Below are 56,613 nucleotides of genomic sequence, written 5' to 3' on the forward strand. Positions count from 1 at the left end.
TTCCCGTGTTCCCACCGGTATATCGTAATGTCTCAGTTCCAGCTCAGGGCGCGTCGTCCGGCCCGGCCGATTTTTTATCTGGCGCCGGCTCTTGCCCTGCTCGGCGTCTTTTTCCTGGCGCCCATCGTCGTCAATCTGGTGATCGCCTTTACCGACATGGGCGCAAATCTGAGGGTCGGCAAATTCACGGTCGAGAATTTCCAGCGCATGGTGCAGCGTGATGTCCGCCTGCCGATCGTGCTTTTGACGACATTCATCTATGTCGGCGCAACGCTGTTTTTCTTCAATATTGGCCTCGGCGCGCTCCTGGCGGTTACGACGACGGCGATACCCGACAGGCTTGGCAATTTTTTCCGTGGCCTGTGGCTGCTGCCGCGCATGAGCCCGGCCGTACTTTACGGCGTGCTCTGGATATGGATTGCCGATCCGACCTCCTCCGGCCTGCTCAACCAGTTCCTCGGTATACTCGGCGCACCGGTGCTCAACCTGCGCAACGACTTTCCGCTGTTCCTGGTGGTGGTGGCGAACGGCGTCGTCGGCGCATCCTTCGCCATGGTCATCCTGACATCGTCGATCCGCTCGATACCCTCGCATCTCGCCAATGCGGCGCGTGTCGATGGCGCCAGCGAATGGGGCGTGCTCCGCCACGTTATCGCCCCGGCGCTTTCAGCTCCGATCCGTTTCATCACGCTCTATCAGGCGCTGTCGCTGATGACGACCTATGAATATATCCTGCTGATCACCGGCGGCGGCCCTGTCTATGACAGCACCACCTATGCGCTTTATATCTACCGGCGCGCCTTCGAAAACGGTGCTTACGCCTATGGCGCGGCGCTGGCGCTCGGCCTGATGGCCATCGGCGTCGCCGTGACCCTCGTTCAATGGCGCGTCAGCAACATGCGCGCGACTTTTGCCCCCGCCAAGATCGAGGTGCTGTGATGACGCTTGTCCAAAGCCACGCCCGGCGCGCCTCCGATCTGAAACCGGACTGGGCGCATCTTGAAAGACGCAGCCGCGCCCATCGTGCCGGCTTCCTTCCCGTCATCCTCGTGTTTCTCACGGTCGTTTCCGTCCCGGTTCTCCTGCCCTATCTCTGGCTCTTGGTGAAATCGCTGACCAGTTCCGACGACAATCTCAGCCGGCTGGTGCTGTGGCGCAGCGGCGCGATTGCTGCGCTCGCCTATTTCGGGGCGATTGCGATCGCGCTGTTTTCAGCACGCCTGCGCAACCCCGCACTGCTCTGGCTCGCGCTCGGCGTCGTGGTGGCGGCGTTGGTCTTCGTGCTTGTGCTGCCGCATCTGACCATCGAGAATTACAGCTTCCTGTGGAGCCGTGACATCGAGAAAACCGGCAATACCCGCATCGCGTTGATGCCGTCCGTCTGGACAGCCATGCGAAGCTCGCTGCTGTTTGCCGCTTCCCAGACCCTGATCGTTGCGCTGGTCGCCACGCCGGCCGCCTATGCGCTGTCGCGCTTTGCCTTTGCCGGGCGTGAAAACATCCTGCGCGGGCTTCTGCTGCTGCATGCATTTCCCGCACTGGCGCTGACTGTCGCGATCTTCGTGCAGCTGCATTACATGGGGCTGCTCAACAATCTCTTCGGTGTCGTGCTGGTCATGAGCGCGCTGGAATTGCCCTTTGCGATCTTCGTTCTCAAGGGCTTTTTCGACAATGTCCCCTGGGACATCGAGATGAGTGCCGTCACCGATGGCGCGACCCGTTTCCAGGCCTTCCGCATGGTGGTTCTGCCGCAGGTCAGAAGCGGGCTGATAGCTGTCGCCACCTTCACCTTTCTGCGTGGCTGGGAAGAATATGTCTTCGTCCAGACCCTGCTCATCGAAAAAAGCCAGATGACGATGAGCCTCTACCTCTTCTTCGTGGCACAGGACAGCGTGGGCGTGAATTACGGCATGATCGCCGCTGTCGGCATCATCTATCTGCTGCCTGTGCTGATCATTTACATCTTCACACAGAAATACATCACCCAGATGAGTTTCGGCGGGATCAAAGGATAATCGCCATGGCCAGGATCACCCTCGACAAAGTCACCAAAAGCTGGGGCGACACCCGGGTTCTGCAACCCATGACGCTGACGATCGAAAACGGCGAATTCGTCGCCGTTCTCGGCCCGTCGGGATGCGGAAAATCGACCACGCTTTTCCTGCTCGCCGGGCTTTACGCGCCGACCGGCGGAGAGATCGCCTTCGACGGCCACAACGTCAACCGCATCGATGCGCGCGATCGCAATGTCGGCATCGTCTTCCAGTCCTATGCGCTTTATCCCAATCTGACGGTGCGGCAGAACATCGCCTTTCCGCTGCGTTTCAAGGATGTGCCGCGTGAGGAGGCGGCGCGGCGGGTGGAGGAGGCGGCAAGCCTCGTGCAGATCAGCGCGTTGCTCGACCGTCGGCCCTCGCAGCTTTCCGGCGGTCAGCAGCAGCGCGTTGCGCTGGCTAGAGCGTTGGTCAAGGAACCGAATATCCTGCTTCTGGACGAGCCGCTCTCCAATCTCGATGCGACCCTGCGCATCACCATGCGGGCCGAGCTGAAAAACCTGCAGAAGCGCCTGAAGATCACCACGCTGATCGTCACCCATGACCAGATCGAGGCGATCACCATGGCCGACAGGATCATCTGCATGAATAATGGAGCCATCGCCCAGATCGGCACGCCTGACGATCTTTATCGCCGGCCCAACAACCTGTTCGTCGCCGGGTTCATCGGCACGCCGCCGATGAACCTTCTGAAGGGGCAGGCGCAGGGCGAGCAGCTGTGGATCGGTGATGCCCGGCTCCACATCAATGCCCGTTGCGACGGTGAGATCACCCTCGGTCTGCGCCCTGAGGACATCACCCTCACCAAGCCAGGAGAAGCGCGGCTGGAGGGGCCGGTTACCACTGTCGAGCCTATGGGGCGCGAGGTTTTCTACAGTATCGACACACCGGCAGGCGTCATCCATGCGCTGGAATATGGCGAGACGATAAGGCATGCACCCGGCCAGCGGGTTGGCATCAGCTGCAAATCCGGCCTGACTCTTGTTTTTGACGCCGCCGGTGACCGCATTGCCGGACTGCACGCTGATCTTTCGCACAATTCGACCATGCCGGCGCGTCAGCCGGAACCCGTAAACTGACAGGACATTCCATGCCCAAAATCGTCTCTCATCGCGGCGCCAACCATTTTGCGCCCGAAAACACCTTTGCCGCCGCCGATCTCGCCCTGCAGCAGGGTGCGGACTATATCGAGCTTGATGTGCGCGAGAGCGCGGATGGCGTGCTGTATGTCTTTCACGACGAAACGTTTGACCGCACGACCGACGGTGCCGGGCCTATCGGCCATGCCCTGTCGAGCGAGATCGATGCGCTGGATGCGGGCAGCTGGTTCGGGGAGAGCTTCAAGGGCGCTGTTGTGCCGCGTCTTGATGCCTATCTCCGCCATTTGCGCGGCCGCTGCGGCGTTTATGTCGAGCTGAAATATTGCGATCCCGTCAAGGTCGCCGCCCTGGTGCGCGATCTCGGCATGTTGCGCGATACTTTCTTTTTCTCCTTTTCCGAGGAAATGTGCCGCGGTCTGCAGGCCATCGCGCCCGAATTCCGCAAGATGATGACGCTCGACATCGCAAAATCGCCCTCGCTGGCGACGGCCGTGCACCATGCCTCGATCATAGAGATCACGCCGGCGCAGATGCGGCGGCCCGGTCTTGTCGCGGCATGCCGCAAGGCCGGTCTCGAAATCATGGTCTATTACGGCGGTGATGACATCGACCTTCATAAAGAGATCGCATTGGCCGGGGTAGACTACGTCAACATCGACCGCCCGGACCTGTTCGATACGGTGCGCCGTACCGCGCGGCTCCCTGAATTCGCATAACCTTCCTTCCCCTTGGAGATCATGACATGAGCAATATTATAGGTACCGGCTTCAACGCCGGCTCGGACGATGGCGAACTGGCCACCCTTGAAAGCGATCTTCGCGCGCTTGCCGAAATTGGCTGCGATACCGTGGAAATCGCCGCAACAAGCCTCGATATGATCGCTGGCGGCCGGATCATAGAGGAGCGCGCCGACCGTTTCGTGTCGCTCGCAAAGCAGTTCGACTTCCGCTACACCGTGCACGGTCTCGTTTCTTCGAATTTCATGGACCCGGTGACATGCCGTTACCAGATCGATGCGGCCAAGGCGCTTGCCGTTCTTTGTGACCGTATCGGCGCAGGCATTCTCGTCCAGCACAGCGGCGCCCTGCGCGCCGACCAGATCGCCGAACGGGCCGATGCCGACAGCCGCGAGCGGGAAGCGCTTTTCGAACTGGCGCAGTTCTGCAGTCCCTATGGCGTGCGTATCGCCCTCGAGAATATCTTCTCCACCGAGCCCGGCCAATATCGCCAGACGCCGGCCGAAGTGGCTGCGACCGTGAAGGCTGTCGGTCACGACAATGTCGTGGCGCTAATCGACTTCAGCCATGCCTATCTCGAATCCACCTATCGTGGCCTCGATTTCCGCGATGAGCTTCGCGCCATGGCGCCGGTCGCCGGCCATCTGCATGTGCACGATTCCTTCGGTCGCCCGCAGGGCTTTTATCAGCCTTATTTTGCCCAGGAGAACACGGCGCTCGGCATCGGCGATCTGCACATGCCACTCGGCTGGGGCGACATTGACTGGCAGGACATCTTCTCGGAACTTTCCTTCCTGCCCGACACCGTGCTGATGATGGAAATCGGCCGCCGTTATCGCGCCGAACAGCCGGCAAGCCTCGAAACGGCGCGGCATCTGATGTCGCTGAATGCCGCCCGCACACAGCTCGCAGCCGAGTGATGGCCTGAACACGGTGTAGTCCGACAGGCTGATGTTTGAAACACCGGCAGTCCCGATGCGACTGCCGGTGTTTTTGGTTTACGCTGCCCAGTCGGAGAGCGAATAGGCCCTGATATAATCGATCATCATCTGCGAGCCGTCGCTGAAATCAGTATCCGATGGTGTTCCCGCGGTTCCGCCGACGGCAAGGTTGACGACCATATACATGGAGTCATGCATATCATCAGGCGTGTCCGTCTGCGCCACGGCGACATCGTCGAAATACCAGGTTATGTGTTCCGCATCCCACAAAACGCCATAAGTGTGAAACCCTTCCGTGCTCGGCACGCTGACATTGTTGATGACCGATGTCTGTTCACCGGTGGTGTTGGAATGGGCGGACATGATGAGCGTATTGGGATTCTGGCCGCGCATTTCGATGACATCGAGTTCCGGCGGCCAGGAGCCGTCTTCGGGCAGGAGCCAGAAGGCAGGCCAGGCGCCCCGGTCGGTCGGCATATCGGCGCGAATTTCGAAATAACCATAGGTCTGGCTGAAGGAGGAATAGGTGTTCAGCATGCCGGAGGTGTAATCGTAACCCTCGACTTCGTCGGCAATCGATTGCGCGGTTTTTTCGGCAGATATCGTCAGGACGCCGTTTGCAACGTTGAACGGATTGACCTCCGACGTGCCGGCATAAGAGGGATTGATGTACCATTGCGCCTCGCCATTCGTCGTCAGCGAGCTTCCCTTTTCGGGTGCCCACCAATATTTGGCGTCCCAGGTGCCCTGATCGCCGTTGCGCAGGGACAGCGCGTCGAATTCATCGGCAAAGGTCTGGATGAGAGACGATCGATCGAGGCTGAGTTCGAACTGGTCGGCCTGAAGATCGTCTATGGTTGTTCCCGCAAGAACGATGGCCTCGCCATTCGAAAAATTGAGCCACAGGTCGCTGCCCTGTTGCGTGGCGTTGCCGGCCAGCTGATCGAAGGATGTGATGCCGTAACCATTCAGCCGGATCGTGTCATTGGCGCTGAAATCCATGATGAGATCAGTGCCGTTGCCGCTCGTAAAAACGAAAGTGTCGGCCCCGCCGCCACCGATCAGCACGTCGTTGCCGGCCCCGCCATCGATCGTCTGGCTGCCTGATCCGCCGGTGATGATATTGTCGAGTGAATTGCCGAAGGCATAACGACCGTCACCCGTTACCCTGAGATTCTCGAAATTGTCGGGCAGGGTGTAGCTCATCCAGGTATCGATGGTGTCTATGCCCTCCCCGGCATTTTCGACGGCGCGATTGATACCGGAATAGAGATAATAGATATCGTCGCCCGTGCCGCCCGCCATCGTCACGTTGACGGAGCTGTCACCCCACATGGAATCATTACCGGCGGTGCCGGCGAGCTGCGGGCCGGAGCCCGTGGCGGAGAAAAATCCGGTGGAACTGCCGCTGTAATAGAGTGTGTCTCCAAGCGCATTCACTACTGTCCGGGCCATGAACCATCTCCTGTCCGTTAGCGTTGGTATCCTCACTCCTCCTGCTGCACACCCTAACAGGGCAAAAAGCCTCCTGTTAGGCCGAAATATGAGGGGTATGTTCCCTTGCGGTTGCATTCTGCTGTTGGCCGGGCGCGTTGTCATCGGCCGGTTCCGCCTGTTATATGCCGGGTTTTGAACCATCGGCGCGCTCTTGCTGCACCCCTGCGGGTGATGGCAAGATTGGGGCGGATTGCAGATGTCCGGGCGGCATCTGAGGAATGGAGTATCAGGATTGAGCGTAGCCTTTACCAAGGAAGACAGCGCGGAAACCGCAGCCGAAACCGTTCTGCCGGATCGGGTAATCTCGCCTCATCCCAATCTGGTAACGCAGTCCGGACTTAAGGCGCTGGAAGAGCAGTTGCGGCTGGCGCGGGAGGCCTGTGAGGCGGCCAATGCCATTGAAGACATCAATGAAAGACGGCGTATTTCCGCCAACCCGCTACGGGATCTGCGATATTTCTCCGAGCGGGTCCGCACCGCGCAACTGATGCCTGATCCGCCAGCGGACGGCGTCGTCGCCTTCGGCAGTCTGGTGACGTTCAGCCGCGATGACGGACGAACGCAACGGTTCCGGATCGTCGGCGAAGATGAGGCCGATCCTGCTGCCGGAACGATGTCCTATGTCTCCCCGGTTGCAAGGGTGCTGATGGGAAAAATGGCTGGTGATCTGGTCAGCTTGGCCGGCAGGGAGATCGAAATCATCGAAGTCGCCTGATACCCAGGCCGGACTGGGTAAACCAGGCCCTCAAAAATAAGAGCCTCTTTATTGCTATCAGCCGTTAGACAATAAGGAGTTCAGGCCCGGATTGCCGATGACGCGTCCTTCTTCTCGGTGGCGAGCGCCATCTGCGGTTCCAAGCATCCGCATCACTGTGTTCTTCAGGAAGAGCCTGAAGTCCAGATCTATGGCGGCGTAGGCGAGGGCAAGCCCCACATGGGCCATGAAGACAGGATTGAAATTCAGCTCTTCGAACTGATAGCCGATTATGATCCCGATCGCCGAATAGACGAAAAAGCCGATCTTGCGTTTTCGGAAAACTGCATAAAACAGCGCAAAGGCGCTCATCATGCAAAATCCCAGGCCGGAAGCGTAGGCAGTGGCCATAAAGCCGTTATGGGGCGTGCCGATCTTTGCGATACGCGCAAGCTCTTCGTATCGAGCGGTAAATCCGATGCCCAACGGATGCAGGAACATGACCTGAAAACCGCCGGTGATCGTCTCCCACCGCTCATGCAAGTTGTTGCTGCTATTGCTGTCTTCGAGAAAACGTTTTGAAAATACCTCCCCCGCAAAGTCGAAAGCGCCGAGCGGCAGAACCGCGGCAATGACAAGGGCGCATAAAGCAAAGCCGAAATAGGTGCTGAGCAGCATTTTGACCGAAAAATTCCGGACGTAGAAATAAAGCCCGATGGCGAGTACGGCAAACACACCCGAGCGGTTGAGTGTGAGCGTAAAGCTCGCCAGATATATCAGCAGAAACACGGCAAACAGCGCGGGCCGTCTTTGGCGTTCGGCGAGATAGGCAGCGGCGGCTCCGGCAAGCGCGAAGGCTGGTCCAGCCGTGTTTCCCACAGGCCAGATACCGCCTGCCTTCTCGACGCGCAAAAGCAGCGGCGTTATTTCACCTTTTGCCGCGAGTTCCAGAACGCCCGCTTCATCGAACATGAAGGACAATCCGACGGAGGCAAGCTGGTCATGAATGACGATGTCAAGGAAAAGCAGGATTGTCACGGCTATGAAGCCCGCAAACATGCCCCAGCAGAACAGCTCGAGAAGGTTCTCCTTGAACAGCATATAGGCAAAGAACAGAAAATAGACCGCATAAAAATAGGTCATCGCCGTCGTATAAAATTCGCCATCGCCACGCGCATCTGCAAACAGCGCCGTGAGGGCAAACAGGACCGTCAGCGGCAGGAGGTAAAACAGGACGATCGACGGCGTCAGACAGCGAATGTAAAGCAGCGCAATGACGGGCAGCGTCATCAGCACCAGCATGTCGGTAATGTTGAGGAAACGCAGGCCGATATTGCTGGTCACCACATTGCACTGAATGAAGAAACCGATGGAAAAAACGAATATCGCGAGAAAGACGCCGGGAATATTGATTGTTTTCGAGGGATAAAGCGGCATTGCCAAAACAAAACCCGGTAGAGCGGGCAGGCGCGATGCCGCATGATTTTTTCGTCTCTTCATTCGCGGCCTTTATCTTTTGTAGGCGGATTTCGATGGTCCCAAGGGGAGAGCGTTACCGCGCGGCAATAAATATAATATGGCGTGCATTAGTGGGCTCGATGACGCCGCCACGCAAGATAATTTTATATTAGACAAGATTGCCTTTCGGCAAATCCCCCTCGACCGCGATAATGCGCTGAATGTGAACTGGCTCATTCGAGGCGGGCGCGCTGGCGCCGAATGCGGGAAGGATGCGCAGATAAAAATTATATCCTGCCGGGCTGATATCTGGGTCTATGGCGATCCCGTTGGCGATCGCCCACATCCAGCCGCTGTTCCCGGAGATGTTGGCTCCTCCGAATTGCAATGCAGAGCAGGTGATTGTTCTGGTTGCGCCGCCGCTTTTAACAACCAAAGTGACGTAGGGGAGACGTTGCTTCTCGCTGTTTCTGTAAAGGACGGCGAATGAGATCGTCCTGCCGATCATCGCTGCGGCCTCCGCATTGCGGAAATAGCGTGAGAGCCCGCCGATCTGGCTGCCACTTGCATAGAGCGCGACGCTGCTCGCAAAGGACGGGGAGAAGATGATTTCGGTGGATTTGATGGCGGAACCCGGCGCAATCAGGCCCCAGCCCGTCGGAGCGGAGCCCGACCAGTCGGTAAAATCACCATTCCCTATGAGATTGGCGGCAGGCAGCTTCGGCCAGCAGGGTGTCTGAAAACCGCTGTCGGATGCCGAAGCGCGGTAGGAATCGAACAGGGTTCGGGCAATGAGCCGCGAACCCGCATCGTTCGGATGGATATTGTCCCGATAAAGGGCGGCATCCTTGCCCTTCGCCAGAAATGCCGCGTGCGTATCCACCAGTGTAAGGTTCGGATGTGCTCGGGCCAAATCGAGGATTGCCTGATAGACCTTGTCGTAACCCGTCCCATCACGCCACGGGTTCTGCGTGGTGATGAGCTGTGGTGCGCCCGGCCATTGCCATTCGGTCATGCCAAGGGGGCCGAGCAGGCTGGAGCGTCCGGAGCTCAAAATGCCGCCGGGCACCTCGAAGGTCTGCATATTATGGCCCTGGTGCAGGATGCAGATATCCGGACGGGGGATATCGAGCGCCGCGGAGCGTTGTTCCGCGAGCATGTAACCCGCCATGCCGCCCGGCAGCGTCGCGAGATAGAGCCTCAGCGTCGCTCTCTTGCCGGCACGTAGCGTGACTGGTTCCGCATAGGCTTTTGGGCCGGTGGCGGCGTTCGTTTCCCATTCCGCCCAGCGGTGTAACACCACCGTCGTGTTGTGCAGTTCGCCGAGCATCATCGCAAATTGCTGAAATGGTCCGGCTTCGGCATGAGCGGTGCTGTCGCCGTTCACGAACAGCGTGGCATTCTGACCCGCTGTCAGCCGGGCGCGCAGGACAGAGAACGCCGTCAAGGAAAGACCGATGGCGCCCATGGTGGGAGGATGGATGCCGAGCGTCACGCCGATCATGCTGCCACCTCTTCCGTTCGTGCCATATATATGCATATGTTGTATCCGAGCGCGGTCATCGTTCGTTCTCCTGGTCTGGCCTCATGATAATTCCGCCATGAGGCACGGGGAAAAATGCCGGGAGAGAAATGGCGATCAGCGCATAAAAACAAACGTCATGAATTTTTCTTGCATTTCGTTTGAAGTCTAAAAATAGAATATTTGTATTTTACTTTTGCTTTTTTTGAATTTTATTACGAATAAAGGTTCTGATGCTGGTATTTTTATCTAGCAACGTGCATTTCTCTGCAATCTCCAACGAAGATATCCCTGTCGCTATCTGGCAGGATGGTTCTTTTCGCAGGGGTGCTGTTCATGCCCGCAATCGAGGCCAGGCGCATCGTGGCTTCTCTCACCCGGCAGGGGGGACGCCATGACGTCCGCTCTTTTTGTCAGCCATACCGGAGAGAAGGGCGGCGCCGAACTTTTTCTGGCTGATCTCGTCAAGGCTGGGCCGCATTCCTGGCGCGCTTGTTTTCTCAGTGGTGGTGCGGCTGCAGATGATCTGGCTGACGCCGGGCGGCCTCCGGTCATGTTGTCCGCCGGAGAAAAAATGCTGTCGATCCGCCGCAACGCATCTTTCGGTGCCCTGTTGCGCGGAGCGGCTGATGTGGTGGCGGTCGCCTGGCAGTTGAGCCGGGAGGCGAGGCATTATGATGTGATCTGTGCCAACTCGCAAAAGGCGCTTTTTGTCTGTGCGCTGGCCGCGAAGCTCAGTCGTCGCCCGCTCGTCTGGATTTTGCACGATATCGTCACCGATCCGGCTTTCAGCGCCACCAACCGCCGGGCTTCGCTGGCATTTGCGCGCCTTTTCGCCAGGCTGGTGGCTGTCAATTCCGAAGAGACGGGCCGGGCTTTCATCGAGGCCGGCGGTGAGGCGGATAAGGTTCGTATCGTTTACAACGGCTTCGATCCCGTCAAGGCAAGGGTTTACGAACCGGGCGAGGCCGCGCGGCTGCGAGCGGAACTGGGCCTTGGTCCGCAACCGCTTGTCGGCCTTTTTGGCCGGCTGAGCGAATGGAAGGGACAACATGTATTCCTGGAGGCGATTGCCGCGATGGAGGGCGTGCAGGCGGTGATCGTTGGTGGCGCACTTTTCGGGCAGGAGGCTTATGAGGCCCGCATCCGCGAACAGGCGTCCCGTCTTGGTCTCGATGGCCGTGTCCGCTTCCTCGGTTTCCGCTCGGATGTGCCGGAACTGATGGCGGCGATGGATGCGGTTGCTCATACCTCGATTGTTGCCGAGCCCTTCGGCCGGGTGGTTGTCGAGGCCATGATGTGCGGCCGTCCGGTTGTCGCCACGCGCGGCGGCGGGGTTACCGAAATCATCAGGGACGGCGAAACGGGTCTTCTCGTGCCGCCGGGAGAGCCATCGGCGCTGGCCGCGGCGCTCGGCCGCATCCTGTCCGATCCGGCTCTGGCGGAAGGGCTGGCGCAAAAGGGGCGGGAGGATGTGAGCCAGCGTTTCTCGCTGGAAGAAACCTGCCGGTCCGTTTCCGCGCTGCTGACGGAGGCGGCGCGAGGTTTCGCCCGGTGATCGACAGGAAAAGGCAATGCCGGCAGGCGGAAGGGTCAGGATGCGCATTCTCGTAAACATGCCGAGCCAATATGGCGGCAAGGCTTCCGGTGTCGCCCGCGTCACCTTCAGCCTGCTGGAGCGGCTGCTGGAGCAGACAGGCGACGATTATATTCTGCGCTCTCCGTGGACGCGGGCGCAACTGCCGGAAAGCCTGCAGGGTAGCCGATTGCAGCTTATCGAGACTCCGCGGCCCCGCATCATGGTTTTTGACGTGGTGCGTCAGGCTACAATGCTGCCCGCGCTTTGCCGCCGGCATGGCATTGATGTGCTCTTTAATGCCGATCCTTTCGGAAGTCCCCTCGGCGGCAAACGGCGTCTCACCCTTGTTCACGATCTTTATTTTAAAACCATTCCCGAACAGATCGGCTGGCGCGCGACCCTGACGACCGATTTCATCTTCAAGCTGATGATGGCCGGTTCGGATCAGGTCATCTGCGTATCCGACGCGACGCGGAAGGATCTGGTGCGTTTTTATCCTGCCGCTGCCAATAAGAGCCTTACCATTCATTCCGACAGCACGCTGAATGTCGATCCCGAGACTTTTGGCGCAGTGTCGCCTGTTGACGGACGCTACATATTGGCGGTCGGAAACGCGACTTCCAATAAGAACTTTTCCCTCCTTGGCAAAGCCTTCGCCATACTCGGTAAAAAATGGCCGGATCTGCGTGTCGTGCATGTCGGCCACGACGAGGCGGAGGAAATCACCGGCGCGCTGGATGATCCGGAATTGAAAACCCGGCTGATCCGGCTTTCCGGGATAGATGACCGACAGCTGGCCGAACTTTACCGCCATGCCGCCTGCCTTTGTGTACCCTCTACCTATGAAGGGTTCTGCCTGCCGGTGCTGGAGGCGCAGCAGCTGGGATGCCCGGTCGTCTGCTCCAACCGTTCCGCAACGCCAGAGATCGCCGGCCGTGGCGCCCTGACTTTTGATCCGGCGGACACTCAAAGCCTTGTCGATGCGCTTGAGCGGCTTCTGGGGAATCCGGAACTGGCGGGCAGTCTTCGACAGGCAGGTTATGAAAACCGTAAATTATATTCATGGCAGAAGGCGGCGGAAAGCTACGCGCAGCTTTTTCAAGCGCGGCGTTGAAGCCGGGGGACGCATAAGCGCCTTGTTCCGACAGTGACGGTTCATGCATCGTCGGTTTTACGCACATCCGAATAGAGTTTTTCATAGGCCGCAACGACCCCTTCGGGCGCGACTCCTTGCCGAATTCGCTCCCGGGTTTCAGGGGTTTCCTCGAGCATGGCGGGATTGCGCATGGCCTCCGCCATGCGCGCGGCCAGTTCGGCGGCATTGCCCGGCGTAAACAGGCGTTCTGGCCTGTCCGCACCGATCTGCTCGCCAATGCCCGCAAGATTTGCGCCGATGACCGGCACGCCGCGCAGAATGGCTTCGGCGACGGTACGTCCGAATGCCTCCGGCCACAAAGGCGGGACGATGAGGCAGTCTATGCCGGCGAAGAAATGATCGGCCTCCACATAGCCCGGAAATTCAACTGGAAGGCCGGTTGCCTTTTGCCGGTAGGCCTCGATACCATCAGGCGCGCGGCCGGCGATAACCAGTCGCCAGCCTTGCGAAGGCAGGAGTCGCAGGGCTTCGATCAGCAGGTCCGCGCCCTTTGCCGCTTCGATACGACCAAGATAGCCGAAGACGAGCGGCTCTCCGGGCGCGCGGGGGAGGCGCGGTTGCGGCGAAGCCGGTGGTGAAATCGCATTCCAGATCACCGTGCGGCGGTTTTCGGGCACCTGGGTAAAAAAGCCTGCCCGCACATGGCGCTCGACGATATCGCGACCAACGCCGGCAACCGCATCAACCGCGCATTGGCAACGCCGATGGAGGTAAGAAAAGGCGCGGCATTTTTTGCTGCTGCCATCGCAGATATGCCCGTCATGAAACAGGGAGCCATTGGTGCACATGCTCGTGAAATCATGCAGCGAATGAACGAGCGGAATGCCGCGTTTGCGGATCATCGGCCATATCAGCGGAGTCAGTTCCGAGAGCGAGTGGGTATTGACCACGTCCGGCCGGAAATCATCGATGACACGCGCAAGCCGGCGAACGAGGCGCGGATCCAGCTGCACGGCGATCTTGTAGTATTTCCGCTTCCATTCCGGTTGTTGCCCCCAGTCGCCGATGAAGAACGGCGTGGTGTGGCCGAGGCGGTGAATGGCAAAACCGTCGCGCTGTTCCGCTGCCTGCTCTTTACGGGAGATGGCGGCCACCGCGATCGTGTGTCCGTTATCGGCAAGTCCACGCGCGAGGTCCTCCACGAATATTTCCGCACCGCCCACCCGATCGGGGGCAAATAGCGAGGTTATCTGCAATATCCGCATGCTCAAATTCCTGCGCCCATGGTGTTAAGATCACGACAACTATTTTGCATCCGCGAGCCCAGGCCAAACTCCTGTCATGGCAGACGAAGCGGTGTTTGCGCCGTCTGGCTTGAATGGATCGTTGCGGGCATTGCGGCTTCAGCTGGTGATTGCCTCTGCCTTTTGCGGCCGTCTCGTTCCATTCCGGGTGGGTTCAGGCAAAGCGTGACGACCGGGGCGAGGAAGACGGCATAGGCCATGGCGAAGCCGGGAATCTGCAGCGAAAAATCAAGCGTCGAATGCAGCAGGACAAGCAGCAGCGCGGCAAGGCCGAGATGAGAGGCGTAACGATAATTTCTGCGTTTGCGTGCCCCGCGAATAAAAATTACCAGCTGGATGAGCACAAAAAAAGCGAGGTAAAACGGGAAGGCCGCGCCGAGTGTCAGCAGCCCCTCGGCATAGACATTGTGGGCATGGGTGACGACGGCGTCCACCCCGCATCGCGCCGCATGATAGGGCGCATAGATTTCCGTAAAGCTTGCAAGGCCCGATCCCAGCGGCCAATTGTCGGCGATGGCGCGCGCGATGCCCGGCATGTAGCAGAAGCGCATGTCGTCTTCCAAACGTGTTTCCATACGAAGCGCCACCCGGTTGGCGAAAAGCGCAAACAAGGCGATGGCGACTGCAATCAGGAGCGCGGCGCGACGTCTCGTCCCCCGCCGCCTGCGCCGGCCGGAGACCCCGTTGCGGCCGGTTCTGGCGGGCGAATTGAACACGATCAGAAGGATCAGGAAAATCAGCGCTGCGAGGCTTGATCCGATCCCGGCACGCGATCCCGTCAGCATCAATGCGATGAAGCAAAAGCCCGAGAGTACCCCGAGAAAAGCGGCCTTGCGGATGAGTTTTTTCTGCTCAGTCGGCACGGTCAGGCGGTTTGCCACGAGCGCCTTTACCCTTTCCCAATCCGGAGCGAGGAGGCTTTTGTGTAATAATACGGCGAGCGTGAGAAGAATGAGACCGAAGAAGGTTGCGGCGGTATTGCGGTTGACAAAAACACCGGTGAGGCTGCCGAGATAAAAGCGCTTCTGGATGAAGCCGAGAACTTCTGGAAAAAGCACGAATTGCACGATTGAAAACAGCGCGAGCCAGCCCCCGGCGATTGCAAACCATCGCAGCGTCTTTGCCGCACGCTCGTCGGTATCGAAAATCACAAGGCCGGTCATGAAGACGCCGAAAGGCAGGGCGGCGCTCATGAGGCCGAGCCGGTCATCCGCAGGTGTGAGTGAGATCGTTGCGGCTGGCGCATTCTGCATGAACATGGCGGCGATGGACCAGGCCGGGTTGGCGCGCGCGATGCCGGGCAGGGGGGATGCCTGCAGCAGCATCTGCACGATAAGCGCTCCCAACAAAAGGCAGACCGCCGCAAGTACCTTGCCTGCACCGGCCTTGGGAGGTCCGAACAGGAGGATTGATGGCACCAGCAGGAGATAGATGCCGGCCGTGACAACGATGCGGCTTTCGATTTCCGTTGCGCCCCGATTGAGAAGCGCCAGCAGGAAGATTGCCCAGAACGCGATTGCTACGACCGGCCGTACACGGTCCCGAACTGCTGCTGATGGGAGCTGCGGGGAGGAGAGCGGTTCTGATCGGGCTTCGGTAAGCGACATGTTTTTGGGCTTTGTCGGAATTGTTTGTGGTGGTTATGCCCGAATGACGGACAGGGTTTCGTTCTCTCGCCGTTTCAGATCATGGGTGGCGTGTCGCGCCTCCCGATGGTGGCTTTGGGCAGACTTCCGCCAGGGTCCATCGCAGGATTTCTCCTTGTCTGCCGCAGACGACGGCCGTGTCCGCCTCGCGGGCCGCCTCGGCCCCGGGCAAGGTGTTTTTCGGAAATTGTTGCCACATCACGAAACGACCACGGATCACATTGGCATCGGCGGGCCCGTAGAGCTGGGAGAAATTCATCAGCACGGCAACTTCCATGGGCGAGGCGTTGCGCAGTGAACGAACCATGGCAAGACGCAGCCAGACATCGCCATTTGCGGGAAAACAGGAGAGCGAGTGGCGAATAAAGGTCTCGGCAAAACCAAGACGCGCCGCGCCGGAAGCGGACGCCGGATCGGCGCCATTTGCATCGAGATCGGCCAGAACGAGCCTCATTCCGGCTTTGACGATATCCGAACGGCAGATTTTCTCGGTGACGACGGGGTGAAGTTCAGCGACGGTTTTTGCAAGCAATTCAGGTGCAAGACCGTTATTTTCATCGGCGATCCTCGCCAATGCGACGATATCGGAAAAACGCCGGCTTTGCGAAAATGCCTGCCCCGCGACAGACAGGACAAAGACGGAAATGACGAGGACCGGCACGACCGCGAGGATTTTCCGCAGGCGCATCACGCCGTCACGCCTAGTCATGGTAATATCGTGTATAGCGCGAATGATAATATTCGCTTGAACCATAGGCGCGATAAAGCTTCAGCTTTTCGGTGTCCACCTTGTTGAGGATGACGCCGAGGCACTTCTTGCGGATATGGACCTCATTTTCCACCGTGTTCCGCACCGCCCTGCGAGCGGTCTTGCCCCATTCCGTGACGAAGATGAAACCATCGATCCGTCCCGCCATGGCGCGTGCATCGACCACCGGCCCGAGCGGCGGCAGGTCGACGATGATGTAGTCGAAAGCGTTGCTGGCTTCAGCCAGCAGCTTGTGCATTTGCGCCGAGGTCAGCAACTCAGAGGAATGAGGGACACGCTGCTTGACCACCGTGGGCAGGAAAGCGAGCTTTGTCTTTTCGTCACGAAGCACCACATCCTGCACGCTGCGGCCTTCCAGCAAGACCTCCAGCAGACCTTCGCTGGCGTGGCGCGCCATGGCGCGCGTAGCGCCGGGATTGCGAATGTCGGCATCCAGCAGCAGGACCCGCGAACCCTGCCCGGCGAGCAGCTGCGCCAGATTGATGGAGATCGTGGATTTGCCTTCGCTCGGCAAGGCCGAGACAACGCCGACAATCCGCGCCCCGCTTTTGGCGGGAATGCCAAGATCGATGGCGAGCCTGGTGCTGCGCAGGGTTTCGGCGAAGGAGGAGAGCGGGTGGTCGACCGCGTAACGCGCAACACTGGTGGGAAGCGTCAGGCCGGGCTGGCCATTTTCCTGCGCCTCTGTCGCCGGCTTGTTCGGGATGAGCGGGGTATTGCCGAGGAATTCCAGCCCGAGAACATCGCGAACCTGTTCACCAGTACGGAAAAACCGGTCGCGGAATTCGCGGAACATGGCAATACCGCCGCCGGCTGCCGCGCCCATGATCATGAACAGCGCCAGAATGATGGGCTTGTTCGGTTTGCTCGGAATCTTGGGCGGCATCGCCTTGGAAATCACGCGTGCTTCCGTCACGGGGAAGGACTGCTGTTGCATCGCTTCCTGATAACGCTGAAGGAACGTCTGATACATGTTCTTGTAAGTTTCGGCTTCGCGCTGCAATTCGCGCAGCTGAACCTGTGTTTCGCCGGCCGAGTTGCTGATGTCGGTTGCTTTGGCGACGCTTTCGGCAAGCGATTTTTCCTTCGCTTCCGAAACCTCCAGATCACTTTTGTAACTCTGTGCGATGCGGCTGATTTCCTGGAACATCAACCGCCGGTATTCCTGCATTTCATTGCGCAGACGCACGGCCTGAATATGGTTGCTGCCGAGGCGTCTGGTGATTTCCGCCTCGATCTTCGAGGACTCAAGATATTTCTTGCGCAGATCGTTTGCGACGGAGCTGTCGAGAATATCGGTGACGACCCCGTCAACATCGTCGGTGGCGAGAATGTGCTCGATGCGCTGCACGCGCGCCCGCGCCTTTGCCGTTTCCGATTGCGCCAGAATAAGGGCGCTGTTGGATTCGGCCAGCTGCTGATCGGAAAGCAGACTGTTATTGCCGGTCGAGATCAGATTATGTTCGGCCCGGAATTTCTGCACAGCAAGATCGGTATCGAGCGCGCGCTGGCGCAGTTCCGCAATACGGTCGGACAGCCAGTCGCTGGCCCGCCGCGTCGCTTCGTATTTGGAGTTCAGCTTGTCCAGCAGATAGGCCGAGGCCACGGCATTGACGATCTGCGCGGCGAGAACCGGCGAGGTCGAATTATAGGTGAGTTCCAGCGCATAGGTGCGGCCGATGCGCTTGACGCTGAGGCCGTTGAGCAGCTGGTCCGACAGCGATCTCTTCAGGGTTCCATCGTCAACAACAGACTCTTTTTTTGCCGGCGAGAACCATTGCGAAACGTTGACGAGCGAGCGGATGGTGCCGAATATCGAGCTCAGAAGCGACGCGCGTGTTGCCCTGAATTCCTGATTCTCCGTCAGTTTGAGACTATCGACAACGGCAAGCCCGATGGTTTCCGATTGCAGGACCTCGACCTGGCTCAGAATGGAGGCCTCATCCTCTATGACGCCGCCGATCGTCGAAAGCTGTTCGACAATCTGGCTGTTGTTGCGGTCGATCAGCAGGGTCGCCGTGGCTGAATAGACCGGCACGGCCGTCGCGGCAAAGGCAAGGCCGATCGCCCCGGCAACCGCGATGGCGGCAAGGACGATGCGCCATTGCCGGCGGATTATCGCAAGAGCGGCATCGATATCGATAAACTCGGCCGTCAGCCCGCTTTTATCGTAATCGGCCATCGTCAGGGGATCGTGCCTTTGCAACAACTGTCAGCCTCGCTCTTTTCGGCGGGCGCAAGGCCGGCCAAGTCACGGTTGCATCACAGAACTGGCGGCAGCCTTCCCTTTTGGGAAGTCAGATAAGCCAAACTCAAACGGGACTTGTGCTGACAGGCGTGGTGGTGCTGCCGGTCGAGAAGAAGTTATTGATCGTGGTGAAGAATGACGTGCCCGTGCCGCCTGTTGTTCCGCCGCCACTGCTGCCACCACCGCTGCCGCCACCGCCGACGGGTGCGCTCCCGCCACCTGCCTGTGCGGTGCCGCCTGCGGCGCCTGCGGTTCCCGAGCCGCCGATGCTGTTGGCGCTGGCCGGCGAGGAGCCGGCGCCGCCGATCGGCGATGCAGCCGCTGCGGCAGCCGCAGGAGCAGCCGGGCCGGCAGCCGTTCCCTCGATATTCTCGCTAAAGGCAATGAGAAGATCGGCGGGCACGTTGGCGCCTTTTGTCTGCAACTGGATGGCGGCCGCGAGTATCGTATTGCCGTTGCGCATCGCGGTGGCATGGGCAAGTGCCAGGCCTTCGCCGACAACTTCGGAAAAATCCTTGTTGCCGACCTTCTGGGCCAGTGCGACGATGGTTGGCAATTGGCCGGAGTCGCTCAGGATCAGGGCGGAAAGCTGTTCGGAGAACTGTGCCGCGCTGGTGGAAACTGCGATGATCGGAAAGCCGCTCGTCACTTTTCCGGTCACGTCGGCCGTCGCCGCATCCGTGCTGGAAGCGATGGTGACCAGATCCTTGATCATTCCCTGCGTCGGAGACTGCTTGAACAGTTCAGCCGCGGTAATGGAAACCGTGTCCGGATTGGTGGTGTTGACGCGGGCGAGAAATGCAGCGGTGGTTTCATCGGCGGCCTTGACGGGTGCGCCTGTTGCGGCGCTTTCGACCGAAGGCGTCTGCTGCGGGGCGGCCGGCGGCACGGTATTCAGGTTCTGTGCGTTGGCGACAGTGGAAAAGAGACCCATGCTGGCAACAAACAGCGCACCAACGAGCATCGAGCCGTTACGAATGCGGGGCATCCAACTCTCCAAATCTTTAAAATACGACTTTAAATACATCCAACGTTGGGGATTATTACCCAACATCTAAAATTTCTTCTTAAATCGCACAGCACAAGCAAAGGATCAAGCGCTAAAATAAATCCGCGGCGGAAACCCTCGGCTATTGTTAACGGCCGCGCTTGCCTTTCTCCGGGTTGTTCAGGACACGGCGACTTTCCGGGGGGATGTTATCAGCCGGTCACGCAGCCAGATATTGGCCGGTGTTTCGACAAAGACGTGGAAGGCGTGGGCGATGGCGACGGTGCTGACGACGATGACGATATAAACGACGTTGCTCCACTCCGGCGGGTAAGTGACGCCGCCGAGCGCGATCTTGAAGCCCCGGAAGATGAAGGGGTGCAGCAGATAAAGCGCATAGGATGAATCGCCGAGTTTTGCCAGCGGCTGCGCGAAACGGGGCAGGGAGATGTTTCTGGTCAGGGTCGCCGCTGCCATCAGCAGAATTGCGCCGCCGCCGAAAACGAACAGCCGCGAAAACGAGTAACAGCCCGGATCGCACTGGAACCCGATGCTGCTCAGATCGGTCAGCATCCAGATCGCCAGCCCGCACAGCGCTGTTGCAAGCCCGATCAGGGGCGGCAGGCGGAAACCGCGCATGAAAAGGACCGCAATGAACATGCCTGCGACGAATTCGAGAATGATCGGCTGAAACCAGAAGCTGAACGGCAGGCCGAGATCGAAGGCGGAGCCGATCATGACCGCGGTAAACAGCACGGCGGCTGTCGTGAATACCGCACGCTGCAGCGGCAGGAAGATGAACGCCGCAAAAACGATGTAAAAGAACATCTCGTAATTCAGCGTCCAGCCGAGATCGATCAGCGGAAACGGATAGGCGTCGCCATAACCCATGCTGTCATAGGGAATAAACAGATAGGAGGTCAGGATCGACTGTAGCGGCGGAAAGGCCTTGGCGCTGATTAGGGTCACGCTGGCGGCCATGGCAAGCCGCAGGGTCAGCACAAACCAGTAAAGCGGAACGATGCGGAGAAACCGGCGCAGCAGAAAGGCGGAACGGCCGCCTGGCGCTGCAAAATAGGGCCGCGACGCGTAAACGATGACGAAGCCGGAAATGACGAAAAACAGGTCGACACCACCCCCCAGCCTCAGCAGGTAGAGTGGGAAAAGCGTGAATTGCCAGTTCACATCAGCGTGCAGCGCAACAATCATGGTCGCCGCGACAGCACGCATTACCTGAAGAATATCGAGACGCTGCGCCCCCGCAGCAGGCGCTTCTTTAAAGTTTTTCATCATCGTCAATCTATAAAAAATAAAGATATATTTAGTAATATATTGCGCCCGCCGCTGCGGGGCAGAAGTCCATTATTCAAGCAGGCTAGCATGCAATAACACGACGCGATACACACAATTTTGCGATGCGGCATTTCCTCCGCGCCACTCAGAAAACTTCCAGAACGGTAAGCTGGTCGCTGACCGAAAGCCGGTATTGCCCGCTTTCCTGCGTCATTGTCTGCTGGCTCACGGAGCCGTCATCGCGGAAACGGTGTGCAACAACGTGACTATGCCCGCCCGCCACCGTAAAAGTCGCGACCCGTTCTGCGGGCGGATTTTCGATCCGGGCAGGCCATTGCCAGCCGGAAATTCCAAGCCAGACCGGCACGAGCAAAGCACCGTCCGGTCTTGCGAGATGCAGGGACAACCTTTGCGAATCGGCCGTGACGAAGTCGATCTGTCGTTCCTCCTGCCCGGTTTGCCGTTCTGCCTTGCAGAGGGAAAGAAGGGCGCGAACAGCCTCGTAAGCCGGGGTGCGGCTCAGATCGTGGCGCAGGAGGCCGAAGGAGGATTCCGGGTTTGTCTCATCGGCAGCAAAGCTTGAAACCATTTCATAGATATAGGACCGGCGAATACCGCTGATGAAACACCAGAGCAGCATACGCGGCATATAGCGTGCCTTGATGCCATCGGTGACGGGGAAATGAAAGGTCTTGGTTTGCAGCGAGGTGTGGTAGCCCATTTCCGTGGCGAGCACCGGCCGGCCCGCTGCTATATGCGCCGAAGCGGCGACGGATTTTGAGAGCGCCCCCGGACCGGTCGTTTCGGGGTGCTCCATGCCCGCGTAAGGGTGGATATTGCCGTAGTCGCAGACATCCTTCAGGTCAAATGCCAGCGCCCTGTTCTCAAGGACATAGCTTGGCGCCGCGACGCGCACCGCGCTCAGTTGCGGAACAGAGCGGACGGCGGCGTGCAGGGCAGCCTGATGCTCCGCCGAAATGCGCTGGGCGTTCTGCGGATCTTTCGTCAGGTTCGGCTCATTGCTGCCTTCGAAAATATCGATACTCGCGTCGGACCAGTCGTAGAAATCCTTGAGCCTGTCGAGCGGCGTGAAAACATAAGGGTTGAGATTGTCGTAACATATGATGGTAAGGCGAAAGCCGGCCGCTACGATCTGGCGCAGCCGCTGAAAGACGGGGCTGTTTCTGGCGGCGATGAGCCCCTCATCGCGCAGATGCCGCACGCCCAGCGCTTCCATCTCGGGCATGATCCGGTCGAACTGTTCCGGATAGACGCCCGTGGTGCGGGTGAAGTGGCCACACACGCCTACACTGTCCATAAAGGCTTCGGTACTGGCGGAAGCAGCCGTCTGTGCCCGTGCGGGAATGGCCTGCAAACCGGAGGCGGCGACCAATGCAAGGGGTGCGGCCGAAAGCAGGTTGCGGCGCGTCAGGCCACTCATGGCGATCGGCTGTTTTCCATTCATCTGCGCCTCCTGATACGTCCGGAGAGAATATAAGCAACACGCCATCCGATCGATGTCGCCGTTTAAATGACGATTACGGCTGTCCGCATATCGAGATCAGAATGTCCTGGAAGTTTTTGGCATGTACGGCCGTTCAAAAATCCATGTCTCTGAAATAAAACAGATATTATCAAATTTAATATAGTTATCAGCCGCAACGGAACCGATTGCTCCCGCTCGCCTGCACTTTAAAGTGGCCAAACCGTAACACGAGAGCGGTTCTTTTCGCAACACCGCATGGCTTTTGCCGCGCCGCGAAAAAAATCACTTGAAATGCCGCCAATTCCCGTGCTTTTTGAAAAGTAGATTTTCGTAATTCATATTTTCAAACATTAGTTCCGCTCCGGCTCTTTATATTTTGCAGATGTCTCACTGGTCTCCGGGAATTTACGGAGACGACCGAGCCCGGGATGGACGCCATAGATTTTCGATGAAGGAAAATAGAGCGTATCCGCATGAGAATTCTCCATCTTAGCAGCCTTTATCCGCCGCATATCGTTGGTGGATGCGAACGCTCGGTCGAACATCTCGCCGAGGAACTCGTCTCCATGGGACATACTGTCGGCGCCGCCTGCATAGAGCGGCAGGCCGAACCGAAAACGGTGCGCAACGGCGTCTCCGTTTACCGCATGTTCCACAACAACGATTTCTGGCTTGAGGACTGGCCGCAATATTCGCCGCAGCAGCGGCGTATGCAGAAGCTCAAGCAGCAGTGGAATTTCGATGTCGAAAAGCAGTTCGAGGCCGTTCTCGACGATTTCAAACCCGATGTTCTCAACACCCACTCGCTGCTGGATGTGACGACGCTGGTGTGGCGGGCGGCGCATAAGCGCGGCATTCCGATCGTTCACACGATCTGCGAATATGATCTCCTGTGCGGCAACGCCGCCATGTTCAAGGGCGGCAAGCCCTGCGAGCATATTCATCTCGGCTGTCAGGTGGTGAATTTCACCAAGAAGTTCACGCAGCGTTATATCGGCGCTGTCGCAAGCGTCGGCACCGAAATCCTCAAGACGCACGTCAATCACGGGCTTTTCCACCACATTCCGGAGAGCCTGCGCCGCGTCATCTTTTATTCCTGCACGGTTCCTGAGGGCGATCCCGTCGCCCGCCGGCGAATTGACCGCACTGGCCGGCCACTGACCTTCGGTTATATCGGCCGTATCAATACGGAAAAAGGCGTCGGCAACATGGTCGATGCCTTCAAGGAGATCGGTCACGGCAACTGGCGCTGTCTGGTCGCCGGTCACGCGATGGATGATTCCATCGAGCGTTTCACGGCCCAGGCAGGCGATCTGCCGATCGAGTTCGTCGGCTGGGCAAGGCCGAAGGAGTTTTTCGAAGAGATCGATGTGCTCATCGTTCCGTCCTTCTGGGCGGAACCTTCGCCGCGCACGATCTACGAGGCTTACGCCATGGGCGTGCCTGTCATCGGCGCAGCCTCCGGCGGCATTCCGGAGCTGATTGGCGAGACCAACCACGACTGGCTGTTCGAACCGGGCAACGCCAAGGATCTTGCCGCCCGTATTCGTCGCGTGCTGACGCTGTCGCGCGAAGAATTGCCGACGGAGGCCGATTTCGGAAACATCGTCGAGGAATCCACCTCACGCCGGGTCGGCGAAAACTATGTAAAACTTTATGAGGACGTCCTGACGAGCCACCGGCAAAGCCGAACCCTGCGTGCATCTTAGACCGGCAACGGACCCCGTCCGTTGCAGCGGTTTTCTTTGAAGGAGAGAGCATATGGTGGGAAGCGATAACGGCAGCCTCCGCCTTCCTGGCATGGGCGTCGACTGTTTTGCGGTCGCTGCGCCCGGTGCGTTGATGCGGCCGGTTTTGCAGGTGGTGGATTGATGTCCGAGGCAACGTCGATAGGCAATGCCGCCCTGAAAGGCGTGTTCTGGTCCATCGTCCAGAATTGGGGCGGCAAGCTTTTCACCTCCATTCTCTTCATCGTCCTCGCCCGTTTCCTCAGCCCCACCGATTACGGCATGGTCGCCACCGCCGGGCTGGTGCTGATGCTGATCCAGATGCTGTCGGAATTCGGATTCGCGGATGCAATCGTGCAGAAACGCGATCTGGAGCCCAGCGACGTCAATCTGCCGTTTTATGCCTCGGTTGCGGTGGCGACATTGCTGGCCATTGCCGTCTGCGTGTTCTCTCCGGAGCTGGAGCGCTGGTTTGAGGTCGAAGGGCTGGCGCCGGTCATCGTGGCGATCTGCATATTGCTGCCGCTGAACACGGCATCGATGTTTCAGGAGGTGAATTATCGCCGCGCGCTGGCTTTCAAGCCGCTGGCGATCAGAACCTTCATATCGAACATCATCGGTGGCGGCGTGGCGATTGTTTTCGCAATCATGGGCCTCGGTGTCTGGAGCCTCGTCGTTCAGACCTATGTCGCCACCATCGTCACGCTGATCTGGCTCTGGCGAAAGCCGCACTGGCTGCCGGGCGCCACTCTCAACCCCGGCACCTTCGTTGAACTGCTTCGCTTCGGTTCGTCGGCGCTTGGCCTTCGTATTGTCGATTTCGCGGCCACACGCCTGATCGATTTCATGATCCTCGGACATTACGGGGTCGCGCTCTTCGGCCTCTACACCGTTGGCAGCAGGCTCTATCAACTTCTGATGCAATTGCTTCAGGCGGCGCTTTATGACGTTTCACTGACGGTGCTTTCGCGCATATCGTATGAACGGGAACGCATGGCGGCGCTCTACAAGCAGTCGATCACCATGTCGGCGATCTTCTCGACACCGGTCTTCGTGCTGGCCGCGGCATTGGCGCCGGAAATCTGCAACGTGCTCTTTGGGGTGCGCTGGCAGGGCGCCGAAGGGGTGGCGCAACCGCTACTTCTGCTGGGCGCGCTGCAATGTGTTCAGTTTCAAAACGCGCCTTTCCTCTCCGCGCGCGGCAAACCGAACAAGGTGCTTATTGCCGGAAGCATCAAGGCGGTTTCGACGATCCTGCTGATCCTGCTGGTTCCGACTGATAGCATCAGGGAAATCGTCATCGTTTATGCTGTCGGGCAGCTGACCTCCACGCCCTTCACATTTTTCTTCATCGCCCGCGAGCTTGGCATCGGGCTGTGGCGAATATTCCTCCTGCTTCTGCCGAGCTTCGCCTCCAGCGGTTTCTGCTTCCTGCTCGTTCAATGGATGCGTCCCGAGGTCAAGCTGCTGGGCGCCGGCGATTTCATCTCCGGCATCCTGCTCGGCTCCATTTTCGGCGCGGCCTATCTTCTGCTTCTGGTGCTGACCGCGCGGAACGAGGCCCGGTCCGCCATCGCGCTCGTCATGGGCAAAATCATTTCCCGAAAGGAAAGCAAATGCGCAAGCTGATAAAAAAAATACTGCCAGCACCGCTGCGCCAGAGAGCCGTGAAGTATATCGAGCGGCGAAGAAGGGATATCGCGTTTCGGCAACTCTTTGACGATCTGCAGGAATTGAAGGCAGGCATGAAACCCGCCGCTACCGGCGACCGGTTAAGCCGGCTTTTGATCGTGGCCGGCGACCCCATCACCCTTTTCGGCTCGTTGGGCGATGATGCGATGATCACCGCGACGCTGCAACATGCCCGTGCGAGCAACCCCGATGTCGAGATAGACATTCTTGTTGACGGGATGGACTATGCCGATTCCGCTTACCAGAGGGGTTTTGTCCCCGTCGATATCTTTGGCAAGCCCGACTTCATAAAAGCCCTGGCACAGCAATACGCGACAAGAAAATACGACAGTGTCGTCGTTGTCGGCGCCGATGTCATGGATGGGTACTACCACCCCCTGGTCAGCGCAAAACTTCTTGCGAGTGCGGATCTCGCCGCCGCTGCCGGAATAAGGAACGTCATTCTCGGCTTCAGCTTCAATGAAACGCCGCATGCCCCCCTGGCGATGTTCTATCGTTCCCTTCATCCGGAATGCTCGCTCAAGGTGCGTGACACTATCTCGCTCGAGCGCCTGCAAACCTTCGCGAAGACCAATGCGGCGCTCGTTTCCGATTCCGCGTTCAGTCTCGTTCCATCGGAACCTGATGAGGGCACGCGTTCATGGATCGCGCGAAAGCGAGCCGAGGGATACCGGGTCATGGGTTTCAACCTGCATCCGATGCTGTTCAAAAACGCCGACCGCGCGCAGACCGAGGCGGTCATCAGGCACGCGGCGGAAGCGTTGCAATTTGCCGTCGATGCCCGGCCGGTGTGCTGGCTGCTCATCCCGCATGACTATCGCGACAATGTGGGCGATCAGGCCTATCTCAAGGCTATCGCCGAGCGTGTGCCTGCGTCCAGAACTGACAGGGTCCGTTATCTCGACGGAAAATGGTCAGCGCCCGTCTTGAAAGGCGTCGCCGGCCAGCTTGACGGCCTCGTCAGCGGGCGCATGCATCTCGCTATTGCGGCGCTCGGCAAAGGCGTTCCAGCGATATGCATCGCCTATCAGGGAAAGTTCGAAGGGCTCTATCAGCATTTTGGTCTGTCCGCTGCCGATCTGCTTTCTCCGTCTTCCTTCCTTACGCAGGATGGTATCAAGAGCGCACTGATCGAATTTATCGACCAATCCGACGAAATCCGTGAAAACGTCGGGAAAAAACTGCCGGAAATTCTGGCGATGTCGAAGAGGAATTTTCAGCTGTTCGAGACTTTCCCGGCGCGTGCTTCAGTCCTTTCATGAAAGTCGCTTTCGTCTCGGCATTTCCGGTCGTTCCCGCCAATGAAGGCGCGCGGAGCAGGATTCTCCAGCTGACGCGCGCCGTGCGCAGCCTCGGGCACGAGGTGCATTTCATCTATGTCGACGGCACGATCGCCACCGATTTCGATGCGGCGGGTCACGAGGCTGAATTCGGGCCGCATCACCTGCACCGTGTTTCCCGGCAGGGGGGCAGCCTCAGCACCCGACTTCCCGTCGATTTTGGTTTCGAGGTTGGCTTGACGTCGTTTCGGGCCCTTCGCAAGCTCCACCGGCTGCTTGGCCGCGAGCGTGGTTTTTATAACCAGATGGATGAATTCTATTATCCGGAAATGGGCAGGCAGCTTCGCGATATTCAGCAGCGGCTGGGGATCGATGCCGTCATTGTGGAATATGCGTTTCACTCAAGGGCGTTTCTGGGTTTGCCGAAGGGCGTGTTGCGTATTCTCGATACTCATGATTCCTTTGCCGACCGGCACAAGGCGTTCATCCATACCGCCAACAAATATGGATACTGGTTTTCGGTGCCGCCGGCAGTGGAATGCCGGGCATTGCGCCGTGCGGATGTGGTTGTCGCCATTCAGGAGGAAGAGGAACATGCGTTCCGGCAGCGGCTGGGGGAAGAGCCGCCGGTTCTCGCAACCGTCAGTCATATTCTCGATCTCAATGGAAAAGTGGAAGATTTTACGCCGAGCGACTTTTTGTTTCTCGGTTCCGCTAATGACGCCAACATCATTTCCCTGAAGGGGTTTCTGCGGAACATCATGCCGCTGGTAAGGGCCGCCCGGCCGGATGTTCGTCTGGTGCTGGCGGGCGGAATATGTGGCAAGATTGAAGATGAAGAGGGTATTCTCAAGCTCGGCCGCGTGGATGATGTGAAGGACGCCTTTATGCGTGCGCCGCTTTCCATCAACCCCATCACGCTTGGAACAGGCATCAATATAAAATTGCTCGATGCCCTGGCTGCCGGTGTTCCCACAATCAGCACCCGCACGGGCGCGAGGGGGCTTTCGGAACGATACCGGCGCGGCGTGGTCATTGTGGACGATGATGACCACAGGGGTTTCGCCGACGCTGTCCTGCAGCTCACTTCCAGCCACGATCAGCGGCGGGAACTGGGAAACAGGGCGTTTGAGGACGCCATTGAATGGAATCGCCAGCAAATGACGACCCTTGATAATATTCTGAGCGGCAGGCGAATTGGTTGAAACCGCTAGTCTTGAGGTCGCGGCAACGCGCTTAACCAATCAGATGTAAGCCCGCATCCGAAAGTCTGAGAACGGTAAGCCTGCCCGTGGTGAATGCACCCGTGTCGATGCCGATCCGCTGCGGGCCGGTTTCCGGCTCGGTTACCGGGGTGTGGCCGTGGATGACGACGAGGTCCAGCCCTGCCCCTTGTGAAAGGAACGGCTCCCTGATCCAGAGCATGTCCTCATCGGTCTGCGCCTCCAACGGCAATCCCGGTCTCAAGCCTGCATGCACGAAGATATAAGACCCTAGCCGGGCGTAGATCGGCAGGCTGGATAAAAGCTGGCGGTGGGTCTGCGGAATTGCGCCGAGCAGGGCATCCCTGAACGGCTGCAGTCTGAGGCGACCCTTTTGCAGGAAATAGTCGACGTCGACCCCGTAGGACAGAAGCGTCTGGCGGCCGCCAAAGTCCAGCCAGTGCATGTTCTCCTGCGGATTTTCGAGAAAATCATGGAAGAGCTGCTCATGGTTGCCGCAAAGCGCAATACGGCGCAACGGCGCTGGCGGCGGCTGCAGCAAATGGTCTAGAACGCCACGGGAATCGCGCCCGCGATCGACATAATCGCCGAGGAGAACGACCAGCGCGGGAGAGGGGTCGGGTCCGAGATCGGCAAGGATTTTCCGCTCCGCCTGCAAAAGCAGGTCGAGGCTGCCATGCACGTCGCCAATGGCATAGATCGGAAAGGAGGCTGGCTTGTCGCCAAGGTCGATTCTGCGTCGCCTCCGGTCGTCGCGGGAGGCTGGTTGTTTACGACCGCGAATCCAGTTGAGCACCTTGGGCATAGCTGCCGATACTGTCTCTCCTGCACAAGGTCAAGAGTGTTGAAAGCGGCTGCCGTATCACCCGCCAAAGCTGCGTTGACGCGATGCTGGGTCACCCGTCAAAACCCGCCGGACGAAGCAGCGAGAGGCGGCTCTTGTAAAGCGGGACGCGTCAATTCTGCGAGGAGAGAATACCCTCTTTGATGACCGAAAGATACGTTGCCTTAACCGGCGGTCGAATGCCTGTCGTCCGAAAGAGCGGTTTCAGCCTAAAGACATGTTCTAGAGTTTCAGCCAGACACGCGGGTCCTCGTGCGACTGGATCTTGATCCATTTCAGATCCACCGCTTTCCATGGCTTGACGACGTTGGTGCGGTTATCCAGCACCAGATCGCCCTGGCTGGTGCTGACGACCAGAACCGCGTGACCTATGCCGTCCGTTGTGCGGGCAGTGGCAATGCGCAAGGCGCCCGAAGGCCAGCCGGCGCGCAGGAGGCGTTGCCGCTTGGTCACCGCATAATCGTCACAGTCGCCGCTTGCCGGGTTCAGTTTCCAGTCGTCTTCGCCGTCCCCTTCACTGGCATAGATTATCGAGGTGTTGATCTCGGCGTTGATGCGCTGGAGTTCCGCACGCTTCTGCTTGCTCAGTTCCACCGTATCGCGGTCGCCAATCCGGATGCACTGGTCGGCGGCGCTTTCGCAGAATTTCGCAAAGGCAATGGGTGCGATGGTCGGACGGCTCGTGGTCATGAAGAGGCCGGGCCGCGATGCGCCGGGCTTTTGGGCAAGGCCACCAAGCTGCACGGCCGATGCGGTGGTCGCAATGCTCGCCGCCATGCCGGCAGCGACGGCAAAAAACGTTGCCAGACGGATTGTTCTCTTCGCCATGTCCTTGCCCCTGCACAGTTGCCTTCTCTTGTGCTGGCACCATAGCGACCCATTCTTGCGGGCCGTTTAAGTCGATAGATTGCATTTTAATGAAATCTAATTTTGTTACAGCGCTGAAAAATGGGGTTCGCGCTCACTTGCAGCGGGTTCGACCCTCCGTATCGACAATACAGGTCTCTTGCGGGACGGCTCGTCGGAGTTCCCGCCGTGTATCGGGTGAGGCTCTGCTTGCCGGCGGCCGGTCGTAATTCCGGTAAACTTCGAAATTGCGTCCGCCGATCGTTCCCTGCGCCCCGCCGCGACCGTCCGGCGTCACTTCGAAATTCTGATATTGCTGCGCATGGGCGCTCGCTGAGAAGCCGATTACGACGGTGAGAACGCCGGCCGCCAAGCTTCCCCACAACGGCGCCGCCCGCCATCTGCCTAACATCATGGCCGTTCCTCCATGGATGAAATAATGGATGACGCCGCCGCACATTTGCCATGCCCGGCGCGCATTGATTTTCCAGCGTCCGTCGGGGGTAATCATATCACCGATATTGCATCCGGTGTGAGAAGGATTTGTGTCTGGCAAGGGCCGAATCGCCTCCCTGCCGCATCAGCCAGTGGTGTCACGTCGCCAAGAGGCGTCACCGTGCCGCTTGATCGTCAGGAGCGCGAAAAACGCCATTCCGGGGCTCAAAAATTAAGCTCTTCGCCGCTGCATTTATAGGCTTCACAATCCTGTAACAACGGACCTAATATACAAGTGCAGATGCCGAATCGCTCAGGAGAAGCCCTTGACGATTGCAGTTTCACCACAGGCCCTGCCGGCGCTCGTTCTGAACGCAGACTACAGGCCACTGAGTTATTATCCCTTGTCGTTATGGTCCTGGCAGGACGCGATCAAGGCTGTCTTTCTAGACCGTGTGAACATCATTGCAGAATATGATCACGCGGTGTCGTCCCCCAGCTTTTCCATGCGGCTGCCGAGCGTCGTCAGCCTCAAGACTTACGTGCAGCCCACCCGCAACCCCGCCTTTACACGCTTCAACGTTTTCCTTCGGGACAAGTTCGAATGCCAGTATTGCGGCACGCGGGATGAATTGACCTTCGACCATGTGATTCCCCGCGCGCATGGCGGTGAAACCACCTGGCACAACGTCGTTGCGGCGTGCTCTCCCTGCAACCTTAAAAAAGGCAGCAAGCTTCCCAAGCAGGCGGGCATGTTCCCGGCGCAGAAGCCCTTCCAGCCAACGGTTCAGGATCTGCACAATAATGGGCGGTTGTTCCCGCCCAATTATCTGCACGAAAGCTGGATGGACTATCTTTACTGGGATACCGAACTGCAGCCCTGATCTTTTCAGGACTGCAATGCGGTTTTCCCGCTTACCGGCTTTTACGGCTCGCGCCAAAAAAGGCGACTGCCGCAAGTGCAACGCTTGCGATGACATTCCAGCCCGCGAAGGAAAGGCCGAGCACCCGCAAGGCAGCGTCATTGCAGGAGGGCGCCTTGATGGCGTTCAGATTACCCAGGAGATCACCGGCATTGGTGGTGATGGAAGGCGCGCCGGTGGCGCAGGTAATCGGCCCTGCCCAGAAGCCCCATTCCACGCCGGCGTGATAAACGCCAAGCCCGGCGCCGATCAGCATCGCCACGCCGATAAGGGCAAGAAGCACCCGTGTGATCTGAACGGGCAATTTGAAAATGCTGGTCGCAACGGCCAATATGCCCAGCGGAATGGCGTAATAATAGGGATCGCGCTGCAGCAGGCACAGCGCGCAGGGCGTATAACCGCCAATATGCTGGAAACCGAGGGCGGAGCCGACGGTGAAGATCATTCCCGCCGTGACGCCGAGAGCGGCGAGCGTGCGGCTATTGTCGGCGGTGGTCGCATTGGCCATGTTGTTTTCCTCAAACTTCGCGAAGAAGCAGATATCCCGGACGGGCTTTCAAAAAGGCGGGCGTGATGGCGAAATTAAGTCGCCGGTCCTCACGGGGTGTAACGGGATTCGTCTAATCCAGTCCGCCGCATCTGGCAAATGAAAGCCTGGCAATATTCGGGGGGTGCGCAAGCAAAGTTTCGTGAGCTTGCCGGCCGGCGTGAGACCGTTAAAGGGTTCACTTGGAGGCGCTGGACAAAGTGAAGGAAATCAATGCGGTTTTGGAAATGGTACCCCAAGCCGGGATCGAACCAGCACTCCTTTCGGAACCGCATTTTGAGTGCGGCGCGTCTACCAATTCCGCCATTGGGGCAACGGTGGTAATGCCACGGCGTCTATCATGGTGAGGGCCATGCGTGCAACCCCAAAGCTGACTTATCCTTTTGAATTGCGCGTGTTTGCGCGCGCGCTTTTCCGCCTTTGCCGGGCCGCCGATCAAACTGGTGCGGCCGGTGGCTGTGCCGGATCGCGACACCTGCAGTTGCGGCATTAAGGTAATATTAGGCACCTCTAATAAATTAGAATATACGCAATTACTAATTGAATTATGATGTCCGGGTGGAGCTTCCACGCGGGGCGGGAATGGCCAAACTCATAGGGAGGAAATTATGAGGGCTTTTTCTCGCAATTTATTACTGTCCGCCTGCCTGATCCTGCCGGTCCATGCCCATGCGCTGGATATCGGGATCGGCGGTGAGAATGGGGTTAATGCCAGTGTGGGTGGCAATGGCAGCGGCGGGCTCGGGGTCGATGCCTCCGTTGGCGGCAGCGGTGGTGTCAACGCCAGTGCGGATGTCGGCGGCAGGAGCGGCGGCGGATTGGGCGCGGATGTCAACGCTTCGGTCGGCGGCAGCAATGGGGTCAATGCGGATGTGAATGCATCCGTCGGCGGTTCCAGCGGCGTCAATGCGGGCGTGAACGCCTCCGTTGGCGGGTCGAACGGTGTCAATGCCAATGTCGGAGCCAATGTCGGCGGCTCGAGCGGGGTGGGCGTTGATGTCGGGCTGGGCATTGGCGGCTCAAGTTCGCCGGGTAACCCCGGCAATCCGGGAAATCCTGGGAACCCGGGAAGCCCTAACAATCCCGGCACATCGGGACCAATGACGCCTGGCGCCATGCGTCAGGTCATTCAGGCCTATAACGACATGTCGCGGACCGAGCAGATCAAGCTCGCCCGCCGTTGTGTCGATATTCTGGGCGGCGGATACGATGCGGCTCTGACGCAATTGTGCAAGATGATCCGGACGGCTTCGCGCTGAAGCGGGCTTTACCCGCATCATAAACTCCGAAGGGCGCCGATGGCGTCCTTCGGATCAATTGCCCTTGCGTCCGAAGGACAGGATCTTCTGCCGCAGGCTGCGGGCGAGGTTGCGGGTGTTGCGGTACATGTCCACCTGCGTGGAAACCTGCCGCACGTCGCGGTCGCTGTTCTGGGCAAGCCCCACCACCAGCGTGCCCATTTCCTGGCGCTCCTGCCAGAAGCGGCTCATGATCGGATGATCGGGCACGGCGCAGCTGTCGCTGCGCAGGATATTGGCGTCATCCAGATGCCAGTCGGTCAGTTTCTGCACCAGCAGCTTGCCGGGAGAAAATTGCGCATAGCTCTCGTCGAAAGCGGTTTTCCACGTATAGGCCTCGCCCGCCGTGATGAAGACGACCATGGAGGCGATGGCGCTGCCATTGAGATCGATGGTGTGGATACGCACCGCATCGGCCTCGGCCAGATTGGTGATCGCCTCGCGGGCAAAGGCGGCGCGATAACGGTCGTTGACCAGCGCGGTGCGTTTACGCCCTTTCCAGCCGCTCGCCTCCAGCGCCAGAAATTCCTCCATGCGATAGCGCACGTCCTTCGGCTGCCGGGTAACGGTATAGGCGAGGGGCCCAATTTTTTCGAGCTGGCGCCACTGCCTGTTCATTTCACGCAGATGGTGCGGTGCAAGGGCGTTTTGCAGGTAGGCCCTGCCATCAAGCAGGCTTTCCAGCATCGGCCGGTGATAATTGCCTGTCGTCGTCACCGGCAGGTTGCGGCTGAGCGCGATGGCTTTGAACATGCGGGCAAAAGGCCCTTCCAGCCTAACATCCGGCAACACCAGAACGTTGGGCAGACGCATGTTGCGGTCGGAAAGGGCGTCGAAAAGATTGTCGAGGGTTTCGGCGGCCCCTTCGGTATCAACCAGCGGCGTACCAAGCGGCCCGAACGGATTGGCCCAGACGCGAATAATGGAAGGGCCGATGGAAAAGCCGGGCTTTTCCACGGTGAAAGGCATCAGGAAGCGCATGCGGCTTCTGGCGCCGTTCTCATCGCGAATAAGCGCAAAGCGCACGGATTTGTCCTCGATCCGCGGCATGGCGGGTGCGAGAAGCCGTCCGGTGAAGAAGACATTCGCCTCCATCACGCGGTTGGACAGAAAGTCGAGTTCTTCCTGCATGTCGTAACCGAGCTGACCCGGATAGATGCAGAATTCCCGGCCATCGCGCCCCACGCGTCGGCTGCTGTCGGCTACGGGACGGTCACGCTCCGCAGACGCCATCAGTGCGGCGATGCGCGGGTCCTGAAAATCCGGATTCTTTGGATCGCTGGACATGCTTATCGTTACACCGCCTTCCCAGTGTTTTGGCCCGCCCGGGGATCGTTGAAGGCAAAAAGGACGATCCCGAGTGTGCGGCGAATGGCAATATGCAATAGCACAGCTTCTATGCACATGGCTATCGCCACCGCTGCCGCGGCCCCTGCCAGACCATAGACCGGAATGAGCGCCATGTTGAGTGCAATGTTGCAACCGAAGATAATAATATAAAGCACGACGCACAATTTTTGTTTGCCGGCCATATTCAGCAAGGTTTCTCCCGGGCCTATCAGCGCTTTGGCGAGAAAACCGGCGAAAAGGAAAAACATCAGCTCGTAGCCCTGAACGAAGCCGGGACCGAAAAGCGATAGCAGGAACGGGCCGGCCAGAAGCACCACGCTGCCGACGGCAAGCGACGGCCAGAAGGCCCAGCGCGCGGCCTGGCTGGCGAAACCGGCGAGCCCCTGCCTGTCATTGGCAGACATCAGGGCGGCCAGACGCGGGGCGGCTGCCGCCTGCACGGAGAAAAACACGAATTGCATCAGCACGATGGTCTTTGCCGCGGCGAAATAAATGCCCACCTGATCCGGCGGCAGATAAAGCCCGACAATCACCACATCGGAATTGGTCATCAAAAACCCGATGCCGTCGATCAGGAACATCGGAAAGGCGAACCTTATCCAGTGGCGAAAATGAACCCTTCGGGCCGTGCTGCGGAAATGCCGGTTGAGCCGGCGGTCCATGAAGACGAAATGGAAAAGCGTGGTGACATAGGTGGCAAGAAGGGCCGTGAGCATGGCCGTCGTCGCGGTTTTTTCCGCTCCGAAACCGATTGCCACCAGCATGAACAGCAGGATCAGCACCGGGCGGATAATATAGGTGGGGCTGAGAGCGGAAACCGCCCAGCCATTGGCGCGCGCGGTGCCGTTCAGCACATCGCCCAGCGCCACCATCGGCAGGGTGAAAAGCGCCAGCGAAACGGGAATGAGATAATAGGAGGCGATGCGCTCGCCGAAGAAATACAGAAAAACGAAACCGAAAATCGCAAGCGCGCTGGCCGAAAACATGGCGAAGACACGCGCCGTCGAGGTCAGTCCCATGATCTTGTCATGGGCATCCTCCATACGGTAGCCGGGTAAAAACCTGATGACGGTCGTGTGAAAACCGAGACAGGAGAGGTTGCCGAACAGGATCACCAGAACCCAGACAAAGGCGAACAGGCCATATTCGAACTCCCCCATCAGGCGGGCAAGAATGATCTGCGAAATGAAGGCGATGCCGGCGCTGACGATGCGCACCGCAAATGCAACCAGCGCCATGCGCTGCGCACGGGAAACCTCATCTCCGCCGGAAAGAAGGACGGCGACCTTCGCTACCAGCGGCGAAAGCTTCGCGCGCAGGCCTGCGGGTAAGGCTTTTTCCGCCGTGTTGAGGATAGCCATGATCCACACGCCATCATTTCCAGTTGAATAGGCAAGCCGATTATACGCGCTTCATCCTTAACGAAGGGTTTGGGAGGCGCCGGCCTGTGTGCCAATATCCTCCACCTTCTTCGGCCCGCGGATGCCATTGAACAGGAAAAGGGCGAGTGGGCTGAGGCGTATCGCCTGATGCAGCATATAGGCCACCAAGGTGGTGGCCACGACGATGATGGCGAATTCCACGATTGGCGGCAGCGCAATCAGGATGAAGAGCGTTCCGAAGGCGTAAATCAATGGATGGTGAAACAGGTAGATGGTGAAGGATGCATCCGTCATGCGTCTGGCAAAGCGGTTTGGCCCGTCGAAATATCGGCAGGCGAGGTCAATCAGCAGACGGCTCGTGGCCACCGCCGCAATTGTCGACACCAGCACCAGCAGGGCCGAATTCGAAAGGGGATTTTGCAGGCGCAGGGTTACCGCGGTTGCGATGGCGCTCGCTGCGACGATGCCGGTGAGAAGACCCGTCTGGCGAAAGCGGTGAAAGAGGGCGCGATCACGGTGTAGCACGGCCCCGACAAGGAAAAATGGCAGGTAGCGCGCATAGGGGTCGGAAGCGCGTTCATAGAGAAGAAAGAAACCGCTTGCGGTCCTTGCCGCAAGCAGGCCGGATCCGTAGATCATCAATTCCCACAAAACCGGAAGGGTGCAGAGCGCTGCGAAAAACAGTGTGACATGTCGCTGCCGCAGGCTGTCGAACCAATCTTTCGCATATGCCAATGGCTTATGTTCCGTAAGAAACAGCAGGCCGGCAAGCAGAATGGAATAGACGATAAGGGCCGGCAGGAACCACAGATGCATGATCCACTGTTCGCTCGGATGCAGCAGGCCTGGTAGGCTCTCCAGCAGCCGGTCGGCCGGGATGTCGCCCTTGGCGACACCGGCCAGTTGCAGCAGGAAAAGCTGCAATGGCCCGAGCAGAAGGACTGCCACAATAAAGGGCACGCCGAGGCGCAGGAAACGCTGCCTGAGCCAGCGCATCTTGCCTTTCTTGCCGATAACCATGATGGAGAAATATCCGGCCACTACAAAAAAAGCCGGCATGCGGAAGGTGGAGAGCGCGGCGCCAAGCGCGCTCAGGAGCGGGCTGGTTTCAAAATCCTTGATGTCCCATGGCAAGGCATGGCTGTAGATGAGGGAGGCGTGATAGGGAATGCCGAGCAGCATGAGGAGAGCCCTGAGCGGGTCCCAGTAATGCTCGTAGTCTGATTTGCCCGGTTGCATTTTTCCCCCGCGCCGCAAACGCGATCAGCAGCGACCAGCACGACTATTGGTGGAAAACGCTAATAAATTCTTCACGCGCCGGAAGGGGTGGGCGGAGCCTTTTTCTTGGGCATAAGGTCAAGGACCAGCGCACAGCCCAAAATGATGATGCCGGCGCCGAAAAGCTGGGGAAGCGAAAGCGGCTCATCCAGCACCAAAGCACCGACGAGAACCGCCACGACGGTGACGGCGAATTCAACGCTGATCGCTTTGGTTGCGCCGATCGAAGAGACCAGCTTGAAATAGGTGATGTAGGTAAGGCCGCTCATGACCACCGCCTGTATCAAAAGATAACCGTAATCGATGAGATCAGGTGTTTTCGGCAATGGGACCACGAAGAGAAGCGGCAGGGTCATCAGGCCGCCTGTCAGGAATGAGCCTATGGTGATTTCCCAGGAACCTACGCCCTTCAGGTGGCGGCTGGCGAAATTGCTGCCATAGGCCGCGCAGATGCAGGCGGCGACAGCAGCGGCGCAGCCGATGATGAAGGTGGTTGTAACGGGAACGGCGGGAAAGCCGACAAGCAGAACGATGCCGGCAAAGCCGATAACGAGACCGGCAATGCCCTGACGCGTCAGACGCTCAATACCCCATAGCTGAGAGATGAGCATGGAAAAAAGCGGAATGGTCGCCACCAATATGGCGGCCATGGCGGTGCCGATCTGCGGTGTGGCGTAGGACAGGCCGATCAGTTGCCCCGCGACCGTTGTCGCACCAACGATCGTAAAGGCGCGCCAGCCGGCCGAGAATGTCAGTTTTCGGCGCACCGTCCGCGCAATGAGAAAGAGGGCGGCAGCGGTCATGAGCGAACGAAGCGTGACGGCGCCGATCCAGCCGAAGGCAGCTACGACTTGTAAAAGCAGCAGAAAAGAGACTCCCCACGCGAGCGCGAGAAAAATATAGGCGGCGAGATCGCGAGGGGCCATGGAAGCAGTTTCCAGAAAATGATCAGGCTCCCTTATGGAAAGCGCCGAGACCAGTCAACAGTCGGCTCACCGGCAATGACCCGGCCCAAACAAAATCGCCCGTAACGCGGGTTACGGGCGATTGATTTCAGGCTGACAACAAGCGCCTTACGCCTGTTCGTAAACGCCGTGGCAGTGCTTGTATTTTTTGCCGGAGCCGCAGGGGCACATTTCGTTGCGGCCGATACGGCCCCAGGTGGTGGGGTTGTTCGGATCGCGTTCCTCGGCCGGCACGAAATTGACGGGCGTGGGCTGCATGCCCTGCGCCATTTCATCTTCGCCCGTATTGGGGTCGAGGTGATGCGCGGTCATTTCCGGCAGTTCCGGCTGCTGCGGTTCCTGCTGCACCAGTTCCACACGCATCAGCTGGGCGGTAACGGCCTCGCGCAGATTGGCGAGCAGGGCCTGGAACAGTTCAAAGGCTTCCGCCTTGTATTCCTGCAGCGGATCGCGCTGGGCATAACCGCGGAAACCGACGACGGAACGAAGGTGATCGAGATTGACGATATGTTCGCGCCACAGATGGTCGATCGTCTGGAGAATGACCGAGCGTTCGACATAGGTCATGATCTCGGGGCCGAAACGTTCCGCGCGCTCGGCGGCGTATTTGTCGGCGGCCTCGGTGACGCGCTGGAGAATATCGTCCTCGGCGATGCCCTCTTCCTTGGCCCAGTCCTCTACCGGCAGGTCGAGGTTCAGGAACTGGGCGATGCCGGCCTTGAGGCCCGCAATATCCCACTGTTCGGCATAGGCATTTTCCGGAACATGCTTGGTGACGAGCATCTCGATGACTTCGTGGCGCATGTCTGCTGCGGTTTCGCCGATATTGTCGGCTTCCATCAGCTCGAGACGCTGGTCGAAGATCACCTTGCGCTGGTCGTTCAGCACGTCGTCATATTTCAGAAGGTTCTTGCGGGTCTCGAAGTTGCGGGCTTCGACCTTCTTCTGGGCGCGTTCCAGCGCCTTGTTGATCCACGGATGGACGATCGCTTCGCCTTCCTTCAGGCCGAGCTTCTGCAACATGCTGTCCATGCGCTCGGAACCGAAGATGCGCATCAGGTCATCCTGAAGCGAAAGGTAGAATTTCGAACGGCCGGGGTCACCCTGGCGGCCGGAACGACCACGCAGCTGGTTGTCGATACGGCGGCTTTCATGGCGTTCGGTGGCGATGACGTAAAGACCGCCGGCGGCGAGCGCCTTTTCCTTCAGCACCTTGATCTCGGCGCGGATGGCCTCTTCCTTGGCGTCAAGCTCCGGACCCGGTTCCATGCCTTCCAGCTCGCGCTCGAGACGCATCTCGACGTTGCCGCCGAGCTGGATGTCGGTACCGCGGCCGGCCATGTTGGTGGCGATGGTGACGGCGCCGGGAACACCGGCCTGCGAAACGATATAGGCTTCCTGCTCGTGGTAACGGGCGTTCAGAACCTGGAAGTCGGAGAAACCGGACTGGCGCAGCATATGCGCAAGAAGCTCGGATTTCTCGATGGAGGTCGTGCCCACCAGAACCGGCTGGCCGCGTTCATGCGCCGCCTTGATCTCGGTGATGATCGCCTGGAACTTCTCCTCGCCGGTGCGGTAAACCTCGTCATCCTCGTCGATACGCTGGATCGGCAGGTTGGTCGGCACCTCGATGACGTCGAGGCCGTAGATGTTGCCGAATTCTTCCGCTTCCGTCGAGGCCGTACCGGTCATGCCGGCCAGCTTTTCATACATGCGGAAGTAGTTCTGGAAGGTGACGGAGGACAGCGTCTGGTTTTCCGGCTGGATCTGCACCTTTTCCTTGGCTTCGAGAGCCTGATGCTGACCTTCGGAATAACGGCGGCCGGGCATCATGCGGCCGGTGAATTCGTCGATGATGACGATCTCGTCGTTGCGGACGATGTAGTCCTTGTCGCGGGTGAAGAGCTTGTGGGCCTTCAGCGCATTGTTGATGTGATGGACGATGGCGACGTTTTCGACGTCGTAAAGCGATTCGCCCTTCAGGAGGCCCGCCTGCCGCAGCAGGTTTTCGAGCTTTTCGGTGCCTTCTTCGGAGAAGTTGGCCGAGCGCTGTTTCTCATCGATTTCGTAATCTTCTGGTGCCAGCAGCGGAATGAAGGCGTCGATGGTGTTGTAGAGATCGGAACGGTCGTCCAGCGGGCCGGAAATGATGAGCGGCGTGCGCGCCTCGTCGACCAGGATCGAGTCGACTTCATCGACGATCGCGTAGTTGTGGCCGCGCTGCACCATCTGCGCGCGGTCATATTTCATGTTGTCGCGCAGATAATCGAAGCCGAGTTCGTTGTTCGTCGCGTAGGTGATGTCGCAGGCATAGGCCTCGCGGCGCTGGTCGTCGTCCAGCCCGTGAACAATGACGCCGGTGGTGAGGCCGAGGAAGCGGTAAAGCCTGCTCATGGTGGCGGCGTCGCGCTGGGCAAGATAGTCGTTGACGGTAACGACATGCACACCCTTGCCGGCGAGCGCGTTGAGGTAGACCGCAAGCGTTGCCACCAGCGTCTTGCCTTCACCCGTCTTCATTTCGGCGATGGCGCCGCCGTGCAGGATCATACCACCCGTCAGCTGCACGTCGAAGGGACGCATGTGAAGAACGCGGCGCGATGCTTCGCGGGCCACGGCAAAAGCCGGGATCAGCAGGTCGTCCAGCGACTTGCCGTCTGCCAGCTGCTGGCGGAACTCGGCGGTCTTGGCTGCCAGCGCCTCGTCGGAGAGCGCCTTGGTGGCCTCTTCCAGCGCATTGATGGCTGCGATCTTGCTTTTATAGGAGCGGACGCGGCGATCATTTGCCGAACCGAACAACTTGCGGGCTATACCGCCGAGACTGACCATCTTACTGGCCCTTTCTGAAATTCCGTTTTGCCGGGCGCTTTTCTCCGTCACGCTGTTTTCAGCACAAATGACGGACTTCGCCCTTCAACGTATCTGGACGCGAGGTTGCGTGACAGATAAGAGGGGGGGCAAATGATGTCAACGGTTCTGCCCGTTACAGAATGGCCACAATCCGGTGTTTGGAAGTTTTTTCAGAGCCGGAAACCATGTCTGGAGCCGGCATTGTCCCCGAAAGGTTCAAAATGTTGCGCTATAATAAAATTGCGGCTGCGGTGATTGTGGCCACGCTCGGCCTCCAGCTTCCGGCTTTCGCACAGGAAGACAAGGTTGTCGCCAAGGTTGGCGATCTGGAAATCCACCAGTCCGAACTCGACCTCGCCATGAGCAACCTCGATCCGCAGCTCGCGCAGCTTCCCGACGAGCAGAAGAAGGTCGCAGCTCTTTCCGGCGCGATCGACGTCAAGCTTCTGGTAAAGAACGCCAGCGCCGAAGGTCTGGAAAAGACTGAAGATTTCAAGAAGCGCATGGAATTCATCCAGGACCGTGAGCTGCACAACGCCTATTTCCGCAAGCACGTGGTCGAAGCTGTCACCAATGATGAGGTGAAGGCGCGCTACGACAAGGAAGTCGCAGCCCTGCCGCAGGAAGAAGAAATCAAGGCCGCGCACATTCTCGTCGCCAGCGAGGACGAAGCGAAAGACATCATCAAGCAGCTTGATTCGGGCAAGGATTTCGCAGCCCTCGCCAAGGAAAAGTCGACCGATTCCAACAAGGATGACGGCGGCGACCTCGGTTGGTTCGGCAAGGGCCGCATGGTGCCGGAATTCGAAGAAGCCGCTTTCGGCCTCGAAAAGGGCGCTTACACCAAGACCCCGGTGAAGACGCAGTTCGGCTTCCACGTCATCAAGCTGGAAGACAAGCGCATCGCCCCGCCGCCGGCTTTCGAGCAGGTCGAGCCGCAGGTTCGTCAGCTTGTCATGCGTGACAAGTACGTTGCCCTCATCGAGAAGGCAAAGGCTGACCAGAAGATCGAAATCATGGATGAGACGCTGAAGAAGGGCTACGACGAAGCCTCGAAGGAACAGCAGGCTCAGCCGCAGCAGTAAAACTTTCAGGTTACGGGGCGGCTATGGGCCGCCCCGTTTCATCTCAGGCATTCCCAGATCCTCCTTTCCAGAATTTCAGGCGCTTCCCATGTCCGTTGCCGTTTCCCCGCTCGCTCCGAAATCCTATCCCGACATGCCCGCGCTGCGCGGTGTTCGCATGGCGACGGCCGCCGCCGGTATCAAGTACAAGAACCGCACGGATGTTCTCCTGATGGTGTTCGACGCGCCGGCAAGCGTTGCAGGCGTCTTCACCAAATCGAAGTGCCCCTCGGCCCCCGTCGATTTCTGCCGCGCCAATCTCGGTGGCGGTGTGGCGCGTGCCGTGGTGGTCAATTCCGGCAATGCCAATGCTTTCACCGGCCTCAAGGGCAAGGCCGCAACCGAGTTGACGGCGAAGTCCGCCGCCGCCGCCGTCGGCTGCTCCGAAGGTGAGGTTTTCCTCGCATCGACTGGCGTGATTGGCGAGCCGCTGGACGCCACCAAATTCGCCGGTGTTCTGGGCGATATGAACGGCATGGCCGAAGCCGATTTCTGGCAGGAAGCCGCCAAGGCGATCATGACGACCGATACCTATCCGAAGGTCGCGACCCGCACTGCCGAAATCGGCGGCGTCATCGTTACCATCAACGGTATCGCCAAGGGCGCCGGCATGATCGCGCCTGATATGGCGACGATGCTCTCCTTCGTGGTGACGGATGCGGATATCGAGCCCGTCGCCCTGCAATCCCTGCTTTCCGCCGGTGTCGGCCCTACCTTCAATTCCGTGACGGTCGACAGCGACACCTCCACCTCCGACACGCTGATGCTGTTTGCCACGGGTGCTGCGGCTGAAGACGGCCAGGTGAAGGTGACGAGCGCCGATGACGAGCGCCTTGCCGGCTTCCGCGCTAGCCTCAACGATCTTCTGAAGGACCTTGCCTTGCAGGTGGTTCGCGACGGCGAAGGCGCGCGCAAGATGGTGGAAGTTACTGTCACTGGCGCGGAAAATGATGCTGCCGCCAAGAAGATCGCCCTTTCCATCGCCAATTCGCCGCTGGTGAAAACCGCGGTTGCGGGCGAAGACGCCAATTGGGGCCGCGTCGTCATGGCCGTCGGCAAATCCGGAGAAATGGCCGACCGCGACCGTCTCGCGATCTGGTTCGGCGGCGTGCGCGTGGCCGTGAATGGCGAGCGCGATCCCGACTATTCGGAAACGGAGACGACCGCGGTGATGCGTCTCGAAGACATTCCCGTGAAGGTGGATATTGGTCTCGGTCAGGGCACGGCCACTGTCTGGACCTGCGATCTCACGAAGGAATATGTTGCGATCAACGGCGACTACCGGAGCTGACCGTTGGAGCCGAAGAGAATGCAGGACAACAAGGCCGTCAATCTGCCGCTGGTTCGCCGTCTGGAAGCCGTCAGCTTCCGGGCATGGCCTGCATCGTCGGTGATTTATGACGGCAGCTGGCAAATCCGCCTGACGGGTTCGCATCCCTCCAAGCGGATCAACTGCGTGGTGCCGCTGGACCCTTCCGACTACGGAAACAGTGCAGTACGGCTGGAAAAGGCGCGCAAGCGTTTCGAAGATTTCGGCAGACCGCTGGTGGTGCGCGAAACGACGCTGATGCCGCCACAGCTCAGGGATTTTCTGGTGAATGACGGCTGGTCCGTGTTCGAAGAGATAATGGTCATGACGGCCGATCTTTCCAGCATGGAACTGCCGGAAACGCTGGTCAGCCTGCCAAGCCACGATATCGGCCGTTTTGTCGAGGCGAGTATCAAGGTGAGCGACGGCGACCCGGCGCTGCGCCCGGCGATTGCGGAAATCGTGAGCTCGATCAAGCCGACGCTTGGCCTCTTTATCAATGAGGAAGTGGAAGGCAATCCGCTCGCGACCGTGATCTGTGTTCAGGATAATGATCTCGCCGGCATTCTCTCGCTCGATGTTGTGAAATCGCAGCGCAAAAAGGGTCTCGGCACGCAGATTCTGTCCTCCGCGCTGCGCTGGGCCAGAATAAGCGGTGCAAAAAGCGCCTGGCTGCAGGTTGATACCGCCAATGCGCCGGCAATCGCCCTTTATGAGAAGTTTGGCTTCTCCGAGGCTTATCGTTATCGCTACTGGCGCAAGGGGGCAGGCGAATGAGCGAAGCGGGCAAAAAAATTCTGCTGGTCGCCGCCTGCGCGCTCCTCGATCAGGATGGCCGCATTCTTCTGGCGCAGCGTCCTGAAGGCAAATCGCTTGCGGGCCTGTGGGAGTTTCCGGGCGGCAAGGTGGAGCATGGCGAGACGCCCGAGGAAACCCTTGTGCGCGAACTGGACGAGGAACTGGGTATCAAAACCAAGGTCGCCTGTCTTGCGCCGCTGACATTTGCAAGCCACACCTATGAGACCTTTCACCTCCTGATGCCGCTTTACGTGTGCCGCCGTTATGAGGGCATCGCGCATGGCCGGGAAGGGCAGGCGCTGAAATGGGTAAAGCCGCAGGCTCTGCGTGATTACCCCATGCCGCCGGCCGATGAGCCGCTCATCCCCTTCCTGCAGGATCTGCTATAAGCTGGCGGCGTGCCGTTTGCGCGCAATTCGGTAGGGATATCAGCCTGTCGAGTACCACTCGTCGAGTGCGAGGCTGCTCGCCTCAGCATGACGTCATCCTCGGGCCTTTCCCAGCGATCTATCCACCCTTGTAAGATCATTCCGTCACAGCTTCGTGAAAATGCCCTGTTGCCAGCGCTTTGCCGTACCAAAACGGGGCTGTGTTAAGAGATCGTTCAGCACCCTCTGGCAGATTGTTAAGCTAAAGAAGCGGTAAACTGCGCGAGACGAGGTTGGTCATGAACGAGGATTTCTGGAAGACGGTGGAAGGTCGTCATTTATATTCCAACAAATCCCGTCGCACCGGCGTACTCAATGTGGCGCTGTTGTTCGGCACGGCGGTTATCGCCCTTTCCCTGATCATCACCCCCATGCTTGCCGGAAAATCCACCACGCGCGTGGCGCAGTTTCCCGAAAATTACGACATGATCAGCACGGGCTCCATCAAGAAGACCGATATCGGCAAGACCTATTCCATCCGTCGCAGCATCACCCAGCCGATGCCGGAGATGCCCTGCGTGGTCACGGGTTACAGCAACGAGAGCGGTTGCTGATCGTTTACCATCAACGGTAACGGATTCCTCACGTCATCGACCTAGGATGGTGTTGATTTCAACAGGGCAGATGCCGGTTGTCGAAACGCACCGGATGGTGGATGGGGAATATCCTGTGCCGCATTTTTTTATCAATTTCTGCAAAAACGAAGACGGTGCGACAGCGATTGAATATGGCCTGATCGCGGGGCTGCTTTCCGCCGCCCTCATCGCTGGGGCAGGTGACATCAGCACCAATATCAATGCCGTGTTTCAGTTCATCGTAGACACTTTTGCTAAGTCGAACCCGTAGGGCTGATCGCTCAGGACAGCTTCACCTCTGTTGTCTTCAAGGCATCGGCAAGCCGCACCTTGGCGGAACCTGGCTTTAGCGGTTTCTGCTGGCTTTCGTGCGGCGCCCAGCCTGATACGTAAATAATCGAAAATGTCGCCCTTATCCGCCCGTCAGCATCTGAGTACCGCTCGGCGTAAAGCTCCGCTGCGCGCAGGAAAAAGGCGCGGTTGAGCGGTTTTCTGCTGCGGCTTGCCAGCGGGTTGGCCATGCCCATGGCGCGCAGGTCGCGCATCAGCGGGAAAATCGAATCGTAGCGCACCGTGTAGCTTTCCGCATCGGTAACCGGGAGCGCAAACCCGGCGCGCTGCAAAAGCGCGCCAACATCGCGTACATCGGCGAAAGGAATGACACGCGGGCTGGCGCCCCCGGTCAGTTCGGCCTCTGCCGTCAGCAGCACATCGCGCAGTTCCTGCAGGGTGCCGCTGCCGGGAATGGCGCCGAGAAACAGGCCATCCGGTTTTAATGCCCGCCGGATCTGGATCAGCGCGCCGGGAGTGTCGTTGGTCAGATGCAGGGCAAGCGGTGAAACGATGAGATTGGCGGAGGCCTCTTCAAGCGGCAGATGCTCCATGGAAGCAACCTCGGGAACATTCGCATCCGTTGCAAAAGAGCTTTCGGTTTCGATACGGCGAATGGTGTCCACCTTGCCGGTCTCCGCCAGGCGTCGCGCCGTGACGCCGGTTCCGCCATGAAGTTCGATCGCGGTCTCGAACTGGCGCTCGACGATGGCGAGCCTGTCGGCCAGCTCTTCGGCCGCCATATCGAGAAGAAACAGGGCCTTGTCATCGCGTCTGGCCCACGCCCGGTGACGGTTTTGTTCGATCAGGGCCTGGTCAAAGAGAATATCCATCATCTTGCCTGCTCGGCCTCAAGCGCCTTTGGAATCGGCGGGCCGTATCGTTGGTCTCATGCCGCTGCGGGCATCATCTTCCCCGTGTCGGGATAGAACTATCGCTCTCGCAAAGGCACCCGTTCGGCGGTAAAGTCAACCTCATGGGCGCTGGTGAAAGTCTGTTTTCGGGGTTGTTGTCGAGGTCCGCGGCCGTGCCGGCGGCAGTGGGAGACATGTGGCGCGCGGCCTTCCGTATGGTTTACCCGCCAACCTGCGCGGGGTGCACCCGCATGACCGGTGGCGAGGCTGCCTTATGTGCGGATTGCTGGCGGGAGGTGGCCTTTATAGATCGCCCTTTTTGCGAGGTTCTGGGCATGCCCTTCGCACGGGATCACGGAGACGGTTTTGTGAGCGCGCGGGCCATTGCCGAACCGCCGCCCTTTGACCGGCTGCGTGCCGTCGCAAGCCATGAGGGAACCGCCCGCAAGCTCGTGCACCGGCTGAAATATCAGGACCGGACTGATCTCGCCCGCCTGATGGCGCTGTGGATGCTGAGGGCAAGTGACGGGACGGTGGATGCCTGTGATTGCATCGTGCCCGTTCCATTGCATCGTCACCGTTTCCTGCGCCGCCGTTTCAATCAATCCGCCGAGCTTGCGCGGCATCTGGCCAAGGCCGCCGGCAAGCCCTTGCTCGCCGGCGCGTTGCTGCGCGTGAAGCCGACGGAGCGGCAGGTGGGGCTTTCGGCCCTTGCCCGGCGGGACAATATGCGCGGCGCTTTCTCGCTTGCGCCCGGCCGTGAAGGTGATGTCCATGGCAAGCGCGTGGTGCTGGTGGACGACGTCTATACCACCGGCGCAACGGTGGGTGCGGCAAGCCGCGCCCTGCGCAAGGCCGGTGCCGCGGATGTGACGGTTTTGACCTTTGCAATGGCCATTTCCGGCCCTATATGAAACCTGAATGACATGACTTTATCGTGCGTTTTACCGCACGTTTGCGAGGGCTTTGAAAACATGGCACCGGTAACGATCTATACGCGGGATTTTTGTGGTTATTGCGCGCGCGCCAAGGCGCTGCTGGACAGCAAGGGCGTGGATTACGCGGAATATAACGCCACGACGACACCGGAATACCGGCAGGAAATGATCGAGAAATCCGGCGGCACAACGTTCCCGCAAATCTTCATCAACGGCGAGCATGTGGGCGGTTGTGATGATCTGCACGCGCTGGAGCGCGCCGGTAAGCTGGACGCGCTGCTGGCCGCCTGATCGGCCGCGATTTGCGGGCATGGAGGATGTGATGAGTTTCAAGGCTGCCGCCATTCAGATGCGTTCCGGCGTCGATCCGGCAAAAAACGCCGCCGATATGGAACGGCTGGTGCGTGCGGCTGCAGCTGAGGGCGCCGTTTATGTGCAGACCCCGGAAATGACGGGCGCCATCCAGAAGGACAGGCAGGCGCTGCGCGCGCAATTGCGGGATGACGATGGCGATGTCATCGTTGCGACGGCCGCGCGTCTCGCCCGTGAACTCGGTATTCATGTCCATGTCGGCTCGACCGCGATTGCCCGGCCGGATGGGAAGATTGCCAATCGCGGTTTTCTCTTCGCGCCGGATGGTTCGCGCATCTGCAGCTATGACAAGATCCATATGTTCGATGTCGATCTCGACAATGGTGAAAGCTGGCGCGAAAGCGCTGCTTATCAACCCGGCGAAGTCGCGCGTATCGCCGAACTTCCGCTGGCGAAATTCGGCTTTGCAATTTGTTACGACGTCCGTTTTCCGCAGCTTTTTCGCGCTGAAGCGCTGGCCGGTGCAGAGGTTCTGACGGTCCCGGCGGCTTTCACCCGGCAGACGGGGGAGGCGCATTGGGAGATCCTGCTGCGCGCCCGCGCCATCGAAAATGGCGCTTTCGTCATTGCCGCCGCGCAGGCCGGCGTGCATGAGGACGGGCGCGAGACCTTTGGCCATTCCATCATCATCGATCCCTGGGGCAAGGTTCTGGCCATTGCCGGCGGCGCCGGAGAAGAGATCATCTTCGCCGAGATCGACACGTCGATGGTGGCTGCCGCGCGTGGCAAAATTCCCAATCTGCGCAATGCCCGCGAGTTCGGGCTGGACACTGTCATTCCCCTGAAACCTGCCGGAGGTGAAGCGGCGTGATCCGTTATGCGCTGGCCTGTGAAAAGGGCCATGAGTTCGAAGGCTGGTTTGCCGGTAGCGACGATTTCGACAATCAGTTGCAGCGCGGTTTCCTGTCCTGCCCGGTCTGCAATTCCGTGCAGGTATCAAAGCTATTGATGGCGCCTTCGGTCTCTACCGCCCGCAAGAAAGACGAACGCCAGACGCTCGCCATGGATACTGCCAGAAAAGAGGCGATGGCGCAAATCCGCGAGGCTGTCGCCAATATCCGCGCCAGTGCCGAGGATGTCGGCGATAAATTTCCCGAAGAGGCGCGCAAAATCCATTATGGCGAAGCGGATGAGCGCGGCATCATCGGCAATGCCTCTGCGCAGGAAGCCAGGGCCCTGCTGGATGAGGGTATAGAGATCGCGCCGCTGCCGGTCTTGCCTGATGACGTCAACTGAATTTCTTTAGAATGACATCACTCAGATCGCGCCCGGCGTTAGCCTTGCGCCGGTCGTTTCGCCAGCATCATGTAGTTGACCTCCATGTCAGGTGAAAGATTCCAGCGGTCCTGCAGCACGTTGTAAAAGACGCCGGTGCGGTGGATGATATCCATGCCGCTTGCCACCAGCGGCCTCTCGAGTTCTTCCGGACGAACGAGCTTTTCATATTGATGAGTGCCGCGCGGCAGCCAGCGCAGCACGTTTTCGGCGGCGAAGATCGCCAGTGCCCGGGCTTTGAGCGTGCGGTTGATGGTGGCCGCGAACATCAATCCGCCGGGCCGCACCATCTTCGCGCAGGTGGTGACGAAGAGATCGACATTGGCCACATGCTCGACCACCTCCATGTTGAGGATGACGTCGAAGGTTTCGCCGGCTTCCTGCAACTGTTCGGCGGTCACGGCGCGGTAGTCAACGCTTACCCCGCTTTCGCGGGCGTGGGTGGAAGCGATGCCGATATTCTTTTCCGAGGGATCGGCGCCCACCACATCAGCGCCCATGCGCGCAACGGGTTCGGAGAGAAGGCCGCCGCCGCAGCCAATATCCAATATGCGCAGCCCTTCCAGCGGGCGGTGCGCCTTCGGGTCGCGGCCGAAATTGTCGCAGATGCGGTTGCGGATATATTCGAGCCGCACCGGATTGAACTTGTGCAATGGGCGGAACTTGCCGGTCGGGCTCCACCATTCCGCAGCCATCGCGGAGAAGCGATCCACTTCGCTCTGGTCGACGGTCGTCTGTGCGGTTTCGCTCATGGTTCTGCTCCATATTGCTGTTGCATTGAAGTCGGATGATTGCCCCCCGAAGTCAAGACCGGCCGTCCATTCCGGCGGCAATTTGTCGGGCGCTCATTGCCGCAGGTGGAACTGATACGCCCCCTCATTTGTTTCATGCTGCGTTCATGCAGCAGCGCGTATTTTCCGATCGTGGCAGTATGCGGAACGCATACTCGTCCATCGAAAATGGTGGATGCCGACAAGGGCAAAGCGGGCCTTTGCTTGAGGAGAAAGAAGTGAAGAAAAAACTGTTTGGCGCAATTGCGCTGGTGGCCATGCTCGCCGCGCCGGCACTTGCCGAGGCTGCGACGCGCGGTTTCGCCACCGCGAATGTGAATATGCGCTCCGGCCCGAGCACGGCCTATCCGGCTGTTGTGGTGATCCCGAATGGCGCGCCGCTCACCGTCCACGGCTGCCTTTCCGATACGCCGTGGTGTGACGTCTCGTTTGTGGGCGGTCGCGGCTGGGTGGCCGGGCGTTACATTGCCACGACCTACCGGCAGAACCGGGTCTATGTCGAGCCGCGTTATTACCGCGATCTTGGTGTGCCGGTGATCACCTTCGAGGTCGGCCGTTATTGGGACCGCTATTATCGCGACCGCGACTTCTACCGCGAGCGCGACCGCTGGCGTCGTCCGCCGCCATCAGGCGGTTACTGGAACGCCCCGCCGCCGAGCGCCGGATGGGATCGCCCACGTCCGCGTGACGAGTGGCGTGACGGACGCCGGGACGACTGGCGCGATGGTCGTCGTGACGAGTGGCGCGATCCCCGTCAGGGCGGCGGTCCGAATGACGGACGCTGGGAACGTCGTTATGGCGACTGGAACCAGGGCGACAGAAATCAGGACAGGCCCCGTCGCGATGACGATCGCCGGCGCTTCGAAGATGAGAACCGGGATCGTAATCGCGATCGCCAGCCAAATCAGAATGAGGGCCGGCTTCCTGCCGAGCGTCGCCAGTGGGATGACCCGCGCCGTGCGCCTGCGTCGGAAAACCTCCGGGATGGCTGCCGGGTCGGCGATCCGGGTTGTGACCCGCGCTAAACAGACAAAGCCCGGCGAATTTCGTCGGGCTTTTTCATTGGTGGCTTCAGCTTAACGGCACGAGCCCTTATTTCGTGGCGGCAGCCTTGCGGGCACGGCTCTTGGGTTTTGCCGGGGCTTCCGCTTCCGATGCGTTTTCGACAGTGGCGGCTTTGGGAGCGGCCTTCTTGCGCGTTGCGGGTTTTGTCGCTTCCGATGTCTTCAGCAGCGAAAATTCATGTTTTGCCTGTTCCCAGTGGTGCGCGTCACGACCTTGGGGATGGCCTTCCTTTTCCCAGAGTGTATATGCCCGTTTGCTGATCCATTCGTGTTCCGAAACCTGCATGCTCGTCTCCCGTTGCTGTTTACAGCGCCTTTGAGAAGGCGACATTTCGCTTGGTCCGGCACACGCTCGACAGGAATCAATGCCGGCATTTCCAGACCCATTACATGCCATGATTTTCCGGGCGTCAAGCAAACATGCTGCATTGCGAAATCGGATTTTTGGCATTTTCTGCCCGTTAAAGCGGTTTGAGCGAAAGACGTTCCTGCAAGAGAAGATCAACGTTGCGTGATCGGCCCGAGGCCGCCAAGATGGCCGCATAAATGGGCAGTGGAGGAGGCGGTCTTGGAACAGACAACGGAAGCGGATGCGCAGGTCATCGTTAAGAAGCGGGGAGGGACTGGCATCATTCGCCTCAACCGCCCGAAGGCGATCAACAGCCTGACGTTGCCGATGGTGCGCGACCTGTTTCAGGCGCTTCAGCGTTTCGAGGAGGATCCGGATGTTTCCTGTGTGGTGTTGAGCGGAGAAGGCGACAGGGGGCTCTGCGCCGGTGGCGATGTCCGTATCATTCACGATCTCGGTAAGGCGGGCGACCCGCAGGTGCTTGATTTCTGGCGGGAAGAATTTCCGCTCAACTATCGCATCGCCCGCTTCAGCAAGCCCTATATTGCCCTGATGGACGGTATCGTCATGGGCGGCGGTGTCGGCATTTCAGCCCATGGCAGCCACCGCATCGTCACCGAACGCACAAAACTCGCCATGCCGGAAACCGGCATCGGTTACTTTCCTGACGTCGGCGGCTCCTGGCTGCTGCCACGAGCGCCGGGCGAATGCGGCACCTGGCTGGGGCTGACGGGCAACGCCGTTACTGCCGCCGACGCCGTCTATGCCGGCTTTGCCGATCATATTGTTCCTTCGGACCGTCTCGACGGTCTGGTCCAAGACCTGTCGAAGGCCGCGGATATGGACAGCATCGAGACGGCGATCACGGCGCAGGCAGTTGAGGCCGATGAAGGCGTTTTATCCATAAATCGGGATATCATCGACGCGACATTCCGTTTCGACACGGTTGAGGAGATTTTCGCCGCGCTTTCGGCGCGACAGGATGCGTTTTCGCGCGAGACCCTAGAGGTCCTGCAAAAGCGCTCTCCCACCAGTCTGAAACTGACCCTGAAGCTGCTGCGCCTCGGCCGCGAAAGCGCGAGCCTTATCGAATGCCTGGAGCGGGAATTTGCCGCCGGCACGGAGATATTGCGCCAGCACGATTTTTACGAGGGAGTGCGTGCGGCTCTGGTCGACAAGGACCGTAATCCCCGCTGGCAGCCGGCACGGCTAAAAGAGGTGCGGGAGGAGGACCTTGCGCCCTATTTTGCCGGGCATTCCGGCAATCTGTTTCCCGATCATCGCCTTTAGGATGGCGCAAAAGAAATCCGGCTTCTTGCCGTATATGAAATCATCACCTTTGAAATCGGTTCTCTTTGGGCGAAATTTCCAATCCGCGCGCCTGTAAAGCATGTCTGTTTCTCGCAGCTGTTGCCGCCGCCCGCTATGTTGAGCACCATTCGAATTGCCGGGGGTATTCATGAAACGTCTTCTCATTATCGGTACTGCTGTTGCCGCTCTTTTTGCAGGTGCGGCGCAGGCGCAGTCTCCGACCACCATCCTCAACGCATCCTACGATGTCGCCCGCGAAGTTTTTGCGGCCGAGAACGAGGCGTTCATCAAGCAGCATCCGGGCGTAACCGTCGACCAGTCGCATGCCGGCACCTCCAAGCAGGCGCGCGCCATTGTCGAGGGTCTTGAAGCCGATGTTGTCACCTTCAACCAGGTGACCGATGTCGATTTTCTGGTGAAGCAGGGCTTTGTTTCCGCCGACTGGAAGAAGGATTTTGCAAACGACGCATCGCCGTTCTATTCCTTCCCGTCCTTCCTCGTGCGCGCCGGCAATCCCAAGGGTATCAAGGACTGGGACGATCTCGCCCGTGACGATGTGAAGATCGTTTTCCCCAATCCCAAGACCTCGGGTAACGCCCGTTACACCTATCTCGCCGCTACGGCTTACGCCAAGGAGAAGTTCAATGGCGACGAGAAAAAGGTCCAGGAATTCGTCAAGAAAATCTTCGACAACACGCCTGTTTTCGACACCGGAGGCCGCGCCGCCACCACCACTTTCGTGGAACGCGAAATCGGTGACGTGCTGATCACCTTCGAAGCCGAGACCCGCGGCATCGCCAAGCAATATGGCGCCGACAAGGTGGAAGGCGTTGTGCCCTCCGTCAGCCTGCTCGCCGAATTCCCGGTGGCCGTGGTGGATAAGGTGGTCGACAAGCGCGGCTCGCGCGATCTGGCGAAGAGCTATCTCGACTTCCTCTATACCGAGGAAGGCCAGCGCATCGCCGCCGAATTCGGCCACCGCGTTCACAATGAAAAGGTCGTTGGCGAATTCAAGGATAAGTTCCCCGCCATTCGCCTCGTCAATGTCGATGACGTCTTCGGCGGCTGGGACAAAATCCAGAAAGAGCATTTTGCATCCGGCGCGACGCTTGATACGCTTTACGGCAGCCGTTAATCACAACGACAAAGGACAGATAAAGGACCCGGCGGGAAACTGCCGGGTCGCTTTTTGATTGATGGGGGCGGGTTTGAAACGGAATGTTCTGCCGGGGCTGAAATTGTCCCTTGGCGTTACCCTGACTTATGTCGCCATCATCGTGCTTCTGCCGCTCTCGGCGCTGGTGTTCAAGGCGGCAAGCCTTGGCCCTGCCGAATATTGGTCGATCATCTCTTCGCCGCGCGCCGTCGCCAGTTATCGTGTTACGGTGCTCTGTGCGCTGGCCGCCACGCTGTTCAACGTCATTTTCGGGGTGGCGCTTGCCTGGGTGCTGACACGTTACCGCTTTCCGGGCTGGCGCATTGTGGACGCCATCGTCGATCTGCCGTTTGCGCTTCCCACCGCCGTTGCCGGCATTGCGCTGACGACGCTTTTTGCGGGCAACGGCTGGTTCGGCTCGGTGCTTTCCCAGTTCGGCATCAAGGTGGCCTATACGCCGCTTGGCATCATGGTGGCGATGGCCTTCACCAGCCTGCCCTTCATCGTGCGCACCGTGCAGCCGGTGCTGGAAGACCTTGATCCGGCGCTGGAAGAGGCGGCGCAATCGCTCGGCGGTTCCGATCTCGAGATTTTCCGCAAGATCATCCTGCCGCTCCTGACGCCGGCGTTGCTCGCCGGTCTGTCGCTGTCCTTCGCCCGCAGCCTCGGCGAATTCGGGGCGATCATCTTCATCGCCGGCAACCAGCCGTTTTCGACGGAGATCACCGCGCTGCTGATCTTCATCCGGCTGGAGGAATATGATTATCAGGCGGCCGCCGCCATCGCCTCCGTGCTGCTCATCACCGCCTTCGTGATGCTGGCGGTGACCAATTACCTGCAGGCGCGTGCGCTTCGTTACACGGTGAGGGGCTGAAACATGAGCGCCGTTTCTTCACATCGCAAGCCGCCGCGTGTTGGTGATGCGCCTCTTGTTCGCCGCAGTCTCATCGCCTTCGTGCTCGTCATAGGCGCCCTGCTGGTCGTCGCACCGCTTGTCATCATCGGCGTCGAGGCCTTTTCGCAGGGCTGGAAGGTCTATTCCGCTACCATCACCCATCCCGATACCCGCCACGCCATCATGCTGACGGTATTGACGGCGCTGATCGCCGTGCCTGTTAATACCGCCTTTGGGGTCGCGGCCGCATGGGCGATCACCAAGTTCGATTTCCCGGGCCGGCGCTTCCTGCTGGTGCTGATCGAAATACCCTTTTCCATTTCACCGATCGTCGCCGGCGTCGCCTATCTCTTCGTTTACGGCCTTCAGGGTTTGTTCGGCCCGTTCCTCGATGCGCATGACATCAAGATACTCTTTGCGCTGCCCGGCATCGTCATCGCCTCGATGTTCGTGACCGCGCCTTTCGTGGCGCGCGAACTGATCCCGCTGATGCAGGCGCAGGGCCGTGATCTTGAGGAGGCGGCGACCTCTCTTGGCGCATCCGGCTGGCGCACCTTCTTTTCGGTGACCTTGCCGAATATCAAATGGGCGCTGCTTTATGGCGTCGTGCTCTGCAACGCCCGCGTGATGGGTGAATTCGGCGCGGTATCGGTCGTATCGGGCAATATTCGCGGCCAGACTAATACGCTGCCGCTGCACATCGAGCTGCTTTACCATGATTACCAGACGGCCGGCGCCTTCGCGTCAGCCTCCATCCTGGCCTTGCTCGCCGTCGTCACCATCATCGCCAAGGTGGCGCTGGAACGACGCGGCGCCGGGCGCGGGGCCAAGAAGACCAACGGCGACGCCGCCATCGCCACGGAGACCTGATTCCCATGAAAATCCGCCTCGAAAATGTGGTGAAGACCTTCGATACCTTCCGCGCCGTGCGCGATGTTTCGCTGGATATCGAAAGCGGTGAGCTTCTGGCACTGCTCGGTCCCTCAGGCTCCGGCAAGACCACGATTTTGCGCATGGTTGCCGGTCTCGAATATAGCGATGGCGGCCGCATCTTTTTTGGAGACGAGGACGCCACCAATATTCCGGTGCGTGACCGCGGTGTCGGTTTCGTGTTCCAGCATTATGCGCTTTTCCCGCATATGACCCTGCATCAGAATATCGCTTTCGGCATGAAGGTCTCGAAGGTGAAGCGCGACAAGGCGGCGATAGACGCTCGCGTCGAGGAACTTTTGCGGCTGGTGAAGCTCGATGGCCTCGGCGACCGCTTCCCGGCGCAGATTTCCGGCGGGCAGCGGCAGCGCGTGGCGCTGGCGCGTGCGCTTTCGGTCGATCCAAAGGTGCTGCTGCTCGATGAGCCTTTCGGGGCGCTGGATGCCAATGTGCGTCGTGATCTTCGCCGCTGGCTGCGCGAGATTCACGATTCGCTCGGCATCACCACGATTTTCGTGACGCATGACCAGGAAGAAGCGCTCGATCTTGCCGATCGTGTCGTCATCCTCAATCAGGGTGAGATCGTGCAGGAGGGTACGCCGAAGGAGGTCTGCCGCCAGCCGAACAGCGCCTTCGTCATGCGTTTTCTGGGCGATGCCAACCGGGTCTCCGGCGTGGCGCGCGGCGGCAAGGTCTATGTCGGCGACAATGAACTGCCTTTCTCCTATGCGCAGGGCGATGGCGCCGTCGATATCTATGCCCGCCCCGGCGATCTGGAGTGGGAAGATCTGCATGAGGGCATTCCGGCCTCGGTGGCGCGGGTTCTCGACCGCGCGGGTGAGCGCCGGGTCATCGCCAGCACTGATGGCGGCGATATCCTGGAATTCGACGTGCCGCCGGAAAACGATGTCGCCGCCGGTGACCGCGGCTCCGTCATTATCCGCCGGGCGAAGATTTTCCCGGCGGCGTGAGCCGTTCTCAACCCAGAAGTTCGAAGGCGCTTTCTGCCACAAGCTTGCCATTGATCATGAGATCAACCCTGTGAAGGCCGGGATAGTGTTTGCG

Annotated in this window: 53 protein-coding genes and 1 tRNA gene (1 of these 54 only partly in view); 30 read left to right on the top strand and 24 right to left on the bottom strand. The window is 59.2% G+C overall.

What is annotated here, in order from left to right:
• The first annotated feature begins 27 nt into the window (after positions 1-27).
• Genes CFB10_RS04785 through CFB10_RS04805 form a run of 5 tightly spaced genes read left to right on the top strand, consistent with a single transcriptional unit; the run spans position 28 to position 4,811 of the window.
• Positions 28-939: a carbohydrate ABC transporter permease gene (locus CFB10_RS04785; protein ID WP_020012121.1), complete on the top strand. Its 912-nt coding sequence runs from the start codon at positions 28-30 to the stop codon at positions 937-939.
• On the top strand, positions 939-2,015 hold the full coding sequence (locus CFB10_RS04790; protein ID WP_020012120.1) for a carbohydrate ABC transporter permease: 1,077 nt from the start codon (positions 939-941) through the stop codon (positions 2,013-2,015). The genes CFB10_RS04785 and CFB10_RS04790 overlap by 1 nt, the downstream gene beginning before the upstream one ends.
• Positions 2,016-2,020: 5 nt before the next feature.
• Positions 2,021-3,133, top strand: a complete 1,113-nt coding sequence (locus tag CFB10_RS04795) for an ABC transporter ATP-binding protein (RefSeq protein ID WP_020012119.1) — start codon at positions 2,021-2,023, stop codon at positions 3,131-3,133.
• Positions 3,134-3,144: 11 nt separating this feature from the next.
• Positions 3,145-3,870: a glycerophosphodiester phosphodiesterase gene (ugpQ, locus tag CFB10_RS04800; protein ID WP_020012118.1), complete on the top strand. Its 726-nt coding sequence runs from the start codon at positions 3,145-3,147 to the stop codon at positions 3,868-3,870.
• A gap of 26 nt (positions 3,871-3,896) precedes the next feature.
• Positions 3,897-4,811 (top strand): TIM barrel protein, encoded by a 915-nt coding sequence (locus CFB10_RS04805; RefSeq protein WP_020012117.1) that lies wholly within the window; start codon positions 3,897-3,899, stop codon positions 4,809-4,811.
• 78 nt (positions 4,812-4,889) lie between these two features.
• Here CFB10_RS04805 and CFB10_RS04810 read toward each other — a convergent pair whose 3' ends face one another.
• Positions 4,890-6,287, bottom strand: a complete 1,398-nt coding sequence (locus CFB10_RS04810) for a family 16 glycosylhydrolase (RefSeq protein WP_026364023.1) — start codon at positions 6,285-6,287, stop codon at positions 4,890-4,892.
• Positions 6,288-6,561: 274 nt separating this feature from the next.
• Here CFB10_RS04810 and greA point away from each other — a divergent pair, with 274 nt between their 5' ends.
• Positions 6,562-7,044: a transcription elongation factor GreA gene (greA, locus tag CFB10_RS04815; protein WP_020012115.1), complete on the top strand. Its 483-nt coding sequence runs from the start codon at positions 6,562-6,564 to the stop codon at positions 7,042-7,044.
• 57 nt (positions 7,045-7,101) lie between these two features.
• On the opposite strand, the gene CFB10_RS23980 is transcribed toward greA, so the two are convergent.
• The gene (locus CFB10_RS23980) at positions 7,102-8,523 is read right to left on the bottom strand and encodes a hypothetical protein (protein WP_026364022.1); all 1,422 of its coding nucleotides are present in this window, start codon (positions 8,521-8,523) and stop codon (positions 7,102-7,104) included.
• A 127-nt stretch (positions 8,524-8,650) separates the two neighbouring features.
• Positions 8,651-9,985, bottom strand: coding sequence for a hypothetical protein (locus CFB10_RS04825; RefSeq protein WP_020012113.1), 1,335 nt, complete (start codon positions 9,983-9,985; stop codon positions 8,651-8,653).
• 412 nt (positions 9,986-10,397) lie between these two features.
• On the opposite strand from CFB10_RS04825, the gene CFB10_RS04830 reads away from it, so the two are divergent.
• Both CFB10_RS04830 and CFB10_RS04835 read left to right on the top strand, forming a co-directional pair.
• Positions 10,398-11,561, top strand: coding sequence for a glycosyltransferase family 4 protein (locus CFB10_RS04830; RefSeq protein ID WP_020012112.1), 1,164 nt, complete (start codon positions 10,398-10,400; stop codon positions 11,559-11,561).
• Positions 11,562-11,601: 40 nt separating this feature from the next.
• The gene (locus CFB10_RS04835; protein ID WP_026364021.1) at positions 11,602-12,696 is read left to right on the top strand and encodes a glycosyltransferase family 1 protein; all 1,095 of its coding nucleotides are present in this window, start codon (positions 11,602-11,604) and stop codon (positions 12,694-12,696) included.
• A gap of 41 nt (positions 12,697-12,737) precedes the next feature.
• Here the strand turns inward: CFB10_RS04835 and CFB10_RS04840 are convergent, their stop codons facing one another.
• The 7 genes from CFB10_RS04840 to CFB10_RS04870 all read right to left on the bottom strand — a co-directional run bounded on the left by CFB10_RS04840 (position 12,738) and on the right by CFB10_RS04870 (position 22,391).
• Positions 12,738-13,943 carry a glycosyltransferase family 4 protein gene (locus CFB10_RS04840; RefSeq protein WP_026364020.1) on the bottom strand — a complete coding sequence of 402 codons (1,206 nt, stop codon included), beginning with the start codon at positions 13,941-13,943 and terminating at the stop codon, positions 12,738-12,740.
• 74 nt (positions 13,944-14,017) lie between these two features.
• The gene (locus tag CFB10_RS04845) at positions 14,018-15,589 is read right to left on the bottom strand and encodes an O-antigen ligase family protein (RefSeq protein WP_020012109.1); all 1,572 of its coding nucleotides are present in this window, start codon (positions 15,587-15,589) and stop codon (positions 14,018-14,020) included.
• Positions 15,590-15,668: 79 nt separating this feature from the next.
• Positions 15,669-16,337: a hypothetical protein gene (locus tag CFB10_RS04850; RefSeq protein ID WP_244559852.1), complete on the bottom strand. Its 669-nt coding sequence runs from the start codon at positions 16,335-16,337 to the stop codon at positions 15,669-15,671.
• A complete protein-coding gene (locus CFB10_RS04855; protein WP_020012107.1) occupies positions 16,330-18,579 on the bottom strand; it encodes a polysaccharide biosynthesis tyrosine autokinase in 2,250 nt (749 codons plus the stop codon). The genes CFB10_RS04850 and CFB10_RS04855 overlap by 8 nt, the downstream gene beginning before the upstream one ends.
• A 130-nt stretch (positions 18,580-18,709) precedes the next feature.
• Entirely contained in the window at positions 18,710-19,633 is a 924-nt protein-coding gene (locus tag CFB10_RS04860) for a hypothetical protein (protein ID WP_026364019.1), read from the bottom strand.
• A 180-nt stretch (positions 19,634-19,813) separates the two neighbouring features.
• Positions 19,814-20,926 (bottom strand): acyltransferase, encoded by a 1,113-nt coding sequence (locus tag CFB10_RS04865; protein ID WP_020012105.1) that lies wholly within the window; start codon positions 20,924-20,926, stop codon positions 19,814-19,816.
• Positions 20,927-21,071: 145 nt separating this feature from the next.
• On the bottom strand, positions 21,072-22,391 hold the full coding sequence (locus CFB10_RS04870; protein ID WP_020012104.1) for a hypothetical protein: 1,320 nt from the start codon (positions 22,389-22,391) through the stop codon (positions 21,072-21,074).
• 494 nt (positions 22,392-22,885) lie between these two features.
• Here CFB10_RS04870 and CFB10_RS04875 point away from each other — a divergent pair, with 494 nt between their 5' ends.
• The 4 genes from CFB10_RS04875 (at position 22,886) to CFB10_RS04890 (ending at position 28,316) form a co-directional block, all read left to right on the top strand.
• On the top strand, positions 22,886-24,121 hold the full coding sequence (locus CFB10_RS04875) for a glycosyltransferase family 4 protein (protein ID WP_020012103.1): 1,236 nt from the start codon (positions 22,886-22,888) through the stop codon (positions 24,119-24,121).
• A gap of 162 nt (positions 24,122-24,283) precedes the next feature.
• Entirely contained in the window at positions 24,284-25,768 is a 1,485-nt protein-coding gene (locus tag CFB10_RS04880) for a lipopolysaccharide biosynthesis protein (protein WP_020012101.1), read from the top strand.
• On the top strand, positions 25,756-27,093 hold the full coding sequence (locus CFB10_RS04885) for a polysaccharide pyruvyl transferase family protein (RefSeq protein WP_020012100.1): 1,338 nt from the start codon (positions 25,756-25,758) through the stop codon (positions 27,091-27,093). The genes CFB10_RS04880 and CFB10_RS04885 overlap by 13 nt, the downstream gene beginning before the upstream one ends.
• Positions 27,090-28,316 carry a glycosyltransferase family 4 protein gene (locus CFB10_RS04890; protein ID WP_020012099.1) on the top strand — a complete coding sequence of 409 codons (1,227 nt, stop codon included), beginning with the start codon at positions 27,090-27,092 and terminating at the stop codon, positions 28,314-28,316. Before CFB10_RS04885 ends, CFB10_RS04890 begins: the two co-directional genes overlap by 4 nt.
• Positions 28,317-28,347: 31 nt before the next feature.
• Here the strand turns inward: CFB10_RS04890 and CFB10_RS04895 are convergent, their stop codons facing one another.
• The 3 genes from CFB10_RS04895 to CFB10_RS04905 form a co-directional block, all read right to left on the bottom strand.
• On the bottom strand, positions 28,348-29,139 hold the full coding sequence (locus tag CFB10_RS04895) for a metallophosphoesterase family protein (protein ID WP_020012098.1): 792 nt from the start codon (positions 29,137-29,139) through the stop codon (positions 28,348-28,350).
• A 261-nt stretch (positions 29,140-29,400) separates the two neighbouring features.
• Positions 29,401-30,006, bottom strand: a complete 606-nt coding sequence (locus CFB10_RS04900; protein ID WP_020012097.1) for a transglutaminase-like cysteine peptidase — start codon at positions 30,004-30,006, stop codon at positions 29,401-29,403.
• A gap of 133 nt (positions 30,007-30,139) precedes the next feature.
• A complete protein-coding gene (locus CFB10_RS04905; RefSeq protein WP_026364017.1) occupies positions 30,140-30,439 on the bottom strand; it encodes a hypothetical protein in 300 nt (99 codons plus the stop codon).
• Between the two features lie 346 nt (positions 30,440-30,785).
• Between CFB10_RS04905 and CFB10_RS04910 the strand changes: the two genes are divergently transcribed.
• The gene (locus CFB10_RS04910) at positions 30,786-31,343 is read left to right on the top strand and encodes an HNH endonuclease (RefSeq protein WP_003585610.1); all 558 of its coding nucleotides are present in this window, start codon (positions 30,786-30,788) and stop codon (positions 31,341-31,343) included.
• 31 nt (positions 31,344-31,374) lie between these two features.
• Here CFB10_RS04910 and CFB10_RS04915 read toward each other — a convergent pair whose 3' ends face one another.
• Both CFB10_RS04915 and CFB10_RS04920 read right to left on the bottom strand, forming a co-directional pair.
• Complete coding sequence (locus tag CFB10_RS04915; protein ID WP_020012094.1) at positions 31,375-31,890, bottom strand: disulfide bond formation protein B; 516 nt, start codon at positions 31,888-31,890, stop codon at positions 31,375-31,377.
• A gap of 267 nt (positions 31,891-32,157) precedes the next feature.
• A tRNA-Leu gene (locus CFB10_RS04920) sits at positions 32,158-32,242 on the bottom strand.
• 295 nt (positions 32,243-32,537) lie between these two features.
• Here CFB10_RS04920 and uppQ point away from each other — a divergent pair.
• Positions 32,538-33,188 carry a polysaccharide biosynthesis GNAT family N-acetyltransferase UppQ gene (gene uppQ, locus CFB10_RS04925; RefSeq protein ID WP_020012092.1) on the top strand — a complete coding sequence of 217 codons (651 nt, stop codon included), beginning with the start codon at positions 32,538-32,540 and terminating at the stop codon, positions 33,186-33,188.
• Between the two features lie 54 nt (positions 33,189-33,242).
• Here the strand turns inward: uppQ and CFB10_RS04930 are convergent, their stop codons facing one another.
• The 5 genes from CFB10_RS04930 to secA all read right to left on the bottom strand — a co-directional run bounded on the left by CFB10_RS04930 (position 33,243) and on the right by secA (position 41,028).
• Positions 33,243-34,514, bottom strand: coding sequence for a GNAT family N-acetyltransferase (locus CFB10_RS04930; RefSeq protein WP_003507069.1), 1,272 nt, complete (start codon positions 34,512-34,514; stop codon positions 33,243-33,245).
• Between the two features lie 8 nt (positions 34,515-34,522).
• Positions 34,523-35,938: a Wzx-type polysaccharide biosynthesis protein UppV gene (uppV, locus tag CFB10_RS04935; RefSeq protein ID WP_020012091.1), complete on the bottom strand. Its 1,416-nt coding sequence runs from the start codon at positions 35,936-35,938 to the stop codon at positions 34,523-34,525.
• 57 nt (positions 35,939-35,995) lie between these two features.
• Positions 35,996-37,198 carry a glucans biosynthesis protein MdoC gene (gene mdoC, locus CFB10_RS04940; RefSeq protein ID WP_081629668.1) on the bottom strand — a complete coding sequence of 401 codons (1,203 nt, stop codon included), beginning with the start codon at positions 37,196-37,198 and terminating at the stop codon, positions 35,996-35,998.
• Positions 37,199-37,269: 71 nt separating this feature from the next.
• Positions 37,270-38,163, bottom strand: coding sequence for a DMT family transporter (locus tag CFB10_RS04945; RefSeq protein ID WP_020012089.1), 894 nt, complete (start codon positions 38,161-38,163; stop codon positions 37,270-37,272).
• A 147-nt stretch (positions 38,164-38,310) separates the two neighbouring features.
• Positions 38,311-41,028 (bottom strand): preprotein translocase subunit SecA, encoded by a 2,718-nt coding sequence (gene secA, locus CFB10_RS04950; protein ID WP_020012088.1) that lies wholly within the window; start codon positions 41,026-41,028, stop codon positions 38,311-38,313.
• A gap of 242 nt (positions 41,029-41,270) precedes the next feature.
• Here secA and CFB10_RS04955 point away from each other — a divergent pair, with 242 nt between their 5' ends.
• From CFB10_RS04955 to CFB10_RS04980, 6 genes are all read left to right on the top strand, one after another.
• Positions 41,271-42,134: a peptidylprolyl isomerase gene (locus CFB10_RS04955; RefSeq protein WP_026364016.1), complete on the top strand. Its 864-nt coding sequence runs from the start codon at positions 41,271-41,273 to the stop codon at positions 42,132-42,134.
• An 88-nt stretch (positions 42,135-42,222) separates the two neighbouring features.
• Positions 42,223-43,464 carry a bifunctional glutamate N-acetyltransferase/amino-acid acetyltransferase ArgJ gene (gene argJ, locus CFB10_RS04960; RefSeq protein ID WP_020012086.1) on the top strand — a complete coding sequence of 414 codons (1,242 nt, stop codon included), beginning with the start codon at positions 42,223-42,225 and terminating at the stop codon, positions 43,462-43,464.
• An 18-nt stretch (positions 43,465-43,482) separates the two neighbouring features.
• Complete coding sequence (locus tag CFB10_RS04965; protein WP_020012085.1) at positions 43,483-44,259, top strand: N-acetyltransferase; 777 nt, start codon at positions 43,483-43,485, stop codon at positions 44,257-44,259.
• Positions 44,256-44,669, top strand: a complete 414-nt coding sequence (mutT, locus tag CFB10_RS04970) for an 8-oxo-dGTP diphosphatase MutT (protein WP_020012084.1) — start codon at positions 44,256-44,258, stop codon at positions 44,667-44,669. Before CFB10_RS04965 ends, mutT begins: the two co-directional genes overlap by 4 nt.
• A gap of 278 nt (positions 44,670-44,947) precedes the next feature.
• Positions 44,948-45,262 carry a hypothetical protein gene (locus CFB10_RS04975; RefSeq protein WP_020012083.1) on the top strand — a complete coding sequence of 105 codons (315 nt, stop codon included), beginning with the start codon at positions 44,948-44,950 and terminating at the stop codon, positions 45,260-45,262.
• 70 nt (positions 45,263-45,332) lie between these two features.
• Positions 45,333-45,554 carry a Flp family type IVb pilin gene (locus CFB10_RS04980; RefSeq protein ID WP_020012082.1) on the top strand — a complete coding sequence of 74 codons (222 nt, stop codon included), beginning with the start codon at positions 45,333-45,335 and terminating at the stop codon, positions 45,552-45,554.
• Between the two features lie 10 nt (positions 45,555-45,564).
• On the opposite strand, the gene CFB10_RS04985 is transcribed toward CFB10_RS04980, so the two are convergent.
• Positions 45,565-46,446, bottom strand: a complete 882-nt coding sequence (locus tag CFB10_RS04985; protein WP_026364014.1) for a methyltransferase domain-containing protein — start codon at positions 46,444-46,446, stop codon at positions 45,565-45,567.
• A 143-nt stretch (positions 46,447-46,589) separates the two neighbouring features.
• On the opposite strand from CFB10_RS04985, the gene CFB10_RS04990 reads away from it, so the two are divergent.
• From CFB10_RS04990 to CFB10_RS05005, 4 genes are read left to right on the top strand one after another with little or no spacing between them, the layout of a single operon-like run.
• The gene (locus CFB10_RS04990) at positions 46,590-47,381 is read left to right on the top strand and encodes a ComF family protein (RefSeq protein WP_026364013.1); all 792 of its coding nucleotides are present in this window, start codon (positions 46,590-46,592) and stop codon (positions 47,379-47,381) included.
• A 60-nt stretch (positions 47,382-47,441) separates the two neighbouring features.
• Positions 47,442-47,696, top strand: coding sequence for a glutaredoxin 3 (gene grxC / locus CFB10_RS04995; protein WP_020012079.1), 255 nt, complete (start codon positions 47,442-47,444; stop codon positions 47,694-47,696).
• 31 nt (positions 47,697-47,727) lie between these two features.
• Entirely contained in the window at positions 47,728-48,588 is an 861-nt protein-coding gene (locus CFB10_RS05000) for a carbon-nitrogen hydrolase family protein (RefSeq protein WP_026364012.1), read from the top strand.
• Positions 48,585-49,013: a DUF1178 family protein gene (locus CFB10_RS05005; protein ID WP_020012077.1), complete on the top strand. Its 429-nt coding sequence runs from the start codon at positions 48,585-48,587 to the stop codon at positions 49,011-49,013. The genes CFB10_RS05000 and CFB10_RS05005 overlap by 4 nt, the downstream gene beginning before the upstream one ends.
• Before the next feature lie 38 nt (positions 49,014-49,051).
• Here the strand turns inward: CFB10_RS05005 and ubiG are convergent, their stop codons facing one another.
• A complete protein-coding gene (ubiG, locus tag CFB10_RS05010) occupies positions 49,052-49,804 on the bottom strand; it encodes a bifunctional 2-polyprenyl-6-hydroxyphenol methylase/3-demethylubiquinol 3-O-methyltransferase UbiG (RefSeq protein ID WP_003507037.1) in 753 nt (250 codons plus the stop codon).
• Between the two features lie 257 nt (positions 49,805-50,061).
• Between ubiG and CFB10_RS05015 the strand changes: the two genes are divergently transcribed.
• Positions 50,062-50,868, top strand: a complete 807-nt coding sequence (locus CFB10_RS05015; protein ID WP_026364011.1) for an SH3 domain-containing protein — start codon at positions 50,062-50,064, stop codon at positions 50,866-50,868.
• 67 nt (positions 50,869-50,935) lie between these two features.
• Here the strand turns inward: CFB10_RS05015 and CFB10_RS05020 are convergent, their stop codons facing one another.
• A complete protein-coding gene (locus CFB10_RS05020) occupies positions 50,936-51,193 on the bottom strand; it encodes a DUF2934 domain-containing protein (RefSeq protein WP_020012075.1) in 258 nt (85 codons plus the stop codon).
• 282 nt (positions 51,194-51,475) lie between these two features.
• Between CFB10_RS05020 and CFB10_RS05025 the strand changes: the two genes are divergently transcribed.
• From CFB10_RS05025 to CFB10_RS05045, 5 genes are all read left to right on the top strand, one after another.
• Positions 51,476-52,546, top strand: coding sequence for an enoyl-CoA hydratase/isomerase family protein (locus CFB10_RS05025; protein WP_026364010.1), 1,071 nt, complete (start codon positions 51,476-51,478; stop codon positions 52,544-52,546).
• A 169-nt stretch (positions 52,547-52,715) separates the two neighbouring features.
• Entirely contained in the window at positions 52,716-53,702 is a 987-nt protein-coding gene (gene cysP / locus CFB10_RS05030) for a thiosulfate ABC transporter substrate-binding protein CysP (protein ID WP_020012073.1), read from the top strand.
• Between the two features lie 61 nt (positions 53,703-53,763).
• Positions 53,764-54,597, top strand: coding sequence for a sulfate ABC transporter permease subunit CysT (cysT, locus tag CFB10_RS05035; protein ID WP_020012072.1), 834 nt, complete (start codon positions 53,764-53,766; stop codon positions 54,595-54,597).
• Positions 54,598-54,600: 3 nt separating this feature from the next.
• The gene (cysW, locus tag CFB10_RS05040; protein WP_020012071.1) at positions 54,601-55,488 is read left to right on the top strand and encodes a sulfate ABC transporter permease subunit CysW; all 888 of its coding nucleotides are present in this window, start codon (positions 54,601-54,603) and stop codon (positions 55,486-55,488) included.
• Between the two features lie 5 nt (positions 55,489-55,493).
• Positions 55,494-56,519, top strand: a complete 1,026-nt coding sequence (locus CFB10_RS05045) for a sulfate/molybdate ABC transporter ATP-binding protein (RefSeq protein WP_020012070.1) — start codon at positions 55,494-55,496, stop codon at positions 56,517-56,519.
• A gap of 7 nt (positions 56,520-56,526) precedes the next feature.
• Here the strand turns inward: CFB10_RS05045 and CFB10_RS05050 are convergent, their stop codons facing one another.
• Positions 56,527-56,613 carry the final stretch of a DNA alkylation repair protein gene (locus CFB10_RS05050; RefSeq protein ID WP_020012069.1) on the bottom strand. 1,011 nt of this gene lie beyond the right edge of the window, so the window shows 87 of its 1,098 coding nt (coding positions 1,012-1,098); its start codon lies beyond the right edge, outside the window; it ends in the stop codon at positions 56,527-56,529.

It is taken from the genome of Agrobacterium sp. 719_389, from assembly GCF_900188475.1.
Taxonomy (GTDB): domain Bacteria; phylum Pseudomonadota; class Alphaproteobacteria; order Rhizobiales; family Rhizobiaceae; genus Agrobacterium; species Agrobacterium radiobacter.

Coding starts and splice junctions, on each gene's coding strand:
- CFB10_RS04785 (WP_020012121.1), top strand. CDS start 28: ATGTCTCAGTTCCAGCTCAGGGCGCGTCGTCCGGCCCGGCCGATTTTT.
- CFB10_RS04790 (WP_020012120.1), top strand. CDS start 939: ATGACGCTTGTCCAAAGCCACGCCCGGCGCGCCTCCGATCTGAAACCG.
- CFB10_RS04795 (WP_020012119.1), top strand. CDS start 2,021: ATGGCCAGGATCACCCTCGACAAAGTCACCAAAAGCTGGGGCGACACC.
- ugpQ (WP_020012118.1), top strand. CDS start 3,145: ATGCCCAAAATCGTCTCTCATCGCGGCGCCAACCATTTTGCGCCCGAA.
- CFB10_RS04805 (WP_020012117.1), top strand. CDS start 3,897: ATGAGCAATATTATAGGTACCGGCTTCAACGCCGGCTCGGACGATGGC.
- CFB10_RS04810 (WP_026364023.1), bottom strand. CDS start 6,287: ATGGCCCGGACAGTAGTGAATGCGCTTGGAGACACACTCTATTACAGC.
- CFB10_RS23980 (WP_026364022.1), bottom strand. CDS start 8,523: ATGAAGAGACGAAAAAATCATGCGGCATCGCGCCTGCCCGCTCTACCG.
- CFB10_RS04825 (WP_020012113.1), bottom strand. CDS start 9,985: ATGATCGGCGTGACGCTCGGCATCCATCCTCCCACCATGGGCGCCATC.
- CFB10_RS04830 (WP_020012112.1), top strand. CDS start 10,398: ATGACGTCCGCTCTTTTTGTCAGCCATACCGGAGAGAAGGGCGGCGCC.
- CFB10_RS04835 (WP_026364021.1), top strand. CDS start 11,602: ATGCGCATTCTCGTAAACATGCCGAGCCAATATGGCGGCAAGGCTTCC.
- CFB10_RS04840 (WP_026364020.1), bottom strand. CDS start 13,943: ATGCGGATATTGCAGATAACCTCGCTATTTGCCCCCGATCGGGTGGGC.
- CFB10_RS04845 (WP_020012109.1), bottom strand. CDS start 15,589: ATGTCGCTTACCGAAGCCCGATCAGAACCGCTCTCCTCCCCGCAGCTC.
- CFB10_RS04850 (WP_244559852.1), bottom strand. CDS start 16,337: ATGACTAGGCGTGACGGCGTGATGCGCCTGCGGAAAATCCTCGCGGTC.
- CFB10_RS04855 (WP_020012107.1), bottom strand. CDS start 18,579: ATGGCCGATTACGATAAAAGCGGGCTGACGGCCGAGTTTATCGATATC.
- CFB10_RS04860 (WP_026364019.1), bottom strand. CDS start 19,633: ATGCCCCGCATTCGTAACGGCTCGATGCTCGTTGGTGCGCTGTTTGTT.
- CFB10_RS04865 (WP_020012105.1), bottom strand. CDS start 20,926: ATGATGAAAAACTTTAAAGAAGCGCCTGCTGCGGGGGCGCAGCGTCTC.
- CFB10_RS04870 (WP_020012104.1), bottom strand. CDS start 22,391: ATGAATGGAAAACAGCCGATCGCCATGAGTGGCCTGACGCGCCGCAAC.
- CFB10_RS04875 (WP_020012103.1), top strand. CDS start 22,886: ATGAGAATTCTCCATCTTAGCAGCCTTTATCCGCCGCATATCGTTGGT.
- CFB10_RS04880 (WP_020012101.1), top strand. CDS start 24,284: ATGTCCGAGGCAACGTCGATAGGCAATGCCGCCCTGAAAGGCGTGTTC.
- CFB10_RS04885 (WP_020012100.1), top strand. CDS start 25,756: ATGCGCAAGCTGATAAAAAAAATACTGCCAGCACCGCTGCGCCAGAGA.
- CFB10_RS04890 (WP_020012099.1), top strand. CDS start 27,090: ATGAAAGTCGCTTTCGTCTCGGCATTTCCGGTCGTTCCCGCCAATGAA.
- CFB10_RS04895 (WP_020012098.1), bottom strand. CDS start 29,139: ATGCCCAAGGTGCTCAACTGGATTCGCGGTCGTAAACAACCAGCCTCC.
- CFB10_RS04900 (WP_020012097.1), bottom strand. CDS start 30,006: ATGGCGAAGAGAACAATCCGTCTGGCAACGTTTTTTGCCGTCGCTGCC.
- CFB10_RS04905 (WP_026364017.1), bottom strand. CDS start 30,439: ATGATGTTAGGCAGATGGCGGGCGGCGCCGTTGTGGGGAAGCTTGGCG.
- CFB10_RS04915 (WP_020012094.1), bottom strand. CDS start 31,890: ATGGCCAATGCGACCACCGCCGACAATAGCCGCACGCTCGCCGCTCTC.
- uppQ (WP_020012092.1), top strand. CDS start 32,538: ATGAGGGCTTTTTCTCGCAATTTATTACTGTCCGCCTGCCTGATCCTG.
- CFB10_RS04930 (WP_003507069.1), bottom strand. CDS start 34,514: ATGTCCAGCGATCCAAAGAATCCGGATTTTCAGGACCCGCGCATCGCC.
- uppV (WP_020012091.1), bottom strand. CDS start 35,938: ATGGCTATCCTCAACACGGCGGAAAAAGCCTTACCCGCAGGCCTGCGC.
- mdoC (WP_081629668.1), bottom strand. CDS start 37,198: ATGCAACCGGGCAAATCAGACTACGAGCATTACTGGGACCCGCTCAGG.
- CFB10_RS04945 (WP_020012089.1), bottom strand. CDS start 38,163: ATGGCCCCTCGCGATCTCGCCGCCTATATTTTTCTCGCGCTCGCGTGG.
- secA (WP_020012088.1), bottom strand. CDS start 41,028: ATGGTCAGTCTCGGCGGTATAGCCCGCAAGTTGTTCGGTTCGGCAAAT.
- CFB10_RS04955 (WP_026364016.1), top strand. CDS start 41,271: ATGTTGCGCTATAATAAAATTGCGGCTGCGGTGATTGTGGCCACGCTC.
- argJ (WP_020012086.1), top strand. CDS start 42,223: ATGTCCGTTGCCGTTTCCCCGCTCGCTCCGAAATCCTATCCCGACATG.
- CFB10_RS04965 (WP_020012085.1), top strand. CDS start 43,483: ATGCAGGACAACAAGGCCGTCAATCTGCCGCTGGTTCGCCGTCTGGAA.
- mutT (WP_020012084.1), top strand. CDS start 44,256: ATGAGCGAAGCGGGCAAAAAAATTCTGCTGGTCGCCGCCTGCGCGCTC.
- CFB10_RS04975 (WP_020012083.1), top strand. CDS start 44,948: ATGAACGAGGATTTCTGGAAGACGGTGGAAGGTCGTCATTTATATTCC.
- CFB10_RS04980 (WP_020012082.1), top strand. CDS start 45,333: ATGCCGGTTGTCGAAACGCACCGGATGGTGGATGGGGAATATCCTGTG.
- CFB10_RS04985 (WP_026364014.1), bottom strand. CDS start 46,446: ATGGATATTCTCTTTGACCAGGCCCTGATCGAACAAAACCGTCACCGG.
- CFB10_RS04990 (WP_026364013.1), top strand. CDS start 46,590: ATGGGCGCTGGTGAAAGTCTGTTTTCGGGGTTGTTGTCGAGGTCCGCG.
- grxC (WP_020012079.1), top strand. CDS start 47,442: ATGGCACCGGTAACGATCTATACGCGGGATTTTTGTGGTTATTGCGCG.
- CFB10_RS05000 (WP_026364012.1), top strand. CDS start 47,728: ATGAGTTTCAAGGCTGCCGCCATTCAGATGCGTTCCGGCGTCGATCCG.
- ubiG (WP_003507037.1), bottom strand. CDS start 49,804: ATGAGCGAAACCGCACAGACGACCGTCGACCAGAGCGAAGTGGATCGC.
- CFB10_RS05020 (WP_020012075.1), bottom strand. CDS start 51,193: ATGCAGGTTTCGGAACACGAATGGATCAGCAAACGGGCATATACACTC.
- cysP (WP_020012073.1), top strand. CDS start 52,716: ATGAAACGTCTTCTCATTATCGGTACTGCTGTTGCCGCTCTTTTTGCA.
- cysT (WP_020012072.1), top strand. CDS start 53,764: ATGGGGGCGGGTTTGAAACGGAATGTTCTGCCGGGGCTGAAATTGTCC.
- cysW (WP_020012071.1), top strand. CDS start 54,601: ATGAGCGCCGTTTCTTCACATCGCAAGCCGCCGCGTGTTGGTGATGCG.
- CFB10_RS05045 (WP_020012070.1), top strand. CDS start 55,494: ATGAAAATCCGCCTCGAAAATGTGGTGAAGACCTTCGATACCTTCCGC.